The sequence below is a fragment of the Rhodanobacter sp. LX-99 genome (genome assembly GCF_018599185.1).
Taxonomy (GTDB): domain Bacteria; phylum Pseudomonadota; class Gammaproteobacteria; order Xanthomonadales; family Rhodanobacteraceae; genus Rhodanobacter.
In genome coordinates this window covers 2200137-2254964 of the sequence record NZ_JAHFVL010000001.1, presented here as the reverse complement: position 1 = coordinate 2254964, position 54828 = coordinate 2200137, and the positions used below count along the sequence as shown (strand labels likewise).

Annotated in this window: 59 protein-coding genes (2 of these 59 running past the window's edge); 38 read left to right on the top strand and 21 right to left on the bottom strand. The window is 68.6% G+C overall.

Translation table 11 applies throughout. The annotated features are described in order from the left end of the window. Window positions 1-664, bottom strand: partial view of a TlpA disulfide reductase family protein gene (locus KK131_RS10370; RefSeq protein ID WP_214556558.1) — the 5' portion only. Its footprint begins 365 nt before the window's first position; 664 of the gene's 1029 nt are visible here — the first part of the coding sequence; the start codon lies at window positions 662-664; the stop codon falls past the left edge of the window. A 273-nt stretch (window positions 665-937) separates the two neighbouring features. On the opposite strand from KK131_RS10370, the gene KK131_RS10365 reads away from it, so the two are divergent. From KK131_RS10365 to KK131_RS10320, 10 genes are all read left to right on the top strand, one after another. Continuing rightward, a complete protein-coding gene (locus KK131_RS10365) occupies window positions 938-3133 on the top strand; it encodes a protein-disulfide reductase DsbD (RefSeq protein WP_214556557.1) in 2196 nt (731 codons plus the stop codon). Continuing rightward, the gene (locus KK131_RS10360) at window positions 3133-3672 is read left to right on the top strand and encodes a TlpA disulfide reductase family protein (protein ID WP_214556556.1); all 540 of its coding nucleotides are present in this window, start codon (window positions 3133-3135) and stop codon (window positions 3670-3672) included. The genes KK131_RS10365 and KK131_RS10360 overlap by 1 nt, the downstream gene beginning before the upstream one ends. Before the next feature lie 143 nt (window positions 3673-3815). Continuing rightward, a complete protein-coding gene (gene aroQ / locus KK131_RS10355) occupies window positions 3816-4268 on the top strand; it encodes a type II 3-dehydroquinate dehydratase (RefSeq protein ID WP_108471692.1) in 453 nt (150 codons plus the stop codon). A gap of 75 nt (window positions 4269-4343) precedes the next feature. Continuing rightward, window positions 4344-4805, top strand: coding sequence for an acetyl-CoA carboxylase biotin carboxyl carrier protein (gene accB / locus KK131_RS10350; protein ID WP_214556555.1), 462 nt, complete (start codon window positions 4344-4346; stop codon window positions 4803-4805). Between the two features lie 10 nt (window positions 4806-4815). Continuing rightward, complete coding sequence (gene accC, locus KK131_RS10345; protein WP_214556554.1) at window positions 4816-6192, top strand: acetyl-CoA carboxylase biotin carboxylase subunit; 1377 nt, start codon at window positions 4816-4818, stop codon at window positions 6190-6192. 59 nt (window positions 6193-6251) lie between these two features. After that, entirely contained in the window at window positions 6252-7151 is a 900-nt protein-coding gene (gene prmA / locus KK131_RS10340) for a 50S ribosomal protein L11 methyltransferase (RefSeq protein WP_214556553.1), read from the top strand. Window positions 7152-7224: 73 nt separating this feature from the next. Then, window positions 7225-8088 carry a zinc-ribbon and DUF3426 domain-containing protein gene (locus KK131_RS10335; RefSeq protein ID WP_214556552.1) on the top strand — a complete coding sequence of 288 codons (864 nt, stop codon included), beginning with the start codon at window positions 7225-7227 and terminating at the stop codon, window positions 8086-8088. Window positions 8089-8244: 156 nt separating this feature from the next. Continuing rightward, complete coding sequence (locus tag KK131_RS10330) at window positions 8245-8568, top strand: helix-turn-helix domain-containing protein (RefSeq protein ID WP_214556551.1); 324 nt, start codon at window positions 8245-8247, stop codon at window positions 8566-8568. 81 nt (window positions 8569-8649) lie between these two features. Next, the gene (gene purH, locus KK131_RS10325) at window positions 8650-10275 is read left to right on the top strand and encodes a bifunctional phosphoribosylaminoimidazolecarboxamide formyltransferase/IMP cyclohydrolase (protein ID WP_214556550.1); all 1626 of its coding nucleotides are present in this window, start codon (window positions 8650-8652) and stop codon (window positions 10273-10275) included. Window positions 10276-10330: 55 nt separating this feature from the next. Beyond that, entirely contained in the window at window positions 10331-11041 is a 711-nt protein-coding gene (locus KK131_RS10320; RefSeq protein WP_214556549.1) for a glutathione S-transferase, read from the top strand. Window positions 11042-11048: 7 nt separating this feature from the next. Here the strand turns inward: KK131_RS10320 and KK131_RS10315 are convergent, their stop codons facing one another. Together KK131_RS10315 and KK131_RS10310 are read right to left on the bottom strand one after the other, a co-directional pair. Next, window positions 11049-11480, bottom strand: a complete 432-nt coding sequence (locus KK131_RS10315) for an EamA family transporter (protein WP_214556713.1) — start codon at window positions 11478-11480, stop codon at window positions 11049-11051. A gap of 71 nt (window positions 11481-11551) precedes the next feature. Further along, on the bottom strand, window positions 11552-12076 hold the full coding sequence (locus KK131_RS10310; protein ID WP_214556548.1) for a DUF2782 domain-containing protein: 525 nt from the start codon (window positions 12074-12076) through the stop codon (window positions 11552-11554). 92 nt (window positions 12077-12168) lie between these two features. On the opposite strand from KK131_RS10310, the gene polA reads away from it, so the two are divergent. The 3 genes from polA to KK131_RS10295 all read left to right on the top strand — a co-directional run bounded on the left by polA (window position 12169) and on the right by KK131_RS10295 (window position 17837). Further along, window positions 12169-14922, top strand: coding sequence for a DNA polymerase I (gene polA, locus KK131_RS10305; protein WP_214556547.1), 2754 nt, complete (start codon window positions 12169-12171; stop codon window positions 14920-14922). Window positions 14923-15253: 331 nt separating this feature from the next. After that, window positions 15254-15475, top strand: coding sequence for a hypothetical protein (locus KK131_RS10300; protein WP_214556546.1), 222 nt, complete (start codon window positions 15254-15256; stop codon window positions 15473-15475). A gap of 70 nt (window positions 15476-15545) precedes the next feature. Then, complete coding sequence (locus KK131_RS10295; RefSeq protein ID WP_214556545.1) at window positions 15546-17837, top strand: 3'-5' exonuclease; 2292 nt, start codon at window positions 15546-15548, stop codon at window positions 17835-17837. A 101-nt stretch (window positions 17838-17938) separates the two neighbouring features. Here KK131_RS10295 and KK131_RS10290 read toward each other — a convergent pair whose 3' ends face one another. Genes KK131_RS10290 through KK131_RS10275 form a run of 4 tightly spaced genes read right to left on the bottom strand, consistent with a single transcriptional unit; the run spans window position 17939 to window position 21667 of the window. Next, the gene (locus tag KK131_RS10290; protein ID WP_214556544.1) at window positions 17939-18394 is read right to left on the bottom strand and encodes a hypothetical protein; all 456 of its coding nucleotides are present in this window, start codon (window positions 18392-18394) and stop codon (window positions 17939-17941) included. 40 nt (window positions 18395-18434) lie between these two features. After that, entirely contained in the window at window positions 18435-19691 is a 1257-nt protein-coding gene (locus KK131_RS10285) for a heme biosynthesis HemY N-terminal domain-containing protein (RefSeq protein WP_214556543.1), read from the bottom strand. Then, a complete protein-coding gene (locus KK131_RS10280; RefSeq protein ID WP_214556542.1) occupies window positions 19688-20839 on the bottom strand; it encodes a uroporphyrinogen-III C-methyltransferase in 1152 nt (383 codons plus the stop codon). The genes KK131_RS10285 and KK131_RS10280 overlap by 4 nt, the downstream gene beginning before the upstream one ends. A gap of 57 nt (window positions 20840-20896) precedes the next feature. After that, a complete protein-coding gene (locus KK131_RS10275) occupies window positions 20897-21667 on the bottom strand; it encodes a uroporphyrinogen-III synthase (RefSeq protein WP_214556541.1) in 771 nt (256 codons plus the stop codon). 90 nt (window positions 21668-21757) lie between these two features. Here KK131_RS10275 and KK131_RS10270 point away from each other — a divergent pair, with 90 nt between their 5' ends. From KK131_RS10270 to KK131_RS10260, 3 genes are all read left to right on the top strand, one after another. Continuing rightward, on the top strand, window positions 21758-22231 hold the full coding sequence (locus KK131_RS10270) for a YiiD C-terminal domain-containing protein (protein ID WP_214556540.1): 474 nt from the start codon (window positions 21758-21760) through the stop codon (window positions 22229-22231). A 55-nt stretch (window positions 22232-22286) separates the two neighbouring features. After that, window positions 22287-22700 (top strand): hypothetical protein, encoded by a 414-nt coding sequence (locus tag KK131_RS10265; RefSeq protein WP_214556539.1) that lies wholly within the window; start codon window positions 22287-22289, stop codon window positions 22698-22700. Between the two features lie 99 nt (window positions 22701-22799). Then, window positions 22800-23246: a rhodanese-like domain-containing protein gene (locus tag KK131_RS10260; protein ID WP_214556538.1), complete on the top strand. Its 447-nt coding sequence runs from the start codon at window positions 22800-22802 to the stop codon at window positions 23244-23246. 53 nt (window positions 23247-23299) lie between these two features. On the opposite strand, the gene KK131_RS10255 is transcribed toward KK131_RS10260, so the two are convergent. After that, window positions 23300-24373: a 2Fe-2S iron-sulfur cluster-binding protein gene (locus KK131_RS10255; protein ID WP_345777275.1), complete on the bottom strand. Its 1074-nt coding sequence runs from the start codon at window positions 24371-24373 to the stop codon at window positions 23300-23302. Window positions 24374-24436: 63 nt separating this feature from the next. On the opposite strand from KK131_RS10255, the gene KK131_RS10250 reads away from it, so the two are divergent. From KK131_RS10250 to KK131_RS10225, 6 genes are all read left to right on the top strand, one after another. Further along, window positions 24437-24877 (top strand): hotdog fold thioesterase, encoded by a 441-nt coding sequence (locus tag KK131_RS10250; protein WP_214556537.1) that lies wholly within the window; start codon window positions 24437-24439, stop codon window positions 24875-24877. An 85-nt stretch (window positions 24878-24962) separates the two neighbouring features. Then, window positions 24963-25910, top strand: a complete 948-nt coding sequence (locus tag KK131_RS10245; RefSeq protein ID WP_214556536.1) for a serine/threonine protein kinase — start codon at window positions 24963-24965, stop codon at window positions 25908-25910. Between the two features lie 86 nt (window positions 25911-25996). After that, window positions 25997-26536 (top strand): DUF1190 domain-containing protein, encoded by a 540-nt coding sequence (locus tag KK131_RS10240; RefSeq protein ID WP_214556535.1) that lies wholly within the window; start codon window positions 25997-25999, stop codon window positions 26534-26536. After that, window positions 26536-27717 carry a glutathionylspermidine synthase family protein gene (locus KK131_RS10235; RefSeq protein WP_214556534.1) on the top strand — a complete coding sequence of 394 codons (1182 nt, stop codon included), beginning with the start codon at window positions 26536-26538 and terminating at the stop codon, window positions 27715-27717. The genes KK131_RS10240 and KK131_RS10235 overlap by 1 nt, the downstream gene beginning before the upstream one ends. 91 nt (window positions 27718-27808) lie before the next feature. Further along, window positions 27809-28246 (top strand): hypothetical protein, encoded by a 438-nt coding sequence (locus tag KK131_RS10230; protein WP_214556533.1) that lies wholly within the window; start codon window positions 27809-27811, stop codon window positions 28244-28246. 60 nt (window positions 28247-28306) lie between these two features. Further along, window positions 28307-29479: a class I SAM-dependent rRNA methyltransferase gene (locus tag KK131_RS10225; protein WP_214556532.1), complete on the top strand. Its 1173-nt coding sequence runs from the start codon at window positions 28307-28309 to the stop codon at window positions 29477-29479. Here the strand turns inward: KK131_RS10225 and KK131_RS10220 are convergent, their stop codons facing one another. Continuing rightward, on the bottom strand, window positions 29480-30673 hold the full coding sequence (locus tag KK131_RS10220) for an FAD-dependent oxidoreductase (RefSeq protein WP_214556531.1): 1194 nt from the start codon (window positions 30671-30673) through the stop codon (window positions 29480-29482). Between the two features lie 125 nt (window positions 30674-30798). Here KK131_RS10220 and rmuC point away from each other — a divergent pair, with 125 nt between their 5' ends. The 3 genes from rmuC (at window position 30799) to KK131_RS10205 (ending at window position 33252) form a co-directional block, all read left to right on the top strand. Beyond that, the gene (rmuC, locus tag KK131_RS10215; protein WP_214556530.1) at window positions 30799-32241 is read left to right on the top strand and encodes a DNA recombination protein RmuC; all 1443 of its coding nucleotides are present in this window, start codon (window positions 30799-30801) and stop codon (window positions 32239-32241) included. 79 nt (window positions 32242-32320) lie between these two features. After that, complete coding sequence (folE, locus tag KK131_RS10210) at window positions 32321-32923, top strand: GTP cyclohydrolase I FolE (RefSeq protein ID WP_214556529.1); 603 nt, start codon at window positions 32321-32323, stop codon at window positions 32921-32923. A 2-nt stretch (window positions 32924-32925) separates the two neighbouring features. Next, window positions 32926-33252, top strand: a complete 327-nt coding sequence (locus KK131_RS10205) for an EF-hand domain-containing protein (RefSeq protein ID WP_214556528.1) — start codon at window positions 32926-32928, stop codon at window positions 33250-33252. A 75-nt stretch (window positions 33253-33327) separates the two neighbouring features. Here the strand turns inward: KK131_RS10205 and KK131_RS10200 are convergent, their stop codons facing one another. Genes KK131_RS10200 through KK131_RS10175 form a run of 6 tightly spaced genes read right to left on the bottom strand, consistent with a single transcriptional unit; the run spans window position 33328 to window position 37808 of the window. Continuing rightward, window positions 33328-34533, bottom strand: coding sequence for an ABC transporter permease (locus tag KK131_RS10200; protein WP_214556527.1), 1206 nt, complete (start codon window positions 34531-34533; stop codon window positions 33328-33330). Next, the gene (locus KK131_RS10195) at window positions 34530-35264 is read right to left on the bottom strand and encodes an ATP-binding cassette domain-containing protein (RefSeq protein WP_214556526.1); all 735 of its coding nucleotides are present in this window, start codon (window positions 35262-35264) and stop codon (window positions 34530-34532) included. Before KK131_RS10195 ends, KK131_RS10200 begins: the two co-directional genes overlap by 4 nt. Window positions 35265-35275: 11 nt before the next feature. After that, on the bottom strand, window positions 35276-36853 hold the full coding sequence (locus KK131_RS10190; RefSeq protein ID WP_214556525.1) for an alpha/beta hydrolase: 1578 nt from the start codon (window positions 36851-36853) through the stop codon (window positions 35276-35278). Window positions 36854-36856: 3 nt separating this feature from the next. Beyond that, entirely contained in the window at window positions 36857-37054 is a 198-nt protein-coding gene (locus KK131_RS10185; protein ID WP_214556524.1) for a helix-turn-helix transcriptional regulator, read from the bottom strand. Continuing rightward, window positions 37051-37200, bottom strand: coding sequence for a hypothetical protein (locus KK131_RS10180; RefSeq protein ID WP_214556523.1), 150 nt, complete (start codon window positions 37198-37200; stop codon window positions 37051-37053). Before KK131_RS10180 ends, KK131_RS10185 begins: the two co-directional genes overlap by 4 nt. Beyond that, the gene (locus tag KK131_RS10175; protein WP_214556522.1) at window positions 37197-37808 is read right to left on the bottom strand and encodes a hypothetical protein; all 612 of its coding nucleotides are present in this window, start codon (window positions 37806-37808) and stop codon (window positions 37197-37199) included. Before KK131_RS10175 ends, KK131_RS10180 begins: the two co-directional genes overlap by 4 nt. A 573-nt stretch (window positions 37809-38381) precedes the next feature. Between KK131_RS10175 and KK131_RS10170 the strand changes: the two genes are divergently transcribed. The 4 genes from KK131_RS10170 (at window position 38382) to KK131_RS10155 (ending at window position 43480) form a co-directional block, all read left to right on the top strand. Then, on the top strand, window positions 38382-38936 hold the full coding sequence (locus KK131_RS10170; protein ID WP_214556521.1) for a fimbrial protein: 555 nt from the start codon (window positions 38382-38384) through the stop codon (window positions 38934-38936). 61 nt (window positions 38937-38997) lie between these two features. Further along, window positions 38998-39741 (top strand): molecular chaperone, encoded by a 744-nt coding sequence (locus tag KK131_RS10165; RefSeq protein ID WP_214556520.1) that lies wholly within the window; start codon window positions 38998-39000, stop codon window positions 39739-39741. Further along, entirely contained in the window at window positions 39738-42515 is a 2778-nt protein-coding gene (locus KK131_RS10160) for a fimbria/pilus outer membrane usher protein (RefSeq protein ID WP_214556519.1), read from the top strand. Before KK131_RS10165 ends, KK131_RS10160 begins: the two co-directional genes overlap by 4 nt. Continuing rightward, window positions 42512-43480, top strand: coding sequence for a fimbrial protein (locus KK131_RS10155; RefSeq protein WP_214556518.1), 969 nt, complete (start codon window positions 42512-42514; stop codon window positions 43478-43480). The genes KK131_RS10160 and KK131_RS10155 overlap by 4 nt, the downstream gene beginning before the upstream one ends. Before the next feature lie 6 nt (window positions 43481-43486). On the opposite strand, the gene KK131_RS10150 is transcribed toward KK131_RS10155, so the two are convergent. Beyond that, window positions 43487-43825 carry a hypothetical protein gene (locus KK131_RS10150; protein WP_214556517.1) on the bottom strand — a complete coding sequence of 113 codons (339 nt, stop codon included), beginning with the start codon at window positions 43823-43825 and terminating at the stop codon, window positions 43487-43489. 286 nt (window positions 43826-44111) lie between these two features. Beyond that, a complete protein-coding gene (locus KK131_RS10145) occupies window positions 44112-44858 on the bottom strand; it encodes an FAD-binding oxidoreductase (protein WP_214556516.1) in 747 nt (248 codons plus the stop codon). A gap of 93 nt (window positions 44859-44951) precedes the next feature. Between KK131_RS10145 and KK131_RS10140 the strand changes: the two genes are divergently transcribed. The 3 genes from KK131_RS10140 (at window position 44952) to KK131_RS10130 (ending at window position 47520) form a co-directional block, all read left to right on the top strand. Further along, window positions 44952-45917: an ABC transporter ATP-binding protein gene (locus KK131_RS10140; RefSeq protein WP_214556515.1), complete on the top strand. Its 966-nt coding sequence runs from the start codon at window positions 44952-44954 to the stop codon at window positions 45915-45917. Continuing rightward, a complete protein-coding gene (locus KK131_RS10135) occupies window positions 45914-46693 on the top strand; it encodes an ABC transporter permease (RefSeq protein ID WP_214556514.1) in 780 nt (259 codons plus the stop codon). Before KK131_RS10140 ends, KK131_RS10135 begins: the two co-directional genes overlap by 4 nt. 107 nt (window positions 46694-46800) lie before the next feature. Then, window positions 46801-47520, top strand: coding sequence for a pseudouridine synthase (locus tag KK131_RS10130; RefSeq protein ID WP_214556513.1), 720 nt, complete (start codon window positions 46801-46803; stop codon window positions 47518-47520). Window positions 47521-47527: 7 nt separating this feature from the next. On the opposite strand, the gene tsaD is transcribed toward KK131_RS10130, so the two are convergent. After that, on the bottom strand, window positions 47528-48589 hold the full coding sequence (gene tsaD, locus KK131_RS10125) for a tRNA (adenosine(37)-N6)-threonylcarbamoyltransferase complex transferase subunit TsaD (RefSeq protein WP_345777276.1): 1062 nt from the start codon (window positions 48587-48589) through the stop codon (window positions 47528-47530). A 68-nt stretch (window positions 48590-48657) separates the two neighbouring features. Between tsaD and rpsU the strand changes: the two genes are divergently transcribed. Together rpsU and KK131_RS10115 are read left to right on the top strand one after the other, a co-directional pair. Beyond that, a complete protein-coding gene (rpsU, locus tag KK131_RS10120) occupies window positions 48658-48873 on the top strand; it encodes a 30S ribosomal protein S21 (RefSeq protein WP_007081639.1) in 216 nt (71 codons plus the stop codon). A gap of 187 nt (window positions 48874-49060) precedes the next feature. Continuing rightward, the gene (locus KK131_RS10115; protein WP_214556512.1) at window positions 49061-49507 is read left to right on the top strand and encodes a GatB/YqeY domain-containing protein; all 447 of its coding nucleotides are present in this window, start codon (window positions 49061-49063) and stop codon (window positions 49505-49507) included. On the opposite strand, the gene KK131_RS10110 is transcribed toward KK131_RS10115, so the two are convergent. Further along, window positions 49485-49799 (bottom strand): hypothetical protein, encoded by a 315-nt coding sequence (locus tag KK131_RS10110; protein WP_214556511.1) that lies wholly within the window; start codon window positions 49797-49799, stop codon window positions 49485-49487. The two genes, KK131_RS10115 and KK131_RS10110, sit on opposite strands and share 23 nt — an antisense overlap. 154 nt (window positions 49800-49953) lie before the next feature. Between KK131_RS10110 and KK131_RS10105 the strand changes: the two genes are divergently transcribed. Next, window positions 49954-50124: a DUF1328 domain-containing protein gene (locus KK131_RS10105; RefSeq protein WP_214556510.1), complete on the top strand. Its 171-nt coding sequence runs from the start codon at window positions 49954-49956 to the stop codon at window positions 50122-50124. A gap of 7 nt (window positions 50125-50131) precedes the next feature. On the opposite strand, the gene KK131_RS10100 is transcribed toward KK131_RS10105, so the two are convergent. Continuing rightward, window positions 50132-50767 (bottom strand): N-acetyltransferase, encoded by a 636-nt coding sequence (locus KK131_RS10100; RefSeq protein WP_214556509.1) that lies wholly within the window; start codon window positions 50765-50767, stop codon window positions 50132-50134. 84 nt (window positions 50768-50851) lie between these two features. Here KK131_RS10100 and dnaG point away from each other — a divergent pair, with 84 nt between their 5' ends. The 3 genes from dnaG (at window position 50852) to KK131_RS10085 (ending at window position 54344) form a co-directional block, all read left to right on the top strand. Then, complete coding sequence (dnaG, locus tag KK131_RS10095; protein ID WP_214556508.1) at window positions 50852-52588, top strand: DNA primase; 1737 nt, start codon at window positions 50852-50854, stop codon at window positions 52586-52588. A gap of 124 nt (window positions 52589-52712) precedes the next feature. Next, window positions 52713-53333 carry a DedA family protein gene (locus KK131_RS10090; protein WP_214556507.1) on the top strand — a complete coding sequence of 207 codons (621 nt, stop codon included), beginning with the start codon at window positions 52713-52715 and terminating at the stop codon, window positions 53331-53333. Window positions 53334-53342: 9 nt separating this feature from the next. Continuing rightward, the gene (locus tag KK131_RS10085; RefSeq protein ID WP_214556506.1) at window positions 53343-54344 is read left to right on the top strand and encodes a bile acid:sodium symporter family protein; all 1002 of its coding nucleotides are present in this window, start codon (window positions 53343-53345) and stop codon (window positions 54342-54344) included. 16 nt (window positions 54345-54360) lie between these two features. Here the strand turns inward: KK131_RS10085 and mgtA are convergent, their stop codons facing one another. After that, window positions 54361-54828, bottom strand: partial view of a magnesium-translocating P-type ATPase gene (gene mgtA / locus KK131_RS10080; protein WP_214556505.1) — the 3' portion only. The gene runs 2178 nt beyond the window's last position; only the last 468 of its 2646 coding nucleotides appear in the window; the start codon falls outside the window, past its right edge — the gene reads right to left on this strand; it ends in the stop codon at window positions 54361-54363.

Below are 54828 nucleotides of genomic sequence, written 5' to 3'. Positions count from 1 at the left end.
CGGTCGGGCGCCTGTCGACGGCATCGGTCACCCGGAACGTGGCGCCGTCCAGAGTGGGCAGCTCCAGCGCCGGCAGACGGCCGCCCACGGCGACGGGTGACGGTGGCGGTGGCGCCTTCGCGCCCGCGACCACCGGCCGGACGGGCGCCTTGCGCGCCGCCGACAGGGCCGCGTCGAGTCTCGCGTCGGCCATATGTCCCACGTAGGCGATGCGCCCGTCACGGCCGATCACCACGTGCTGCGGCGTCACCCGCAGGTTGAAAGCCGCGCCCAGCGTGCCGTCCGCATCGAACACGATCGGCATCTTCAGTCCCACCTCGCGACGGTACTTGCGTACCGCGTCTACGCTGTCGTCGAAGCCGACGTCGACCGCGATCACCGCCAGATCCGGGCCGGCCCGTTCGAACACGCGCTCCAGATGCGGCATCTGTTCGCGACAAGGCACGCACCAGGTGGCCCAGAATTTCAGATAGACGGCTTTGCGGCCATACAGTCCCGCCAGGTCGATGACCTCGCCGTCGATCGTCTTCAGCACCAGCTGCGGCGCGGGCGAACCCACCAGGCCGCGACCGGCCGCTTCCGCCCGCTGCTGGCCGGTTTCGGCCCACGATGGCGCGCATACCCACGACAACAGCAACAGCAGCAATACGACGAAACGACGCATGACGTTCTCCGCAGGTGAGGATCCCGCATGCTCGCGGTTTCGCGGTCGCGCCAGAAGAACCACTTCGCGGCAAAACGGGGGAGCCACGGATCTACCGGAAAGTGGACCAACGGAACTGCCCGAATGTGGCCCTCATGGCGTGCCACGGCAACTCCTACCCTGTTTGGGGTGCCGGGCGAAGGCACAAGGCCGCAGCCGGCGAACCCGCCCTCACCCGCTGGGTCATAATGTCCACCTGCCTGTCCCCACAGGCCCCAAGTTGCTGGAGTCGTGATGCGACCGTTGTCTTTCGGCCGACTGGCCACCCGCCTGCCCGTGCTCGCCTTCCTGTTGCCGATCCTGCTGTCCGCCGCGCTGCCGGCGCCGGCACAGGACACCGCCGACCTGCTGCCGGTGACCGAGGCGTACAAGCTGAGCGCCGACACCGCCACGCCGGGCATGCTGAAGCTGCACTGGACGATCGCGCCGGACTACTACCTCTACCGCGGCCGCATGAAGTTCAAGGGCGGCGACGGCGTCACCCTGGGCGAGGCGCAGTTGCCCGACGGCGAGAAGCATCACGACGAATACCTCGGCGACGTGGAGACCTACCACCACGGCGTCGACGCCAGCATCCCGTATACCGTCGCCGCCGGCACCACGCGGCTGCAGCTGAGCGTGCAGTACCAGGGCTGCCACGAGGTCGACCCGAAGATCTGCTACCCGCCGCATACCGAGAAGCTGGACCTGCCGCTGCCGGCCAATGCCGGCGTCGCGGCGACGCCAACGGCCGGCAACGCGCTGGGCGCGGCGCTGAACCGGCTCGGCAGCAATACGGGCGCCGCCGCGACCGGCGCGCCGCTGCCGGCCGAACAGGCATTCCGCTTCGAGGCGCTGGCACAGGGTCCGCAGCAGTTGCTGCTGCGCTGGACGATGCCGAAGGGTTACTACCTGTACCGCGACCAGACCACGCTGAAGCTCAAGGATGCCGCTGGCCTCACGCTGAAACCCGCCTGGCCGGCCGGCACCGCGCACCACGACGCACACTACGGCGACGTCACCGTGTACTTCGACCAGGTCGAGCTGCCGGTGACGGTGGAAGGCGACCTGGCCGGCCGCAAGCGGCTCGCGCTGCAGGCGAGCTTCCAGGGCTGCCAGGACGGCGGCCTGTGCTATCCGCTGATGACGCGCGCGGTGGACATCGACCTGGACAGCGGCGCCGTGGCGTCCGGTGCCGTGGCACCGGAACTGCCGCCGGCCGATCTCGCCGGCGGTCCGCTGCAGGTCAGCCTGATCGCCGCGCTGCTGCTGGCGCTGGGCGGAGGCCTGGTGCTGAACCTGATGCCGTGCGTGCTGCCGGTGCTGTCGATCAAGGCGGTCAGCGTGCTGGAGAGCGGCGAGAGCCGCGCCACGGCGCGTCGGCATGCCTTGTTCTATGCCGCCGGCGTGCTGGTCAGTTTTGCTGCGCTGGGTTTGGGCATTCTTGCCTTGCGCTCGGCCGGTCACGCGTTGGGCTGGGGCACCCAATTGCAGCAGCCGCTGCTGGTCGGTGCGCTGGCCTGCGTGATGCTGGCGGTCGGCCTGTCGATGTCCGGCGTGGTGCAGTTCGGCGCCTCGCTGGGCAATACCGGCGCCGGCCTCGCCGCCCGTTCCGGTCCGGCCGGCGACTTTTTCACCGGCGTGCTGGCGGTGGTGGTGGCCAGCCCGTGCACGGCGCCGTTCATGGGCAGCGCGCTGGCGTATGCGTTCGCCGCGCCGATGCTGTCCGCGCTGCTGGTGTTCCTGGCGCTGGGCGTCGGCCTCGCGCTACCGTTTCTGCTGATCGGTTTCGTGCCGGCGCTGGCGCGCCTGCTGCCGAAGCCGGGCCGCTGGATGGAAACGCTGAAGCAGGTGCTGGCGTTCCCGATGTACCTCACCGCGGCGTGGCTGGTGTGGGTGCTGGCGAACCAGCGCGGCGCCGACGCGGTCGGCCTGGTGCTGGTGGCGATGGTGCTGCTGGCGATGACGCTGTGGTGGTTCGAGCGCAGCCGCTCGCGCGGCGCGTCCAGCAAGATCGCGGTAACGGTGCTGGCGCTCGCCACCCTGGTGCCGATGTACCTGCTCGCCCACGTGCCGCCGCCGTCGAGCACGGCCGCGGCCGAGGAGGGCGTGGTTGCCTACAGCCCGGAAAAACTCGCCGAACTGCGCGCGGCCGGCACGCCCGTTTTTGTCGACATGACCGCGGACTGGTGCGTCACCTGCAAGGCGAACGAGCATGCGGTGCTGGACACGCAGGCGTTCCGCGACCTGCTGCAGCGCACCGGCGCGGTCTACATGAAGGGCGACTGGACCGACGTCAACCCGGCCATCAGCGCGTTCCTGCAGCAATACCATTCGCCCGGCGTGCCGCTGTACGTGGTGTTCCCGAGGAACGGCGGCTCCGGCAAACAGCTGTCCACCGTACTGACCCGCTCGATCGTCGAGCAGGCGCTGACGGAAGCGGCGCGCTGATGCTGAGCCGCAGCAACTGGCTGATCCTCGGCCTGGCGGTGCTCGCTGCGGCGCTCGGCGGCTATGCGCAGCATCGCAGCCGGCCACCGGCACCTGCGGAATCGCCCTTGGTAGGCCAGCCCCTGCCGGCAATCAGCCTGCACGACCTCGACGGCAAGCCGCACCTGTTGAGCGACTACCGTGGCCGCCGGGTGCTGCTGAATTTCTGGGCCAGCTGGTGCGTACCCTGCCTGGCCGAGATGCCGGTACTGGCCTTGGCGCAGGAAAAGTTCGGCGAACATGTGCCGATCGTGGTCGGTATTGCGATGGACGAGCCCGCTCACGTTCGGGCATTTTTGGCCGCACATCCGGTGAATTACCCGATCTTGATCGGCCGGATGAGCCCGCCAAGCACCTCGTTGCAACTGGGCAATATCCATCAGGTTCTCCCCTATAGCGTGCTGATCAGTGCCGATGGGCGCATTTTGGCGACACATGCCGGTCCGCTGTCTGCGGCGCAGCTGGAACAGTGGCTGGCGCCGGGGCACGAACAGCGCTAAGCCAGCGTCGACATACGCTTACGCACGGGAACCCGGCGCTTCTCCGGCAAACATCGCCGATCTGCAGCGAACTGGACAAGATTCCCGACTGCGCGCACACTGCGCCGGGTTCCGGGGCCTCCGGACGCTGGCTGGACGGTTTCGTGGCGAAGATCCTGGTCCTGCATGGACCCAACCTCAACCTGCTGGGTGCGCGCGAGCCGCAGATCTACGGCCGCGAGACGCTGGCCGACATCAACCGGCAGCTGGCCGAGCGGGCGCAGGCGGCCGGGCACGAGCTGGTCTGGTTCCAGTCCAACGCCGAGCACGAGCTGGTCGGGCGCATCCACCAGGGCCGCGACGACCGCACCGCGATGATTTTGTGCAACGCCGGCGCGTTCACCCACACCAGCATCGCGCTGCGCGACGCGTTCGCCGCAACGGCGATCCCGTTCATCGAGGTGCACCTGTCGAACGTGTTCGCCCGCGAGTCGTTCCGCCATCACTCCTACCTGTCCGACATCGCGCTCGGCGTGATCTGCGGCTTCGGCGGCGACAGTTACCGGCTCGCGTTGGATGCGGCGCTGCAACGGTTGCAGGCAAGCGCCGCACCCTGACACGGCCGGCCGCGCGGCCACCCCATTCACCCCCGGCCACCCAAGCGGTGGCATGACTGACCAAAGGCTGATCCGATGGATTTGCGCAAAATCAAGAAGCTGATCGACTTGCTCGAGGAATCCAACCTCGCCGAACTGGAGATCAAGGAGGGCGAGGAAGTCGTCCGCCTGTCGCGCGTGCCGAAGAACGCCGCGCCGGTGGCCGCCGCACCGGCCGCACCGATCGCCGTGGCCGCCGCACCGGTCGCTGCCGCGCCTGCGGCCGCCGCCGTCGAGGCGCCTGTCGCGAATGCCCTTCCGGCAGGCCACGTGGTGAAGGCGCCGATGGTCGGCACCTTCTACGCCTCGGCCACCCCCGGCACGCCCGCCTTCGTCAAGGTCGGCCAGCAGGTCAAGGCCGGCGAGACGCTGGGCATCATCGAGGCGATGAAGATGTTCAACCAGATCGAGGCCGACGTGGCCGGCACCGTGCAGGCGATCCTGGTCGAGAACGGCCAGCCGGTGGAATTCGACGAACCCATGTTCGTGATTGCCTGAGGCCGCCCGGATGCTCGAGAAGGTCGTCATCGCCAACCGCGGCGAAATCGCGCTGCGTGTATTGCGCGCCTGCCATAGCCTTGGCATCAAGACCGTGGCGGTGCACTCCACCGTGGACCGCAACCTGAAGCACGTCGGCCTTGCCGACGAGTCGATCTGCATCGGCCCCGGGCCGTCGGTCGACAGCTATCTCAACATCCCGCGCATCATCGCGGCGGCGGAGATCACCGACGCCCAGGCGATCCACCCCGGCTACGGCTTCCTGTCCGAACGCGCCGACTTCGCCGAGCAGGTGGAGCAGTCCGGCTTCGTCTTCATCGGCCCCACCGCCGACGTGATCCGCCTGATGGGCGACAAGGTCGAGGCGATCCGCGCGATGAAGGCGGCCGGCGTGCCGTGCGTGCCCGGTTCCGGCGGCCCGCTGGGCGAGGACGTCGACACCAATATCAAGATCGCCCGAGAGATCGGCTACCCGGTGATCATCAAGGCCGCCGGCGGCGGCGGCGGCCGCGGCATGCGCGTGGTGCGCACCGAGGCGCACCTGGGCAACGCGATCACCATGACCAAGGCCGAAGCCAAGGCCGCGTTCGGCAACGAACAGGTGTACATGGAGAAGTTCCTGGAGAATCCGCGCCACGTGGAAATCCAGGTGCTCGCCGATGGCCAGGGCAACGCGATCCACCTGGGCGAACGCGACTGCTCGATGCAGCGCCGCCACCAGAAAGTGGTCGAGGAAGCGCCGGCGCCGGGCATCACGCCGGAGCAGCGCGCGGCGATCGGCAAGGTCTGCGTCGACGCCTGCCTGCGCATCAACTACCGCGGCGCCGGCACGTTCGAGTTCCTGTACGAGAACGGCCGCTTCTACTTCATCGAGATGAACACCCGCATCCAGGTCGAGCATCCGGTGACCGAGTGGATCACCGGTGTCGACCTGGTGCGCGAGCAGCTGCTGATCGCCGGCGGCGAGAAGCTCACGCTCAGGCAGGAGGACATCGTCGTGCAAGGCCACGCGATCGAGTGCCGCATCAACGCCGAGGATCCGGACACCTTCATGCCCAGCCCCGGCACGGTCAAGCGCTTCGAGGCGCCCGGCGGCCCCGGCGTGCGCGTGGACACGCACCTGTACGACGGCTACCGCATCCCGCCGAACTACGATTCGATGATCGGCAAGCTGATCGTGCACGGCCCCGACCGCGACACCGCGATCGCGCGCATGCGCCTGGCCCTGGCCGAGACGGTGATCGAGGGCGTCAAGTGCAACATCCCGCTGCAGCAGCGGATCATGGCCGATGCCGGTTTCCAGCATGGCGGCCAGAACATCCACTACCTCGAGAAGCGGATGGCCGAGCAGAAGGAAAAGAATGCGGCGACGGGCGGAGAGCAGTGAGAGGCACGTAAGCGCGCCACCACCCGCCCTTCTCACTCCTCATCATTCGTTCCTCGCCCATGCCATTCCTTGAACTCTCCCTGATCGTCCGCACCGAGCAGCAGCCTGGCGCGGAGGAAGCGCTGGACGATCTCGGCGCGCTGTCTATCACCCTGCAGGACGCCGATGCGGAGACGCCGGACGAGCAGGCGATCTTCGAGCCGGGCGTCGGCGAACTGCCGTTGTGGCCGACGATCACCCTGCATGCGCTGTTCGACGAGCACGCCGACCGGCGCGGCCTCAGCGCCGCGCTGGGCGAGCTACTGCCATGGCTGGAACCCGACCAGCTGAGCTTCGCCGAGGTCGCCGACCAGGACTGGGAGCGCGCATGGATGGACCAGTTCAAGCCGATGCCGTTCGGCCGCCGGCTGTGGATCTATCCGTGGAACATCGAGCCGCCGGCCGGCGATGAGCTCGTCGTGGTGCGCCTCGATCCCGGCCTCGCCTTCGGCAGCGGCACCCACCCGACCACCGCGCTGTGCCTGGAATGGCTGGACGGCCTCGACCTCGCCGGCAAGACCGTCACCGACTACGGCTGCGGCTCCGGCATCCTGGCGATCGCCGCGCTGAAGCTCGGCGCGGCCAGCGCCATCGGCGTCGACAACGACCCGCAGGCGCTCACCGCCTCGGCCGACAACGCCGAACGCAACGACGTGGCCGGCCGGCTTGCGCTGTTCCTGCCCGAAGACGTGGTTGCCGAAGCGGCGGACGTATTCATCGCCAACATCCTCGCCGGCCCGCTCGGCGAGCTGGCGCCCACCTTCGCCGCCGCGGCGAAACCCGGCGCGCCGTTCGCGATCTCCGGCATCCTCGCCGGCCAGCAGGATGAGCTGCTGCAGCGCTACGCCGAATGGTTCGACGAGTTGCGCGTGGACAGCCGCGAGGACTGGGTGCGCATCAGCGGCCGTCGCCGCAGCTGAGGTCACCGGATCATCGGCTTGCCCGCGCGATCACCCTGCTAAGCTTGCCGGACACCGGTTCAAAGCGGCCTGCATGTACACACAATGTCCCGAATGCCTGTCCGTGTTTTCGCTGGATGCGCAGACGCTAGCGAAAGCGCACGGCCATGTCGTGTGCGGACATTGCGGGGCCAGCTTCGACAGCCTCGCCACGCTCGCCGAGCAGTTGCCGCCGGAACCGTTCGCCGAACTGCCGGTCAACGAACCCGCGTTCGAGCCGCCACTGCTCGACCTGGTGGTCTACCGGCCGCGGCCCGATCCGCCGGCGGTGGCGGTTGCCGACGAGATGGTGACGACGGCGGCGCCCAGGCCGGCCGTCGAGGACTTCTCGCAACTGGTCTTCGCGCCGCGTTTCGCCCGCGAACCACAAACCCGTCCGCGTGAACGATCGGCCCGACGCGAACGCCGGCGGCACCTGCGCCCGTCCGGCGAACGGCGCTGGCCGTGGGTCGTGGCATGCCTACTGCTCGCGCTGCTGCTCGCCCTCCAGCTGGCCTGGGCCAAGCGCGACGACCTGATCCGCAACCCCGCCGTGGGCGGCTGGCTGCGCGGCAGCTGTGGCGTGCTCGGCTGCGAGCTGCCGCTGGTTTCTGCGCCGCAGCAGCTGCGCCTGCTGGCCAGCAACGTGCAGGCGCACCCCAGCGTCGCCGGCGCGCTGATGATCAGCGCCAGCGTGCGCAACGACGCCACGTTCACGCAGCCCTACCCGGTGCTGACGATCACCTTGTCGAACGCCCAGGGCCAGCGCATCGCGATGCGCCGGCTGCAGCCGGCCGAGTACCTGGACGACGCCACCATCCTGCGCCATGGCCTGGCGCCGGGCGGCAGCGCCGTGCTGCTGCTGGAAGTGGAAGACCCGGGCGACAAGGCGGTGGCGTTCGAGATCGGTTTCGAATAACGACGCCTGCGGTACTTAAAATTATCCGCCCGCGCGGGTAGACTCGATCCCTCGCGCTGGCATGCCGGACGGCATGCGATACACGCCGCGACCTGCAAGATCAGTCATAACCATGAGCAGCGGCCTATGCAGTCGTCGCTTCGTACGTGAGGGAAGATGCCCGTGAATGCCGTAAGACTGCCTGCCGCCGAGGCCGCAAAACAGACCTCGTCGCAAAGCGCAGGCTCGTCTGGCGCCAGCTCCCAAGGCCAAAGCGCGCTGAGCGAATGTGTCACCCGCACGGTGCGCCGCTACCTTGCCGACATCGGCGACACCGAATGTTCCGAGGGCCTGCATGCGCTGGTGCTGCGCGAGGTCGAAGTACCGCTGCTGCGCGAAGTGCTGGCCTTCCACGACGGCAACCAGAGCCGCGCCGCCAGCGCGCTGGGCATCAACCGCGCCACCTTGCGCAAGAAGCTGGCCGCGCACGGCCTGCTGTAACCCATCCCGCGGATTCGTACGAAAGCCACCCACCATCCGGGCGGCTATAATAAGCGGCTTTCCCCTCCTGGAAACCCGCTCATGTCCGCTCCCCAGCTCGTCCCGGTCCGTCGTGCCCTGCTCAGCGTCTCCGACAAGGCCGGCCTGATCGATCTGGGTCGGCGCCTCGCCGCCAAGGGCATCGAGCTGCTCTCCACCGGCGGCAGCGCAAAGGCGCTGCGCGAGGCCGGCATCGCGGTCACCGAGGTCAGCGACCTCACCGGTTTTCCCGAGATCATGGACGGCCGCGTGAAGACGCTGCACCCGAAGGTGCATGGCGGCCTGCTCGGCCGCCGCGGTACTGACGATGCCGTGATGGCCGAACTCGGCATCGCGCCGATCGACCTGCTGGTGCTGAACCTGTATCCGTTCGAAGCCACCGTGGCGAAACCCGGTTGCACGCTCGAGCAGGCGATCGAGAACATCGACATCGGCGGCCCGGCGATGCTGCGCTCGGCGGCGAAGAACTGGAGCGACGTCGGCGTACTCACCTCGCCGGACCAATACGCCGATGCGCTGGCCGAGATCGAACAGCACGGCGGCCTCACCCGCGCGACCCGCTTCAAGCTGGCCGTGGCCGCGTTCAACAACGTATCCAGCTACGACGGCGCGATCAGCGACTACCTGTCCGGACTGGAGCTCAACGATGCGCAGGACGCGATCGCCGGCCACGCCACCTTCCCGGGCCAGGTCAACGGCCGCTTCGTGAAGCTGATGGACCTGCGCTACGGCGAGAACCCGCACCAGCAGGCGGCGTTCTACCGCGACCTGTACCCGGCGCCGGGCACGCTGGCCACCTTCCGCCAGCTGCAGGGCAAGGAGCTGTCGTTCAACAACATCGCCGATGCCGACGCGGCGTGGGAGTGCGTGCGCAGCTTCAAGAAGCCGGCCTGCGTGATCGTCAAGCACGCCAACCCATGCGGCGTGGCGGTGAGCCTGGACGGCATCGGCAAGGCCTACGACCTCGCCTTCCAGACCGATCCCACCTCGGCCTTCGGCGGCATCATAGCGTTCAACCGCGAGGTCGACGGCGCCACCGCACGCGCGATCGTCGAGCGCCAGTTCGTCGAGGTGGTGCTGGCGCCGGGCTACGCGGACGACGCGCTGAAGGCGTTCACGAAGAAGGGCAACGTGCGCGTGCTGGTGATCCCGCTGCCGGCGGGCGCCGATCCAGAGCGTGGCAACCTGCTGGCCGCGCACCCCGGCAACAGTTCCAAGCGCGTCGGCTCCGGCCTGCTGATCCAGAGCGCCGACACCGGCATGATCACGGCCGAAGACCTCAAGGTGGTCACCCGCCGCGCGCCCACCGAGGCGCAGATCCACGACCTGATCTTCGCCTGGAAGGTGGCCAAGTTCGTCAAGTCCAACGCCATCGTCTACGCGCACAACCGCCAGACCATCGGCATCGGCGCCGGCCAGATGAGCCGCGTCTACAGCGCGAAGATCGCCGGCATCAAGGCGGCCGACGAGAAGCTCGAGGTGCGCGGCTCGGTGATGGCCAGCGATGCGTTCTTCCCGTTCCGCGACGGCATCGATGCGGCCGCCGAAGCGGGCATCAGCGCGGTGATCCAGCCCGGTGGCTCGATGCGCGACGCCGAAGTGATCGCCGCCGCCGACGAGCACGACATGGCGATGGTATTCACCGGGATGCGCCACTTCCGGCATTGAGTCCCGGCCTGCAGAGGCGCACGCTCGGCATCCATCCTTCGATCCGGAGGCTGCCATGCATTACGAGCTGTATTACTGGACCGGCATCCAGGGCCGCGGCGAATTCGTGCGGCTGGCGCTGGAAGATGCCGGCGCCGACTACGACGACGTGGCGCGCATACAGGGCGACGACGCCATCGTGCGTTACCTCGATGGCGTCCACGAAGGCGCGCTGCCGTTCGCGCCGCCGTTCCTCAAGGCCGGCCGGCTGCTGATCGCACAGACCGCCAATATCCTGCAGTACCTCGGCCCGCCGCTCGGCCTGGTGCCGGAGAGCGAGAGCCGGCGCTTGTACGCGCACCAGCTGCAGCTGACCATCAGCGACCTCGTCGCCGAGGTGCACGACTCGCACCACCCGATCGCCGGCAGCCTGTACTACGAGGACCAGCGCGTCGAAGCGCTGCGCCGTGCGGCCGACCTGCGCGGGACGCGGCTGCCGAAGTACCTGGACTATTTCGAGCAGGTGCTGGAACGCGGCGGCGGCCAGCATGCCGTGCACGGACATTCCTACGTCGATCTTTCGCTGTTCCAGCTGATGAGCGGGCTGGAGTACGCGTTTCCGCGCGCCATGCGGCGCCTCGGGCACGGGCTGCCGCTGCTGCATGCGCTGAAACAACGGGTGGCGCAACGGCCGCGCATCGCCGCCTACCTGGCGTCGCCGCGGCGGCTGCCGTTCAACGAGAGCGGCATCTTCCGCCACTACCCGGAACTGGACGACCCGGCCTAGAGCCTGTTCAGAACAGCGCGATCACCATCGCGCCGGCCACGATCAGCGCGCCGCCGACCAGCAGCGGCCAGCTCGGCTGTTCGCCCAGGAACAGCAGGCCCAGCAGGATCGCCAGCGCCACGCTGAGCTTGTCGATCGGCGCCACCTTGCTCACCGGCCCCAGCTGCAGCGCACGGTAGTAGCACAGCCACGACAGTCCGGTGGCGATGCCGGACAGCACCAGGAACAGCCAGCTGTGCAGCGGCAGCCCCATGGGCTTGGCCCACTCGTTGCGCAGGCTGAGGATGCCGGCGGTGACGAGCAGGATCACGATGGTGCGGATGAAGGTGGCGAGGTTGGAATTGATGCCGGCCACGCCGAGCTTGCCGAACAGCGCGGTCAGCGCCGCGAACAGCGCCGAACCCAACGCAAACAGCAGCCAGCTTTCACGCAGTTGCATCACGCCGCCCTCCGCCTGGATACGGCCCGACGTCGTCGGTACGGTGCCGACGACGCGCTTCGGCACGTGGCTCAGTGGCCGTTGCTGCTCGCCGGTGCCGTTTCGCTCGAACCCTCGGCGGGTGGCCGGCTCTTGCCCCATTCCAGCACCTTGTACATCACCGGCCCGACCGGCTTCATGCCGTGTTCGTCGACCAGCCGGCCCTGCGGATCGACCATGTAGGTCTGCGCGATGCCGCTCTTCGGGGTGATCACCACCATGTAGACGCGGCCGTTGCGGCTGTATTCCTGGATGCTGTTGTCGCCTTCCTGGCGGATCCGCACTTCCGGCGCCGGCTGGTCGCGGCTGGTCTGCACGCTGCCTTCGTCGTGCATCGCGGGCAGCGCCTGCGGCTTCAGGTTCAGCGGCTGCGCGGACGAGTGCGGCGCGGCGTGGGCAGGCCGCCTCGCCGCCGGCTTGGACGGCAGCTCCGCTGCTTTCACGCCCGGGTCGTTGATCCCGGGCGGCGGCGGTACGTTCGTCGACGGGGCGGACTGCGCCAACACACTCGATGTGAACAGGACGCTGGCGGCAACCAGCAAGGCGGCGGTTTTCATGGCGGCAACCTCGTTCGGGGAGCGCAGCATAACAGCGCCCTTGCCGGGCTTTCGTGAAGCGCGACGTTTCGCCGTGCATGCGAGAATGGGGAATGCCCAAACTCATCCTGATCGACGGCTCCTCTTACCTGTACCGCGCGTTCCACGCGCTGCCGCCTCTGAGCAACGCCCGCGGCGAGCCCACCGGCGCGCTGTTCGGCGTGGTCAACATGCTGCGCGCCACGCTGAAGGCCAAGCCGGATTACCTGGCCTTCGTCGGCGATGCGCCCGGCCCGACCTTTCGCGACACGTTGTACGCCCAGTACAAGGCGAACCGCCCGCCCATGCCGGACGATCTGCGCTCGCAGGTCGAGCCGATGCTGGCCATCGTCGGCGCACTCGGCTTTCCGATCCTGTGCGTGCCCGGCGTCGAAGCCGACGACGTGATCGGCACGCTGGCGGTGCAGGCACAGGCACTCGGCATCGATGTGCTGGTCTCCACCGGCGACAAGGACATGGCGCAGCTGGTGAGTCCGCACGTCACCCTGGTCAACACCATGAGCAACACGGTGATGGACCGCGACGGCGTGATGGAAAAGTTCGGCGTGTGGCCGGAGCAGATCATCGACTTCCTCAGCCTCACCGGCGACGCCATCGACAACATCCCGGGCGTGCCCAAGTGCGGGCCCAAGACCGCCGCCAAGTGGCTGGCCGAGTACGCCACGCTGGACGGCGTGATCGCGAACGCCGACAAGGTCGGCGGCAAAATCGGCGAAAGCCTGCGCGCCGCGCTGCCGCAACTGCCGCTGTCACGCCAGCTGGCGACGATCAAGACCGACGTGCCGCTGGAGTTCGGCCCCACCGACCTGGCCCAGCGCGTCGCCGACACCGCGCAGTTGCGCGAGCTGTATACGCGCTACGAGTTCAAGGCCGCGCTGAAGGACCTGGATGCCGCGGAGCAGGCAACGGGAATCGTGGAACCGCAGCCGGGAGAAACCCTCCCCGCCGAGCCGGCCGTTCCGGCAGGGCCCGTCGCGGTCATTGACGCCGCCCTGTCCGCTGCCGGCGAATACGAGCTGGTCACCACGCAGGCGCAGCTCGACGCCTGGCTGGGAAAACTGCGCCGCGCCGAGCTGATCGCGTTCGACACCGAAACCACCAGCATCGACGCGATGCGCGCGGACATCGTCGGCATCAGCTTCGCGGTGGAGCCGGACAAGGCCTGCTACATCCCGCTCGGCCACGATTATCCCGGCGCACCGAAGCAGCTCGACCGTGACGCCGTGCTCGCCGCGCTGAAGCCCGTGTTCGAGGATCCATCCCGGCCCAAGCTCGGCCAGCACGCGAAATACGACATCAACATCCTGTCCAACTACGGCATCGTGGTGCAGGGCCTGAAGCACGATTCGATGCTGGAATCCTACGTGTGGAACGCCACCGCCACGCGCCACGACATGGATTCGCTGGCGAAGAAGTACCTCGGCTACGACACGGTGAAGTACGAGCAGGTCGCCGGCAAGGGCGCGAAGCAGATCTCGTTTTCGCAGGTGGACCTGGACACCGCCTGCCGCTACGCCGCCGAGGATTCGGACATCACCCTGCGCCTGCACCTGGCGCTGTGGCCCAAGCTCGAGAGCGTGCCGGCCCTGCGCAGGGTCTACGAGGACATCGAGATTCCGCTGATGCCGGTGCTGGCCGCGATGGAGCAGCGCGGGGTGCTGATCGACGGCGACGAGCTGCGCCGGCAGAGCCAGCAACTGGGCAAGCGCATGCTGGAACTGCAGCAGCAGTCGTATGCGCTGGCCGGGCGCGAGTTCAACCTCGACTCGCCGAAGCAGCTGCAGGCGGTGCTGTTCGACGAACTCGGCCTGCAGGCGAAGTTGAAGACGCCGACCGGCCAGCCGTCGACCAACGAGGAAGCGCTGGAAGCGATCGCCGACAGCCACGAACTGCCGCGGCTGATCCTCGACTACCGCGGCCTGGCCAAGCTGCGCTCCACCTACACCGACAAACTCTCCGGCATCGTCAACCCGCGCACCGGGCGCGTGCACACCAGCTACCACCAGGGCTCGGTGGCGACCGGGCGAATCTCTTCGTCCGATCCGAACCTGCAGAACATCCCGGTACGCACCGAGGAAGGCCGGCGCATCCGCCAGGCCTTCATCGCGCCACCGGGTTGGCAGGTGCTGGCGGCGGACTATTCGCAGATCGAACTGCGCATCATGGCCCACCTGTCCGGTGACGAAGGCCTGCTCAGGGCGTTCCACGAAGGCGGCGACATCCACCGTGCCACCGCCGCCGAAGTGTTCGGCCTGAAACCCGAGGAAGTCAGCGCCAACCAGCGCCGCGCCGCCAAGGCGATCAACTTCGGCCTGATGTACGGCATGAGCGCGTTCGGCCTGGCGCGCCAGCTCGGCGTCGACCGCGGCGAAGCCGGCGACTACATGGCGCGCTACTTCGCCCGCTATCCGGGCGTGCACGCGTTCATGGAAGCCACCCGCGAACAGGCCCATCGCGACGGTTACGTGGAAACCATCTTCGGCCGCCGGCTGTACCTGGAAAACCTCACCTCGCGCAACCAGGGCCTGCGCCAGGGCGCCGAGCGCGCCGCGGTGAACGCGCCGATGCAGGGCAGCGCCGCCGACATCATCAAGCGCGCGATGATCGCCGTGGCGGCGTGGCTGAAAGACCGCGACGACGCCCACATGCTGATGCAGGTGCACGACGAACTGGTGTTCGAGGTGCGCGCCGACGCGGTCGATGTGGTGCGCGCCGCCGTCGTCGAACGGATGTCCGGCGCGGCGGAACTGGCGGTGCCGCTGCTGGTCGATGTGGGCGTGGGCGCGAACTGGGACGAGGCGCATTGAACGCGAGCCGGGCAATACCCTCTGCGCAACAACGACTTGGTGGTTAACTTTCCATGAGAATGAATCGTCTGTAAATTTCTTTGGAAATCGTGCAACTTTCTCCGCAAATCACGCACTAACACTACGGATGCACGCAACGGCATCCGCGGCGAGCTCACCTCCCTGAGCCGCCACAGGCGCGAACCTCTCCCCTGGGTCTTCGCGTCTGCCCCCGCCCCGGAGGCTCCCCCTAGCCTCCGGGGCTTTTTTTGCCCGCGACCCGCGCGGCCTGTACATTCCATGCACGACGGCACCCGGCATACTCGATCCACATCCACCGAGGGGAACATCCATGCGCGCAGGACTTTTCATCGCCGGCATCATCCTGCTGGTCGCCGGCATCTGGGTCGTCGCAGGCAACGGCAGCTACAAGCAGACCGAGACCCTGGCCCAGCTGGGTTCCGCCAAGATCGAAGCCACCCACACCAAGTCCGTGCCCCCGTGGATCGGCATCGCCGGCATCGTGGTCGGCGGCCTGCTGATCGTCGGCGGCATCGCCAGCAAGAAGCGCTGAGCCGCACCCGCCGCTCCGAAAACCGCCGCTCCCGCGGCGGTTTTCGTCTGCGCCCACTACAATGGGCGCGATGGATGTCTCGTACCTGATCGACCCGCTCAACGAAGCCCAGCGCGAAGCCGTCTGCGCCCCACCCGGCCACTACCTGGTGCTTGCCGGCGCCGGCTCCGGCAAGACCCGCGTGCTGACCCACCGCATCGGCTGGCTGACCCAGGCCGAGCGCGTGCCGCCGTGGGCGATCCTCGCCGTCACCTTCACCAACAAGGCCGCCGGCGAGATGCGCGCGCGGCTGGAAGCGCTGATCCCCGGCGGCACCCAGGGCCTCACCGTGGGCACCTTCCACGGCATCGCCCATCGCCTGCTGCGCCGGCACTGGCGCGAGGCGGGGCTGCCGGAAACGTTCCAGATCCTCGATTCGGACGACCAGCTGCGGCTGGTCAAGCGCGTGGTAGCCGGGCTGGGCCTGGACGACGCGAAATATCCGCCGCGCCAGGCCTGCTGGCAGATCAATAACTGGAAGGACGAGGGCAAGCGGCCGGACGGCATCGAGCATCGCGACCATCCGGTCACGCACACCTTCGTGAACATCTACAAGGCCTACGAGGACGCCTGCCGCCGCGCCGGCCTGGTCGACTTCGGCGAACTGCTGTTGCGCGCGCACGAGCTGTGGCTGAAGAACCCGGCCGTGCTGGAGCACTACCAGCAGCGCTGGCGGCACCTGCTGATCGACGAATTCCAGGACACCAACACGCTGCAGTACGCGTGGATCCGCGTGCTCGCCGGCGCTACCGGGAAGGTCTTCGCGGTCGGCGACGACGACCAGTCGATCTACGGCTGGCGCGGCGCCAAGGTCGAGAACATGGCGCAGTTCCTGCGCGACTTCCCCGGCGCGCGCACGATCAAGCTGGAACAGAACTACCGCTCCACCTCGACCATCCTGAAGGCCGCCAACAGCGTGATCCAGCGCAACGGCAGCCGCCTCGGCAAGGAGCTGTGGACGGCCGGCGAGGACGGCGAACGCATCGCGCTGTACGCCGCCTACAACGAGCAGGACGAGGCGCGCTTCGTGATCGAGCGCATCCGCGAATACATCGACGAGCACGGCCAGGCGAAGGATTGCGCGATCCTGTACCGCTCGAACGCGCAGTCGCGCAACTTCGAGGAGCAGCTGGTCCAGCGCAACATCAAGTACCGCGTCTACGGCGGCCAGCGTTTCTTCGAACGGGCCGAAGTCAAGGACGCGCTGGCCTACCTGCGGCTCACCGCGAACCGGCACGACGACGCCGCGTTCGAGCGCGCGGTGAACACGCCGCCGCGCGGCATCGGCGAGCGCACGCTGGACGCGCTGCGCCGCCGTGCCCGCGGCGAGAACACTTCGATGTGGGAAGCCGCGCTCTCCGAATTGAGCAGCGGCAGCGAGCTGGCCGGGCGGGCGAAGAACGCGGTGAAGGCGTTCCTCGCGCTGATCGACGAAATGGCGCGCGCCTTCAAGCCCCTCTCCCCCCGGGAGAGGGTTGGGGGCGAGGGTACGGATGTGCCGACCACTCTCGCTCCGCCCGAACCCTCACCCCCAACCCCTCTCCCGGCGGGAGAGGGGAGCAGCTGCGAACTGACCCTCGCCGAACAGATCGACCACGCGATCACCCACACCGGCCTGCGCGACTTCTACGAGAAGGACAGTCGCGGCAACGCCGAATCGCGGGTGGAGAACCTGGACGAGCTGGTCAACGTGGCCAGCCGCTTCGAGCGCACCGCCGAGGACATCGACGCCGGCCTCGGCGAACTCTCCGCGTTCCTGTCGCACGCCGCGCTGGAAGCGGGCGAGAACCAGGGCGAGGCCTGGGACGACTGCGTGCAACTGATGACGCTGCACTCGGCCAAGGGACTGGAGTTCCCGGTGGTGTTCCTGGTCGGCATGGAGGAAGGCCTGTTCCCCAGCCAGCGCTCGGTCGACGACGAAGGACGGCTGGAGGAGGAGCGCCGGCTCGCCTACGTCGGCATCACCCGCGCCCGCGAGAAACTCGTCGTCACGCATGCCGAATCGCGCCGCATGCACGGCGCCGAGATGCTGGCGCGGCCGTCGCGCTTCCTCGGCGAGATGCCGGCCGAACTGATCGACGAGGTACGCCCGCGCGTGCACGTCACCCGTCCGCTGTACGCCGGCCGGCCGCACGAGGTCTCGCCGTCGCTGGAGGAATCGCTGCCGGTGAAACTCGGCCAACGTGTCAGCCATCCCAGCTTCGGCGAAGGCGTGGTGATCAGCGCCGAAGGCAGCGGCGCGCATACCCGCCTGCAGGTGAACTTCGAAGCCGCCGGCAGCAAGTGGCTGGTGGCGGCGTACGCCAACCTGACCCCGTTGTAGGACTGTATCCTCCGGCTGATCGCCAATCGAACCATGCCTGCACGCGGTGAAATCAAGACCCGCCCCGACGGGTCATGAAACCGAGACAATGACTTCAGGTGCTAACCGCCGCTGCAGACCAGGGCTTTCGCGGGATAGGCTCTGACGCACCACGCCTGCCAGCGCGCCCTATCCATTTCCCGCGTTTCCGAAGTGGCTCCGTTGTAGACAAACTCGAAGCTCATCCCGGTGACCTGATTCAAGATTGCGGACAGGGCGTCGTGGACAACCTCCGGCGCGTAGTGACGAATTCCTTCGAAGGCACCGGAAGATCCGTTCGCGAGTTCAATTTGCTTGATCGGCAAAGGCCGCATATCGCCAAGATGATGAACGATGTATGGAGCCGCATCCGACCCCAGGGACTCCAATTGTTCGAACGCTTCCATCTCCATGCGCGGGCTTGTGGCTCGGTCCACCAACGCTGCAACCTTTCGCGCCATCGGATCAGGCGAAGGAGACGAAGTTGCGCAACCTGAGATCGGCAAAGTAAGCAGGATGACCTTGATCATCTTGTGCATCGAATCTTCCCCTGAAAATCGCTGATGCCTGGGGCCGCACTCACCCCGGCAACCGCGGCACGCCGTGCACGTCGCGCTCCTCGATCGCGATCGGCTGCGTGTCGGGTTGCAGGGGGTTGGCCGTCTGCGCCAGTGGCGTGACTGCGTCGCCGCGAGCGGATGCCAGTGCATTGCGATAGCAGCGCTGCGCCTGTTCCGCATCGCCCTGGCCGGCGAACGTGTCGCCCAGGGCTTCCCATGCGGCCGTGCCTGGGGCCAGCGCCAGCGAGCGTTGCAGGTACTGCCGCGCCTTGCCCCACAGTTTCAGCCGCACGCACATGCGGCCGAGCGTGAGCAGCAGGTTCGCGTCGTTCGGATGCGCGTCGAGCCAGCCTTCGGCGCGGCGCAGGCGCGCCTCGACGTCGCCGCCGGCCAGGGTGCCGTAGGTTTCGATCAAGAGCGGCGACCACTCGCGGCGCAGCGCGGATTCCACTTCGTCCATCGCCGGCAGGGTCAACCCGAACGCGGCTGCGCGGCGCGCGTAGGCGTCGATCACCGCGGGCACGCGGCGCTGCGTCTTCGGCAGCTGCGACCACAGTGCGTTGAGGCTGGCGCCGTCCGCGACGGCCTGGATGGCGGCGGCCAGCACCTGCGCTTCCAGCGCGGCATAGGCGCGGTTGCCCAGCGCGCCGCTCTTCTGCAGCGGCGCCAGCGCTTCGCGGGCGCGCCGGATGTCGCCGTTGGCCATGGCCGCTTGCACCAGCTCGCGCCAGCCGCCCGGGGTCAGCGTGCCCTTGTCGGCTTCGGGCACCAGCAGCGCCAGCGCTTCGGCCGACTTGCCCTCGCGGCGCAGCACGCGGGCGCGCAGCACGCGGGCCGCTTGCGGCGCGGATTGCGCGGCCTGGTCCAGCGCCTCCAGCGCGCGACCGTGTTCGCCGCGGCGCGAAGCCGCCTCGGCCGAGGCCAGCAAGGCCGGGCCGCGCAGGCTGTCCAGTCGCGAGGCGCGGTTGAGGTCGCGCTCGGCGTCGCCGTGGCGGCCTTCCATCAGGGCGATCAGGCCGGCGCCAAGACGCTGCCGGCTGAGCCGCCGGTGCCGCCGCGAGAACGCGCCGAACGGCCAGCGCGCCAGCCGCCACAACACGGTGAGCAGCGCCCATGCCAAGAGCAGGATGACCAGCGCCGCGACCACCGTGGTCTCCACCCGCCAGCCGCGCAGGCGCAGCAGCACATAGCCGGGATCCTCAGCCACCCAGTGCCAACCGAACGCGGCCAGCGCGGCGGCGACCACCAGCAACCCGATCCCGTACCAGAGCCTCATGGCCGGGCCCCGCCCGGCGCCGCGGAACTGGCCGGGGCAGGACTGAGCGCATGCACCGCGCGCAGGCTGCGCAGTTCGGTCAACGCGGCGCCCAGCTGCACCGGCGCGTTCGCCGGCAACTGGCTGGCGAGCTGCTTCAAGGTCTCGCGCGCCTGCTGCACCGCCGACGCATGGCCATCGAACTGGCTGGCCAGCGCGGCATCCACCCGTTGCAGCGCGGCCGCATAGCCCTTGCTGTCATAGGCCAGCAATGCAGCCTGCGCCTGGGCCAGGTCGAGTGCGGCCAGCTCGCGCGCGAAACGTGCGTCGGCGACCGCCAGCGGCGCACCGTCGTCGCGCTGCACGCTGACCACGCCGGCCAGCGCGCGGCGGATGCGCGACCACGCATCGGTGGCCTCCGCGGCATGGCTGTCGAGCGGCTTCAGCGGCAGGCCGGCCAGATCGCCGCGCAGCGCCACCAGTTGCTGCAACGCGCCGGCCTGGCTGGCCGGCTGGCTCTTGGCCAGCGCCTCGCGCTCGGCATTGACGCTCTGGCGCAGGCCGGTGAATGCGCCGTCGTTGACCGCCGCCAGAGCCTGGTCGGCCAGCGCATACGCGGCGGCCGCGCCCTGCGCGTCATGGAACAGCGTGTAGCGTTCGCCGGCCATGCGCAGCAGCGATTCGGCCTCGTCCAGCAGCATGCCGTCGCGGCCGCTCAGCGTCTTCTCGGCGAGCTTGGCCACCGCGTCCTCGAGGTGGCGCGTGCGCTCGGCCTGGCCGAGCAGTTCCTCGCGCAGCGAACGGTTGACCTGGGCCGCATCGTCCAGCCGCTGGTTCAGGCTGCCGCGCTGGTCGCTCAGGGCAGTCAGCGTGGTTTCCAGCGTGGCCACGCGCTGCTGCAGGCTGGCGACACTCTGGTTGTCGGCGGCGCTGCCCTGTTCCTGCTGCCACTGGCGCCAGCCGATATAACCGGAAGCGCCCAGCGCGATCAGCGCCAGCAGCACCGCCAGCGCCAGGCTGCCGCCGCCGCGCGGACGCGGCGCTGGCCGCGTGGGCGCGGTGCGGGTCGCGCGCACGGACGGTTCGATCAGCACCGCATCGGGCGCAGCGGAATCGGGACGGGCGCCCTCGGGCGCGGTGGACGCGTTCGGCTTGTCTACGTTGCTCATGCGCGCATGCTAGCAGCCCGTACGGCCGCGTTCGTAGCAGGCGGACGTGAAGAGCGCTCAGTGCGCCGGTGTGGCCGCGGCCAGCAGGTCCGCCGACAACGCCGAGGCGGCCGTAACGATGCGCCTGAAGCCCGCTGCACGCGCCGCCGCCGCCAGCCGTTCGCTGCTGACCACCGCGGTCGCCGCGCACAGTCGCGTCCACGCCGCTGGCGGCAGCAACTGCTGCAGGTTGTGCAGCGCCTCGGCGCTGGACAGCAGCACCTGCGCCGAGGCCGGCAACTGCAGCAGCGCATCGACATGGCGCCGGTCCAGCCGCGGCGGCACCCGCCGGTAGACGTGCAACTCGTGCAGTTGCGCGCCACGCGCGGCGAGCTGTTCGCGCAGCACGCCGCGGCCGCCGGGCGCCCCGATCAGCGCCGCCCGGCGACCACGCAGCGCGTGCAGCGCGGGATGTTCGAGCAGGCCCTCGCTGTCCTGCCGCCGCGGCGCCAGCGGCGCGGCGATGCCATGCCGGCGCAACGCCCGCGCCGTGCCCTGGCCCACCGCCAGCACGGTCGCCGCCGTCTGCAGCGGCAACAGGGCCGCGGCGTAACGCACCGCGGCGGGGCTGGTGAAGACGATCAGCTCAGCCGTCAGCGCCGCACGCAAGCCCGCACGCACGGCGGCGGCATCCGCCACGCCGCGCAAGGCCAGGCCCGGCAGCAACAGCGGCACGCCGCCGAGCGCGCGCACCCGGCGCGCCAACGCCGACGCGGTACCGGCCGGGCGGGTGATCACCACGGTCCGGCCGTGCAAGCCCTGCTTGTCCCGAGGGGATTGTCGCTGCATCCGCGCACCGCGTCCGGCCACTGTCATGGCCCCAGTGTAACGGTGGCCCTACACTGGGAGGTCTTCCCTTCCCCGCGGACCCCCAACCACGTGAGCACGACCGACGACGCAACACCGCACGCGCAGCAACTGATCCAGTTCATCCGCGACGAAATCCCGCTGGCCCACGCGATGGACCTGCAGTTGGCCGGCTGCGATGGCGACAGCCTGAGCCTGCGCGCGCCGCTGGCGCCGAACGTCAACGACAAGGGCTGCGCGTTCGGCGGCAGCCTGGTCAGCCTGATGACCCTGAGCGGCTGGGCGCTGGTGGAACTGGCGCTGCGCCGGCGCGGCCACGACTGCGACGTGTTCGTGGCCGAATCCCGCGTGCGCTACCTGGCGCCGCTGTGGCAGGACTTCTGCAGTGAGGCGCGGCTGGCCATGGACGCGGGCTGGGACACGTTCTTCAACACGTTGGGCGCACGCGGCAAGGCGCGCATCAGTGTCGACTGCGTGGTGCCCGGCGAGCACGGCAAGCCCGCCTGCACCCTGAGCGCACGCTTCGTCGCCAAACGCCGCGGCTGAGTCGCCCGCTTCCGCTTGAGGCAGAATGAGCGGCATCCATCGGGGAGGAACCACCATGCGCCGCATCCTGAGCATCCTTGTCATGCTGTCCGTGCTGTTGCTGGCCGGCTGCGCCACCAAGACCCGCAGCGACGCGCTGACCACCACGCTCAAGGCTTACGGCAGCGCACTGCGCTGGGGCGATTTCCAGAGCGCTGCGCAGTTCATCGACCCCGCGGTGCGCGCCGCGCATCCGCTGAGTTCGCTGGAACTGGCGCGCTACCGGCAGGTCCGGGTGAGCGAATACGACGACGGCGCCGGCCCGGTGCCGAGCGGCGACTTCGACGTGCAGCAGACCGCGATGATCAGCCTGGTCAACATCCACACCCAGTCCGAGCGCAGCATCGTCGACCACCAGACCTGGCACTACGACGAGAAGACCAAGCACTGGTGGCTGACCAGCGGCCTACCGGACATCACCCAGGACTGAGCGCCAGCCCGATCGGCGGGTGCCCCGCGCCGATCGCGGCATACCCGTATAATCGCCGGTTCACCCGAGCGGATGCCATCAGGGCACAGTGGATTGACGATGAACGATTTCCTGCACAAGCTGCCCGAATTTATCGGCAACCATGTGGCCTTGTCGGCCCTGTTCGCGGTCCTGCTGGTGGCGTTGATCGTCATGCAGCTCAGCACCCTGTTCAGCAAGATCAAGGAATTGAGTCCGACCGGCCTGACCCAGCTGATCAACCGCGAAAGCCCGCTGCTGATCGACCTGTCGGCCATCGCCGAGTTCGAGAAGATGCACGTGCCCGGCGCGAAGCACGTGGCGATGAGCCAGTTCGACCCGGAACACAAGGACCTGGCCAAGGCGAAGGAGCTGCCGGTGGTGGTGATGGACAAGGACGGCCGCGGCAATTCGCTGAAGGCCGCGCAGCGGCTGGTCAAGGCCGGCTTCGTCAAGGTCTATACGCTGGGCGGCGGCGTGCTGGCATGGCACGCGGCGCAGCTGCCGGTCGCCAAGGGCTCCAAATAGCATGAAGTAAGTGGAGAGGAGTGAGAGAAAGCGTGCACGGCGCCGGCTTTCTCTCACTCCTCTTCACTCACTTCTCTGCGGTCGTGGATGCCGGCGCGCCCGGCGATGATCGCCGCCAGCACGTCCGGCGCGTATTCGAACGAGTCGTAGTACAGCCGCTCTTCCGGCAACCCGGCGTCGAGGAACAACTGATGCCCGGCGTCGATCATCGCCGGCGGGCCGCTCATGTACAGGTCGTGGCCGGACAGGTCGGGTTGGTCCGCCAGCACCGCTTCGTGCACCAGCCCCGTGCGCAGGCCGTCGGCGCGCTCCGGGTCGGACACCACCGCATGGAATGCGAGGTTCGGCACTTCACGCGCCCAGTGTTCGGCCAGCGCGCGCAGGTACAGGTCCGCCGCGCTGCGTGCGCCCCAGTACAACTGCATCCGCCGGCGCGTGCCCAGCGCGATGAAGTGCTCGACGATCGCCTTGACCGGGGCGAAGCCGGTGCCGCCGGCCATGAAGATCATCGGCCGCTCGGAATCCTCGCGCGGCACGAAGGTGCCCAGCGGCCCCTCGACGCGCAGGCGGTCGCCGACCTCGAGCCCATCGTCGACCCATGAGGTGAAGCCGCCACCGGCAACATGGCGCACGTGCAGTTCGACCGTGCCGTCCGGCTGCGGGCGATTGGCAATCGAGAACGGCCGGCGTTTGCCATTCTCCAGCAACACGTCCAGGTACTGGCCCGGCAGCCGCCGCAGCCGGCGCTCGCTGCGATCGGGCTGCAGGCGCAGGCCGGTCACGTCCGCCGCCAGCCGCCACTTGTCGGCCACCACCACGCCGAGCTGGCGCCGAGCGATGTCCTCCACCGAGGCGACCTCGCGCGCCTCCAGCAGCAGGTCGCTGGCCGGCACGGCCTGGCACAGCAGCACCGCGTGCTGGGCCAGCGCGCTGGCGTTCAGTGCCAGTGGCGGGTTGCGCGGGTACTCGCAGCGCCCTTCCAGCAGGGTCGCCTTGCAGCTGCCGCAGACACCGGCGCGACAGGAATACGGCAACGCCACGCCCGCGCGTTGCGCCGCTTCCAGCACGGTTTCGCCGGGGGCCACCGGAAACTGGCGGCCAGTAGATTTGAGGGTAACGGTGAACACCAGGCACATTGTCGTTGCGATCGCGGCAATCGACAATGCAGGCTCGATACGCAGGAATCAACGATGAGCCTCTGGAAGCAACCCGCCGACCCCGCCCGCCTCAACGGCTGGAGCGCCAACACCATGATGGAGACGCTGGGCATCCGCATCACCGCGGTCGGCGACGACTGGCTGCAGGGCACCATGCCGGTCGACCGGCGCACCCACCAGCCGTACGGCCTGCTGCACGGCGGCGCCTCGGTGGCGCTGGCCGAGACCCTGGGCAGCACCGCGGCGATGCTCACGCTGGACCCCGAGAAGGAACTGGCGGTGGGCCTGGACATCAACGCGAACCACATCCGCGGCGTGCGCAGCGGCACGGTGACCGGCACTGCGAAAGCGCTGCACATCGGCCGCACCACCCAGGTGTGGGAGATCCGCATCGAGAACGAAGAGGGCGCGCTGGTGTGCATCTCGCGCATCACCATGGCGGTGATCCCGGCGCGCGGCATGGGCGTGCGTTGAACACGGTTTTTCTGCAAAAAACCGCGCCCTCACCCCAATCCTCTCCCGGAGGGAGAGGAGGCAAACGCAAAAGGCACGGCACTTTATGACAGCCGACACGCCGTACGCCAGCCTCACCCCCGACCTGGTGCTCGACGCGGTGAGCGCCTGCGGCCTGTGGCCGGACGGCCGCCTGCTGGCGCTGAACAGCTACGAGAACCGCGTGTGGCAGATCGGGCTGGAAGGCTCTGCGCCGGTAATCGCGAAGTTCTACCGGCCCGGCCGCTGGAGCGACGCGGCAATCATCGAGGAACACAGTTTCGCGCAGGAGCTGGCCGACGCCGAGCTGCCGGTGGTGGCGCCGCTCGTCTTTGGCGGCCGCACCCTGTTGCACCACGCCGGCTTTCGTTATGCCTTGACGCCGCGCCGCGGCGGTCGCGCGCCGGAGCTGGAAGCGATCGACCAACTGCAGTGGCTGGGCCGGCTGATCGCACGCATGCACCTGATCGGTGCGCGGGCGCCGTTTGCCCATCGCGGCCAGCTCGATCGCGAGACGATGGTGCGGCAGCCGATGCAGGCGGTACTCGGCTCGTCGCTGCTGCCGGCCTCGCTGCAGACGAACTACCGCGCCGCGGCGGCGCGGCTGGATGCGGCGATCGCCGCACGCCTGGAGGCCATCGGCCCGGTCCGGCAATTGCGCCTGCACGGCGACTGCCACCCGGGCAACGTGCTGTGGACCGACGCCGGCCCGCACTTCGTCGACTTCGACGACGCGCGCACCGGCCCGGCGGTGCAGGACCTGTGGATGCTGGCGAACGATGCGCGCGCGATGGAAGCCGTGCTCGAGGGCTACCAGCAGTTCCGCGATTTCGACCACGCCGAGCTGGCGCTGATTCCCGCATTGCGCGCGATGCGCCAGCTGCACTACGCCGGCTGGATCGCCGCGCGCTGGCACGACCCGGCGTTCCCCGCCGCCTTCCCGTTCGCCGCCGAATCGCGCTGGTGGGAACAGCATGTCGCCGACCTGCACGAACTGGCCGACGAGCTGGAATGAGGGGTCGCTGCGGCATTCGACCGCAAGAACTTTCATCCGCGCGCGCAAGCAGGCATGCTTGGCCGGATACCTTGCCGAGTGTGTCCATGAAACGATCCCGCACCGCCGCCCTGCTGCTGATGAGCACGGCCCCGTTGTTGCTGACCGCCTGCGACCGCAGCGAAAGCGCGTCGCGCGAAGGCCTGTACACCTCGGTCGAGGCCTGCGTGGCGCAGACCAACGACAGCAGCACCTGCCAGCAGGCGTTCGCCAAGGCGCAGCAGGACGCGGTGGCCACCGCGCCGCGCTTCGCCAACCGCGAGGCATGCGAAGCCAGCTACGGCAAGGAGAAGTGCGCCGAGCGCAACGACGGCGCCAGCCATTCGTTCTTCGGCCCGCTGATGACCGGCTTCTTCCTGTCGCAGATGATGTCGCGCAACGGCGTGGCCGCGAACGGCTTCAACAGCGCGCCGGCGTTCCGCGACAGCAATGGCGGCTGGCAGCGCCCGGCCACCGGCGCCGGCGGCGTCTACCGTGGCGGCGCCGGTACCGCGATGGTGCCGGTCAACGCCACGCCGAACCGCGCGATCACGGTCAGCCGTTCCGGTTTCGGCACGTCCGGCAGCAGCCGCGGCATCGGCGGCTGATGCGCCGGGTCGCCACGGCCGAGCGCCCCGACTGGCGCGCCAAGGCCGCCGCGTGCGGCTTCGGTTTCCACACCATCGACGATGCGCCGTACTGGGACGAGTCGGCGTACTACGCGTTCAGCCTGCGCGAGATCGAGGTCGACATCGAGGCGCCCAGCGAGGAACTGCACGCGATGGCGCTGGACATGGTCGAGCGCATCGTCGGCAGCGAGCAGCACATGCAGCAGCTGGCGATTCCGGAACCGTACCGGGACTGGATCGCGCAGAGCTGGCGCGAGCGCCAGCCGCACCTGTACGGCCGCATGGACTTCGCCTACGACGGCACCGGTCCGGCCAAGCTGTACGAGCTGAACTACGACACCCCGACCTCGCTGTTCGAAGCCGCGTTCTTCCAGTGGCAATGGCTGGAAGACCAGCTCGCGCGCGGCCAGCTGCCGGCCGGCAGCGACCAGTTCAATTCGATCTACGAATCCCTGGTGGAAGCGTTCGGCACGATCGCGCGCGGCATCGCGCGGCCGTTTCATTTTGCCGCGGTGCGCGACTCGATGGAGGACCAGGGTACGGTGGCCTACCTGCGCGATTGCGCGCTGCAGGCCGGCGTCGACTGCGGCGCGCTGGCGATCGAGGACATCGGCGTCTCCGCCGACGGCCGCTTTACCGACCTCGACGACCAGGTGATCGGCTGCCTGTTCAAGCTGTACCCGCTGGAGGACATGTTCCGCGAGTCGTTCGGCCAGCATTTGCCGCGTGCCGGCCTGCAGTTGATCGAGCCGCCGTGGAAGGCGCTGCTGAGCAACAAGGGCATCCTGCCGCTGCTGTGGGACGCCCACCGCGGCCACCCGAACCTGCTGCCGGCCGAGTTCGACGCCGGTGGCGCGCCGCCGCGGGGCTGGGTGCGCAAGCCGCTGCATTCGCGCGAAGGCGCCAACGTCGCGATGCACCTGGACGACGGCCGCGAGCTGCGCACCGACGGCCCGTACCGCGATGGCCCGTGCATCCGCCAGGCCTGCCACCCGCTGACCGCTTTCGACGGCCACTACCCGCTGATCGGCAGCTGGGTGGTCGGCGACCGCGCCTGCGGCATCGGCATCCGAGAGGACAGCTCGCTGGTCACCCAGGACAGCGCCCGCTTCGTGCCGCATGCGATCGTCGAGGAAGCGCGCGGCGTGCTGATCGCCTGAGCCGCGTCGCCATCTGCGGAAAATCGAGACGCCCGCGCAAATCCCGCCGGCCCTGCTCGGCTAAGCTTGCGTCTTTTGAACGGGGCCACGCGTGCGCAATTTTCTCTTTCGCCTGATCGGCATTCTCGAAGTCGCCGGCGGCCTGTACGGCGCGGCAGTGATGCTGCGCCGCCTGCTGCCGCTGGGCTCGACCCACGACAGCATCCTCGCGCTGATCGGCCTGCTCCTGTTCGGCTTCGTGCTGGTCGCCGGCGTGCTGCTGCTGGAAGGCAGCGAGAGCGGCGTGCGGCTGTCGCGCTGGGCGCAGCTGCTGCAGCTGCCGCTGATCGCCACGCCGATCTTCAGCTACGCGCTGCACAGCGGCGCCTTCGTCAACGTGTTCGCCACCTTGCAGGCCGCGCCGCGGCTGGGCATCGACTGGCACTTCGGCACGCAGGGTTTCGTGCTCGCCGTCGCCGGCCCGGCCGTGTCGCGGCTGGGCATCAACCTGCTGGCGCTGCTGTCGTGGCTGGTGCTGCGCCTGCGCTGAAAACGCTTCGCCCCTGCACTGCCCGCCGGGGATAAGCGAAGCACCAGCTATCATGCGCGGATGAATACTCCCGCTGCGTTACCCGTCATCCGCCTGAAGTCCGATCGCAACCCCGGCCACCCGTGGGTGTGGTCGGCGCAGATCTACAAGCCGGAGTCGAAGTTGCCGCCGGGCAGCCTGGTCGAGGTGCACGACGCGAGGGGCCGCTTCGTCGGCCGCGCGTTCTGGAACGGCCACGCGCGCATCGCGCTGCGCCTGCTCGACACGCATCCGGACGCCAGCATCGACGCCGACTGGATCGCTTCACGCATAGCCCGCGCCGTGCAGCTGCGCCGCGACTGGCTGCAGCTCGATGCCGTCAGCGACGCCTGGCGCGTGGTGCACAGCGAGGGCGATGGGCTGTCCGGCCTGATCGTCGACCGCTACGCCGACATCCTGGTGATCGAATACTTCGCCGCCGGCATGTGGCGTTTCCGCGAGGCGATCCACGCCGCCCTGCTGACGCACTTCCCCGGCGCGCAGCTGTACTGGTTCGCCGAGTCGCACGTGCAGAAGCAGGAATCGTTCGACTGCCGCAGCCCCGATGTGCCCGCCGCGTTCGAGGTGCACGAGCACGGCCTGCGCTTCCACGCCGCGCCGGGCTCCGGCCACAAGACCGGCTTCTTCGCCGACCAGCGCGACAACCGCAAGCGCTTCGCCGAACTGGCGAAGGGTCGCCGCGTGCTCGACCTGTGCTGCAACGCCGGCGGCTTCGCCGTGCACGCGATGGCCGCCGGCGCGCGCGAGGCGGTCGGCGTGGATCTGGATGCGGGCATCCTCGAAGTCGCCCGCGCCAATGCCGCCGCCAACAACGTCGCCGTCACGTTCGAGCAGTCCGACATCTTCGACTGGGTGCGTGCCGCGGTGGCGCGCGGCGAGCGCTACGACGCGGTGATCCTCGACCCGGCCAAGCTCACCCGCGACCGCAGCAAGGTGATGGACGCGCTGAAGAAGTACTTCGCGATGAACCGCATGGCGCTGGACATCATCCCGCCCGGCGGCCTGCTGCTGACCTGCTCGTGCACCGGCCTGGTCGGCGAAGGCGAGTTCCTGGAAATGCTGCGCCGTGTGGCGCTCAACGCCGGCCGCGAAATCCAGGTGCTGGAAGTGCGCGGCGCCGGCGCCGACCACCCGTTCCGCACCGACGTGCCGGAAGGGCGCTACCTGAAGGCGGTGTTCTGCCGGGTGGATTGATCAGCCACCACGCGGCAGCCGCCCGCGCAGCGAGGCGGCGTCGAACGGGCCGGGTTGCGCGATCAGCTCGCGCGCGGCATCCACCTGATCCCACGTGTTCCACAACAGCACGCCGCGCACGCGCCCGGCCTCGAGGTAATACACCACGCCCTCGCGGTTCGGCTCGCGCCAGTCCTCGACCACGTCCAGTCGCGTATCCAGCAGGCCGACCGCTTCGTAGCCGAGATCGAACAGGTCGGAATAGAAGAACGGCAGCGCGGTGTATTCCCCGGCGACCCCGGCCATCGCGCGGCCGGCGTGGCGGCCCATGCTGACTGCTGCGTCCTCGTGCTCCACCCGCAGCCGCCGGCCCAGCGCCGGGTTGTAGAAGTTGGCCACGTCGCCGGCAGCCCAGATGTCCGCATCGCTGCTGCGCAGATGGGCGTCGGCCACGATGCCGTCGTCGACGGCAAGGCCGGCCTGTTCGGCCAGCGCGGTGTTCGGCGTCACGCCGAGGCCGGCCACCGCCGCTTCCACGCGCAGCAGGCTGCCATCGGACAGCACCAGCTCCACGCCGCCGTCGGTGGGGTTGCTGCCCTGCACGCGCACGCCGCTGCGCACGTCCACGCCGCGGCTGCGGTAGTAGTCGTCGAGATAGTGCGCCAGGCCATCGGGGTAGCGCCCCGCGCCGATCGTCTCGCCGGGAAACAGCAGGGTCACCTTGCAGCCGAGGCTGCACAGCGACGCCGCCAGTTCGCAGCCGATGAAACCGCCGCCGATCACCGCGATGAAGGCGCCGGGCTGGGCGTAGCGCCGCAAGGCCTGGTAATCGTCCAGCGTGCGGAAATGGATAATCCGCTCGCCGCCCTCGAACGGCAGCCGCCGCGGGGTGGCGCCGGTGGCCAGCAGCAGGCGGCGGTAGCGGTAGCTGTCGCCGCGGTCGTCGCGCGCGGTGCGCGCCACCCGGTCCAACGATTCGACGCGGCGGCCCAGGTGCAAGGTCGCGCCGCCTTGCGCGGTGGCCAGGTCGATGTCGGCCACCGACTTGTCGCCCTTCCACAGCGCCTTGGACAGCGGCGGCCGCTGATAGGGCGGCGGCGTCTCGGCGCCGACGATGCCGACGTTCGCCGCGGCATCGACCTCGCGGATCGCCTTGGCCGCCGCATCGGCGGCCATGCCGGCGCCGATGATCAGGTAATCGTGAACATGTTCCATGACGCTCTCCCAGGCCGACGTATCGGCCCATGATGCACCGCCCTGGCAGCGGCAACGTGAAATCCAGGCGCAGCCGATGAGACCGCTCGACGTACACTGGATGCATCGACCCGGGAAAACGTTCCATGCCGCTCAATGAAACCCTGCTGATCGCCCTCGTCATCCTTGCCGCGCTGGTGCTGCTGTTGCAGGTCGCGGTGCTGCTGCGCGGGCGCGGCGACCCCGGCCTGGGCGCGAAGCTGGACGCCCTGAAAGACGACAGCGCCCGCGTCGAACGCACCCTGCGCGAGGAGCAGCGCGCCGGCCGCGAGGAACTGCAGCAGGGCTTCGACCGCTTCCGCGGCCATCTTGGCGAACAGCTCAACGGCATGTCGCAACAGCAGGCCGAGCGCATCGACGGCTTCGGCCAGCGCCTTGCCGCGCTCACCGACGGCACCAGCCAGGGCCTGCAGACGCTGGCCCAGCAACTCACCGAGGACGCGCGCAAGAGCCGTGCGGAAACCACGCTCGCGCTCAACCATTTCGGCGAGCAGCAGCAACAGCGCTTCGCCGCGCTCAGCACCGAGCACGAAAAGCGCATGGGCGAAGTGCGCGCCACGCTGGAAGCCAAGCTCGGCGCGATCCAGCAGGACAACGCGGCCAAGCTCGAGCAGATGCGCGCCACTGTCGACGAGAAGCTGCACGCCACCCTCGAAACCCGCCTGGGCGAGTCTTTCAAGCTGGTTTCCGAACGGCTCGAAGCGGTGCAACGCGGCCTTGGCGAAATGCAGAGCCTGGCCACCGGCGTGGGTGACCTGAAGCGCGTGCTCGGTAACGTGAAGACGCGCGGTGTACTGGGTGAAACCCAGCTCGGAGCGCTGCTCGAACAGCTCCTGACGCCCGACCAGTACGCAGTCAACGTGGCCGTGGTGCCCAACTCCGACGCACGGGTCGAATACGCCATCCACATGCCCAACGGCGTCGATGGTGCCGCGCTGTGGCTGCCGATCGACGCCAAATTTCCGCTCGAGGACTACCAGCGCCTGCAGGAGGCCCAGGAAAACGCCAACACCGCAGCCGCCACGGACGCCGCCAACGCACTGGAGCGGCGCGTGCGCGACGAGGCCAAGCGCATACGCAGCAAGTACGTGGCACCGCCGCACACGGTGGACTTCGCCATCCTGTTCCTGCCCACCGAGGGTTTGTTCGCCGAGGTGCTGCGGCGGCCGGGCCTGTTCGAGTCGCTGCAGCGCGACCATCACATCACGGTCGCCGGACCGACCACGCTGGCAGCGATCCTGACCAGCCTCAAGGCCGGCTTCCGCACGTTGGCGATCGAGAAACGCAGCAGCGAGGTATGGCAACTGCTCGGCGCGGTCAAGACCGAGTTCGGCAAGTTCGGCGCAGTACTGGACAAGGTCAAGAAGAATCTCGACCAGGCCAGCAACCAGATCGACGCGACCGGCCAGCGCACCCGTGCGATCGAACGCAAACTGCGCGGCGTGGAAACTGCGCCCGGCGAAGTCACCCGGCAGTTGCTGGGCGACGACGTGCCCACGCCGGACGAGAACGACGACCCGGAAGTCTGAGCGTCCCACCACGCCCGCGCCTGCGCGGGCTTGACGCTGCCGCTAAACTGATCCGACCCGCAACCCCAAAGGTATCCGCATGAGCGACCAGCCCCATCCGAACGACGTCAGTCGCGAACAGGCCGAGGAAGCCGTGCGCACCTTGCTGCGCTGGGCCGGCGAAGACCCTTCGCGCGAAGGCCTGCTGGACACGCCCAAGCGGGTGGTGAAGGCATATCGCGACTGGTTTTCCGGCTACGAATCCGATCCGGGCGAATACCTGCGCCGCACCTTCAAGGAGGTGAACGGCTACGACGAGATGGTGGTGCTGCGCGACATCGAGTTCGAGAGCCACTGCGAGCACCACATGGCGCCGATCATCGGCCGCGCCCACGTCGGCTACCTGCCGACCAACCGGGTGGTCGGCATCAGCAAGCTGGCCCGTGTGGTGGAAGGCTTCGCGCGCCGCTTCCAGGTGCAGGAGAAGCTCACCGCGCAGATCGCCCAGTGCATCCAGGAAACCCTGCAGCCGGCCGGCGTGGCGGTGGTGGTCGACGCCAGCCACGAATGCATGACCACCCGCGGCGTGCACAAGCGCGGCGTGTCGATGGTGACCAGCCAGATGCTCGGCACCTTCCGTGACGACGCGCGCACCCGCGCGGAGTTCCTGCAGTTCATCGGCATCCACGGCGGCAGCCGCTGAACGTGCGGCTTGTCGCCGCGCTGGCGCTGTTGCTGGCGGCAGCGGCCGCGCTGGCGCAGGAAACGCGTTCGGAGTACCTGCAGATGTTCGACGGCGATGGCGACGGCCGGGTCAGCGAGACCGAATACCTGGCGTACATGGATCGGAGCTTCCGCAGCATGGACAGCAACGGCGACGGCATCCTCGAAACCGCGGAGCTGCCCGGCCATCGCGGCCGGCCGATCTCGCTGACCGGCTTCCAGGACAACCTGCGCAGCCAGTTCCACAAGCTCGACCGCAATCGCGACGGCTATCTCGACGCCCGCGAATTGACCGCGCCGCCGCGCTGAGCGCCGTGCCGTTCTGTGCTCCCTCCCCTGCAGGGGAGGGTTGGGGGTTGGGGTGGGGTCGCCTTTCGCCACGCCTCAGACGGAAATCGCCAGCTTCTCCGAGCGATACAGCTGGATCGTCGCCAGCACCGCGAGCAGCGCCGCCGCGAGGCTGCCGGCCAGGCACAAGCCGAGCTGCTCGCCGGTGACGCCGTCGCCGCGAAGCAGCTGCATGATGCCGAGGTTCTGGCCCAGCAGCGGCACTGCATACATCCACGCCTGCGCCTTGATCGGCACGAACGACAGTACCGCGCTGGGGATGATCGGCACCAGCATCAGCAGCGAGATGTAGGTCTGCGCCTCGCGGTAGCTCTTCGCGAACGCGGCCACCATCGACTGCAGCGCCGCCAGCAGCAGCACCAGCGGCAGCATCAGCAGCGACACGTAAGTGGCGAAATGCAGGCCCAGGTCCAGCTCCATGCCGATCTTCTCGGTGGGAATGAACTGCCCCACCACGGCGAACGCCAGCAGGGTGATCAGCAGGCTGGCGGCGGAGAACGCGCAGATCGCCGCCAGCTTGCCGCACAGGATCTTCCAGCGCGCCACCGGGTTGGCGAACAGCGGTTCCAGCGACTGCCGCTCGCGCTCGCCGGCGGTGAGGTCGATCGCCAGGTACATGCCGCCCATGAAGATGGTGATCACGAAGAAGTACGGCAGCATCGCGAACATCAGCACCGCGCGCGACTGCGGCGTGGCCTGGTCGCGCCGGGCCACCTGCAGCGGCCACGCCGTGCCTGGCGACATGCCGCGCGCGACCAGTCGCATCGCGCCCTGCTGCCGCGCATAGCCTTCGACCAGCTTGGTCACCCGCTCCACCGAGGTATTGGCGTCGCGTTGCGAGGAGTCGTAGAACAATTCGACCTGCACCGGCTCGCCCTTGCGCCAGGCCTTGCCGTAGTCGGCGGCGATGCGCAGCACCACGTCGGCGTCCTGCTTGCGCACGGCCTGTTCGGGATCGGCCACCGCCGCACCCGGCACCACGCCGCCGGCCTTCAGCGCGTCGAGCAGGTTCGGTGCGAACTCGGCGCCGATCACCGGCACCGGCAGCGGCTTTTCGGCCTTCTCCAGTTCGCGGTTGAGGGTGACGTTGATCAGCATCACGAACAGCAGCGGCCCCAGCAACGGGCCGGTCAGGAACGCACTCATCAGGGTACGGCGGTCGCGCAGGTTCTCCTTCACCTCTTTCAGGAACACGGTGAGGAAGGCGCGGCCACGCGGGGTTTCCGAGGCTGCCTTGTTCATGCCGCCAGTCCCTCGTCGGTGCCGATGATCTTCACGAATGCATCCTCCAGGTTGGCCGCGCCGGTCTGCGCGCGCAGCGTGTCCGGCGATTCGTCGGCCACCACGCGGCCGTGCGCGATCACCACGATGCGGTCGCACAGCGCGGCGACCTCCTGCATGATGTGGCTGGAAAACAGCACGCAGCGGCCTTCGCCCTTCAGCCGCAGCATGAACTGGCGCAAGGCGCGCGTGGCCATCACGTCGAGGCCGTTGGTCGGCTCGTCGAGGATCACGTTGCGCGGGTCGTGCACCAGCGCGCGGGCAATCGCGGTCTTCACGCGCTGGCCCTGCGAGAAGCCCTCGGTGCGCCGGTCGGCGATGTCGTCCATCTCCAGTGCCTTGACCAGCGCCTCGCGCCGGCTCGCCAGCAGGTCCTCCGGCAAGCCGTGCAGGCGCCCGAAGTAGTCGATGTTCTCGCGCGCAGTAAGCCGCTTGTACAGGCCGCGCGCATCCGGCAGCACGCCGAGCTGGCGGCGCACGCCGAGCGGATCGACCGCCGCGTCGATGCCGTCCACCAGCACCTGGCCGCGATCGGGCGTCATCAGCGTGTAGAGCATGCGCAAGGTGGTCGTCTTGCCCGCGCCGTTGGGGCCGAGCAGACCGGTGATCTCGCCGTCGCGGGCGGTGAAGCCGACGCCGTCGACGGCTTTCACCGTGCCGAACGCCTTGTGCAAATCCCTTACCTCGATCATGACGCCGCTCCTTAAGGGGTCGAACCGTTGAAGTCGATGAAGATCGGCGTGGGTTGCAGGCGGTCCAGGCAACTCGCGTCCAGCGTCTTCGGGTCGAGCTTCTCGACGAAGTGCTGGATCAGTTGCGGCGCGCAGCCGGCTGCCATCACGCCGTGCGCCTGGCCCTTGAATACCAGCACGCGCGCGTTCGGCAGGCCTTTCGCCACCTCGTCGGCGTAGCGCGGCGGGGTCACCGGGTCGTACTGGCCGGCCAGCAGCAGCATCGGCTTGCCTGTCTTCAGCGGCTGGTGGAAATCGGCCGGACGCGTGCCCTTCGGCCATACCGTGCAGACCGCTTTCAAAGCGTCGACCATGCGCGTACCCAGGATGGTCTGCGCGTCCTGCGGCCGCGCCGCAAGCAGGTCGGCATCCTCGCTGCAGATCACCGAGTACTGCATGCCGCTGCCCATCAGCTCGGACAATTCGCCGGACAGCAATTTGGCCTGGCCCAGCAGCGGGCCGACGTCGCCATGCGCGGCAGCGTCGATCGACAGCGGCAGCAGCGCGGCGGTGGCCGGCGTGTAGGCGAACATGCGCACCACGCTGGCCAGCGAATCCTCGTCCAGCATCCGCTTCACCGTCTGGTAGCTCTGCGGGTCGCGGAAGCTGACCTGGTGCGGATTCGCGCGCAGCGCATCGCGCAGCTGGTACAGGGTCTGGTCCGGGTCGCCGAACTGCTTCTTGCAGGCCGGTTCGGCGGTGCAGCGGGCGAACTGCGCCTTCAGCGCGTCGTCCAGGTTGCGCGCGAAATCCTCGCCCAGCGCCAGCGAATTCGGCACCGCGCTGTCCAGCACCACGCTGCGCACGGCATCCGGGAAACGCCTCAGGTACTGCTGCGCCATCCGCGTGCCGTACGACACGCCGACCAGGTCGAGCGGCGGTGAGCCAAGCGCCTTGCGCACATCCTCCAGGTCCTGCGTGGCGATCGTGGTGGTGTAGTAGCGCGGGTCGGCACGGCCGGCCAGCTGCCGCAGGCAGTCGGCGGCGGCGGCACGCAACTTGTCGGCGTCGAACGTGCTGTCGTCGGCAGGCGTCACCGTCTCGGCGGACTCCTTGCAATCGAGCGCATTCGAACCGCCGGTGCCGCGCTGGTCCAGTAGCACGACGTGGCGGTGCGCCAGCAGCGGCTTCAGCACGGACGCCACCAGGCCCGCCGAGTCGGTCGCTGCCTGGCCGGGGCCGCCGGCAAGGAACACCAGCATGTCCGGGCTGGCCACCTGCGCACGCGAGCGCAGCACCGCCAGTTTCAGCTTGATCGTGCGGCTGTGCGGATCGGCGCGGTTTTCCGGCACCGGGAACTCGGCGCACCACGCCGCCGTGCTCAGCCCGCTGTTCGGCTGCGCCAGTTCGCACGCGGTCAGCGTCAGCGAACCCAGCCGCCAGGTCGGCGCCTTCGCGGGCGGCTGCGGCTTGGCCGCGACCACCGAAGCGACCGCCGGTGCGGCAGGTGCCGTGGCCGGTTCCCTGCTGCGCATCTGGTTCCACGCCAGGAAACCCAGGCCCACGACCACCGCACCGATGCGGATCGCGGTACGTCCATTCAATGCCATGCCCTACTCCTCACCCGGTACGAAAATCGATTCAATCGGACGGCCAAACAATTTCGCGATCCTGAACGCCAGCGGCAGGCTGGGATCGTACTTGCCGGTCTCGATCGCGTTGACGGTCTGCCGCGACACGTCCAGCCGCTCGGCCAGATCGGCCTGCGACCAGCTCTGTTCGCCGCGCAGTTCGCGTACGTGGTTGTTCATCGATGGCGCCGCGTGACCGCCGCCCGCGCCGCGCCAGCTGCCCAGGCGGCATATCCGGCTACATGATCGAGATCGGCGATCGTGCAGCCGGGCGTGGCGGGAACGAACTCGTGCAGATGGCGCCTGGCCAGCGGGTTCATCTTCACGGCAGCTCCTCGACATGAGGATGACGCCGGCGCCAGCGCGCGATGCCGAATACCAGGCCAAGCACGGCGAACCCCACGGCGATGCCGCACAGCGTGCCCAGGCTGCTGTCGTCCAGCGATCGCCGGAACCACCACGCGGACACGCCCAACATGGCCGCCATCAGCAGGAAGCGCCGGTACAGCGGCATGCGGCTTTCATCATCGCAGGACAGACTCACGCCATAGCGGCGCGCCACCCACCAGCGCGTGATGCCGTAGCAGAACATCAGCGCCGGAAAGACCCAGATCAGGATCGTGCCATCCACAGGCCAGACCCGGGCCGACGCGAGAAATCCGCCGATCATGCTGAGCGCACCCACCAGGCCCGTGGCCGCGCCCAGCGCGATCAGGTGCGTACGCTGCTCCAGCTCGTCGCTGTCGCGGATGCGCCGCGCCATCAGCCCGATCATGTAGAGCATCGGCAACACCGGCGCCAGCGCCAGCAGCATCTTCAGCGGCAGCCCGGTCACCGTGCGCACCAACGGCCAGACCCCCAGCATGACGGCGACGTATGCCGCCATCGCCAGCATCGACTGCCGCTGGTACTGCTTGTCGGAAAGGCGAGGCATCGCGTACTCCTTGCAGAGCGATTTCGGAAAGTCGTCCGGCGTCGGCTGGAATTTCGCCCGCTGTTCGCTACGGCCGTCGCATGGGCCAGCACGACAGCACCGCTGTCCAGCGCCGGGCCCGATGCCGGCAAAGGGAAAATCAGATGCGACCCATGTTCATGGCGATTCTCCTTGCCGGTAAATGTCAAGCAAACTTGACAAACGCAAAGTACGGGAAGGCACCGCCTCATGTCAAGCAGACTTGACTAAATTCGTAAAAACCGCGTGATATGCTTGTCAAGATAAGTGACGCAGTTCGCATTTTCCGGTGCCGAAATTTGTCAGGGATTGCCTACACGTCGCGTGTAATCGTTGTCCTGTCTCAATTTCTACATCGCAGTGATCGGCCTAGTGTCTGAAGTAATCGTTTACGCGCATTATTTGGCATGGGTATTGCTTCAGGTCGATCGTCCGGGGGGACTTTCCCATGGCGCGACGCGCGCCGGGCCGCGGCCCGTCGACCCAGGCGACCGCCTGCCTCCGCCAGCAGCACAAGCCATCACCAACCAACACTCATCAAGGACACCGCAAGCAATGAACAAGACCCTGCTTTCCACTGCGCTGGTCGCCGTCATGGCCGCCGCCGGCTTCGCCCCGACCGCCCAGGCCGTCGACGGCACCATCAACATCACCGGCCAGGTGGTGGGCCAGACCTGCAAGGTCGAGAACACGGCCTACGGCACGCAGGCCACCAAGAACGTGACCCTGCCGCTGGTGCTGGCGCCGGTGCTTGGCACGGCGGGCAACACTGCCAACAAGACCCCGTTCACCCTGAACATCACCGGCTGCGACTCGGCCCTGAGCACGGTGCAGACCCAGTTCTCCGGCGCCAACATCGACGCCACCACCGGCAACCTGAAGCTCACCGGCGTCGGCGCGGCCACCAACGTGGAGATCCAGCTGCTGAACGGCAGCGACCAGGTGATGCCGCTGAACAACGGCACGGCGACAGCGCAGAACTCGCAGGTCGTCGCACTCTCGGGCGGCGCCGCCACCATGAACTACTCGGCGCAGTACGTCGCCGTCGGCGGCGCGGCAGGCGCGGGCTCGGCGAACACCAGCGTCGAATTCACGATGAACTACCTGTAAGCCGCTTGCAGCCGCGGCCGGCAGTGCCGGCTGCGGCCTCACTCTCCGGATCCGTCACCCCATGAACAAACTCGTCTGCGCTCTCGGCGCGGGGCTGCTGACGCTTTGCCTGGCCCTGACCAACGCCCACGCCAGTGTCGTGATCGCCGGTACCCGTGTGGTGTTCCCGGCCGCGAACGGCGAGGTCACCGTGCGCCTGAGCAACGATGGCGGCCAGCCGGCGCTGGTCGAAGCGTGGATCGACGACGGCAACCCGGCGTCGACGCCCGATACGGCGAACGTGCCGTTCCTCATCACGCCGCCGCTGTTCCGCATGAATGCGGGCAAGGGCCAGAGCCTGCGCATCGTCTACACCAACCAGCCGTTGCCGAAGGATCGCGAATCGCTGTTCTGGCTGAACGTGCTGGAGATCCCGCCCAAGCCCGCGACGAAACCGGGCGAGGCGCAGAACACGCTGCAGTTCGCCGTGCGCTCGCGGCTGAAGCTGTTCTTCCGCCCGGCCGGACTGACTGGCGATTCGCTCGACGCCGCCAAGCAGGTCACCTGGACCGTGGCCGCCGATGGCGCGGGCTACGCGCTGGTGGCGCGCAACCCCACGCCGTACCACATCACCTTCAGCCAGCTGTCGCTGAACGTCGACAACGTGGCGTACGCGCCCGGCAACGGCATGGTCGCGCCGCTGTCGACGCTGCGCCTGCCGATCAAGAACCTGCACCGCGCGCCGGCGGCCGGCACCGTGGTCGCCTACACGGTCCTCAACGATTTCGGCGCCGCGACCTCCTACCAGGGCACGATTGCGCCGTGAAGCCAGGGCGCGCCAGCGCCGCGCTTGCGGGCGGACACCAACCCGTCGCCCGCCGCCGGCTGCTGTCCGCGCTGGTCGGCCTGGCGCTGTGCGGCTGGGGCGGCCATGTCGCCGCCGCGGCGACGACGGGTGCGGATGCCGGCGCGCACGCCGTCGACGCCATGGACGCCAGCTTCGACCGCAGCCTGCTCTCCGGCGCGGGCCAGAACACCACCGACCTGTCCCGCTTCGAACGCGGCGATTTCATCCCCGCCGGCAGCTACAGCGTCGACCTCTTCCTCAACGGCGGCGCCGCCGGCCGCACCGACGTGCGCTTCGCCGCGGCATCGGCCGACGCCAGCGCCACGCCCTGCGTGACCCCGGCGCTGCTCGATCGGCTGGGGCTGCACCCGGACAAGTTGTCGGCACGCGTCACCGCCGACCTGGCCGACGACCGCGTCTGCGTCGACATCGCCAGCGTGATTCCCGGCGCCAGCATGAGCTTCGCGATGTCCGACCTGCGCCTGGACACCAGCGTGCCGCAGGCCTACCTGGGACAGCAGGCGCGCGGCTACGTCGACCCGAAGTACTGGGATGCCGGGGTGAACGCCGGCCTGCTCAACTACAACTTCAACAGCTACCGCACCCGCAGCGGGGGCCTGACGCAGACTTCGTCGTACCTCGGCCTTAACGCCGGACTGAACCTGGGCCGTTGGCACCTGCGCCACAACTCCTCGCTGAACTGGCAAACCGGTGCCGGCGGCATGCGTTCCGGCCGCCACTGGCAGAACATCGCCACCTACGCGCAACGCGACCTGCCGCAGCTGCGCGCGCAGCTGACCCTGGGCGACGCGTGGACCAGCGGCGAAATCTTCGACAGCTTCGGCCTGCGCGGCGTGCAGCTGGCCACCGACGACCGCATGCTGCCGCAGTCGCTGCGCGGCTACGCGCCCACCGTGCGCGGCGTCGCCGACAGCAACGCCAAGGTGACCGTGCGCCAGAACGGCATGGTGATCTACCAGACCACCGTGGCGCCCGGCCCGTTCGTCATCGACGACCTGTACGCCACCGGCTACGGCGGCGATCTCGAGGTCAGCGTGGCCGAGGCGAACGGCCGCGTGCATACCTTCTCGGTGCCGTACGCCTCGGTGCCGCAGCTGCTGCGCCCGGGCGTGACGCGCTTCGGCGTGGCCGCCGGCCAGCTGCGCGACGAGACGATCGAAAACAAGCCGAACGTGGTACAGGTCACCGTGCAGCGCGGCCTCTCCAATCTGCTGACCGGCTACGCCGGCGCGGTAGGCTCGCCCGGCTACGGTGCCCTGCTGCTGGGCAGCGCGCTGAACACGCGCTATGGCGCGTTCGCCATGGACGTCACCACCGCGCGCACGCGCATCCCCGGCCTGGACACGCTGTCCGGCCAGAGCGTGCGCCTGAGCTACAGCAAGACGCTGGCGCAGACCGGCACCTCGCTGAGCGTGGCCGCCTACCGCTACTCGACCAGCGGCTACCTCGCCCTGGGCGACGCCGCGCGGGCGCGCGACTACGCGCGCCGCGGCCTGCCGGTGTTCGCGGCCGGCCCGGCCCGGCCGCTGACGATCAACGGCGTGCCGGTGTCGGACCTGCTGACCCCGGCGCAGCAGGCCGCGCTGGCCGGCGGCGACTACCGCGACTACCTGGTGCCGGCTGGCGTGGACCGCCAGCGCAACAGCTTCAGCCTCACCCTCAGCCAGCAGTTGGGCAGCCGCGGCGGCTCGCTCTACCTCAACGGCTCGGCCCGCGACTACTGGAACCGCAGCGGCACCGACACCCAGTTCCAGGTCGGCTACAACAACTCGATCGGCCGGATGAACTACAGCCTCTCGGCCAGCCGCGAGCGCGACCTGTTCGGACGCAGCGACAACCGCTACATGCTCAACCTCACGATTCCGCTGGGCAGCAGCCGGCACGCCCCGAACCTCACCGGCACGCTCACCCGCGACGGCAACGGCGGCATGCAGGAACAAGCCACGCTGGGCGGCACCGCCGGCGTCGACGACCGCTTCAACTACGGCGTCACCGCCACGCACGACAGCAGGCAGGCGGGCGGCGCGGGCAGCACCGGCAGCGTCAACGCCGGCTACCGCGGCAGCTACGCGCAACTCAACGCCGGCTTCGGCGCGGGCAGCGGTTACTCGCAGGCTTCGCTGGGCGCGACCGGCGGCATCGTCGCGCACCCGGGCGGCGTCACCTTCGGCCAGCCGCTGGGCGACACCGTGGCGATCGTGCAGGCGCCGGACGCCGCGGGCGCGCGCGTCGGCAACGCGGCCGGCGTGCGCATCGACCATGCCGGCTACGCGCTGGTGCCGTACGTCACGCCCTACATCCTCAACACGATCAGCATCGATCCCACCGGCCTGCCGCTGGACGTGCAGTTGGACAGCACCAGCACCGAGGTGGCGCCGCGCGCCGGCGCCGTGGTGATGGTGAAGTTCAAGAGCGAGAGCGGGCATTTCGTGCTGATCCAGGCGCACCTGCCGAACGGCGCGACGCTGCCGTTCGGGGCGGAAGTCACCGACGAGCAAGGCCAGCCGATCGGCGTGGTCGGCCAGGCCGGCCGCATCATGGTGCGTACCGCCCATGAAACCGGCCGCCTCAACGTGCAGTGGCAGGATCAGGATCTCGCCCGGGTCTGTTCGTTCTCCTACCGGCTGCAGCCTCGCGCCGAGAACCGGCGCGGCATCGGCGCCATCGAACAGATCGACGCGACCTGCGGACAACCCCACGACGCGGCGCAGGTCGCCGGGAGCGGAACATGATGCGCACGGCAAGCCTGCTGTTGACGCTGCTCTTGCTGGTGCTGGCGCCGCTGGGCGCCCGCGCCGAATGTCGCTACGACACCGGCAGCAGCACCTCGGTCACCTTCGTACTGCCCGCGACCATCTCGATCGCGGCGAACACGCCTGATGGCACGGTACTCGCCGCCTCGGCGCAGGCGGGCCCCGCCAATCCCCCCACCATCACGTGCGGCTCTTACCGCCGGAATGGCAAATGGCAGGAATCGGCCGAGACGATGACCTACGGCGTGGTCAATACCCGCGGCGGCTACCTGGCGGACAACCTCACCTACGCCACCGGCATACCTGGCATCAGCTACCGCATCACGCACCCGAGCGCCTACCTGACGGTGTATCCGCTCAACAGCACGTCCGTCTCATCCACGACGTTCAGCGTGACCTCCGGCCTGGAGCTGATCAAGACCGGCTCGGTCGCCTCCGGCAACGTGCTGGCGGCGGGCAAGCTCGGGGACTGGCGATGGGACGACTCATCGGGGAACACGCTGATCCCCGAAACGTTCTGGCTCGGCAACTCCGTCACCTTCACCACGCCGAGCTGCACGGTCGTCGCCAACCCGATCGACGTGACGCTGCCCAAGGTGCTCAACACCGCCTTCAGCGGGGTCGGCGCCACCGCCGGCAAGACACCGTTCCAGATCCGGCTGTCGTGCCCGCCCGGTACGGCGGTAACGAAGATCACCATGCACACGGCGTCTCCCGACAGCCACACCGGCGTGGTGGCACCGGCCGGTGCCGGGTATGCCTCCGGCGTCGGCGTGCAGATCCTCGACGGCAATTCGAATGCGGTGACGTTCGAGACCCAGGCCGTGGTCACTCCGGCGGCCACCGCGTCGATTCCCTACTACGCGCGGTATTTCCAGACCGCACCGGCAGTCACCAGCGGCCCGGTCAAGGCCACCGTGACCTTCGACGTCTTCTACCAATAAGCGCGCCTATTCATAGGTCCGAACGACAAGCCGGGCGTCGGCGGCGTTCGCGTAACTGACGAAGTAATCGAGCAGCCGGTTGTTCGCAACGCCCGCCGCGTCGAGGCGGATCACGGTGCGCGAATAGGAACGGCCAGGCTCGGTCGGCGTCCGGCCACAGGTCAACCGGCGCGGTGCAAGTCCAGCGGCCGGCGGCGACGCCATGTCGCCATCGGCATCTTCGGTGAGACAGGTCGGCTCGACCACCGCGCCCGAGAACACGACGCGACCGCTCGCCGCGTATGCGCTCGAGACGCCCACGAGCATGGCCAGACCTGCCAATGCAATGCCAAGCGGACCGCTCATACCGCTCACCTCCTTGAGATACCGCCCCCGCGGATGCGGAGCCTCTCAGCGGGTCATCGGCCTGGTCCATTCGACCTTGATCGACTCGGGCGAACCTGTCGCCGGAAATGTGATGGGCATCACATTGCCGGGGGAGGATCGGACCCGGAGCACGACCGCCCGTTCACCCACTCCGGCCATTTAGCCTTCGGGAAGTGAATCGGTCGTGACATATCGGTGAACGGCAACCCCGCCATGCGTCACGATGGCGGCCTGCATCACGCCGGCCATGACACACGGGCCGCGTTCAGCGCGACGAGATGTACTTCTCGCGGCGGATCTGCGGCACCGGCAGGCCGAACTCCTTCAGTGCGGTGAAGGCCGCATCGACCATGTTCGGGTTGCCGCACAGGTAGGCGATGTCGCGCTCGGCGCGCGGACCGAGTTCGGCCAGCACGTTCTGCACGTGGCCGCTGCGGTCGGTGGGGCGCGGGGTGGCGCGGGCTTCGCGGCTGAGGCAGCCGTGGAAGATGAAGCCGGGATGGGTTTGCGCGAACGCCTCGAACTCCTCGCCGTAGAGCAGCTCGGCTTCGGTGCGCGCGCCGTACAGCAGCACCACTTCGCGATCGCCCTTGGCAAGCAGTTTTTCGATCTGCGGCAGCATCGCGCGGTAGGGAGTGACGCCGGTGCCGGTGGCCAGCAGCAGGTAGCGCGGGTGGCTGTCGGTTTCCTGCAGGCAGAAGCGGCCGTAGGGACCGCTGGCGTCGATCACGCCGCTCAGCGGCAGTTCGCCGAGCAGCTTGGTGGCGGCGCCGCCTTCGACGTAGCTCACCGCGATCTCGATGCGTTGCACCGGCGAGTGGCCGTCGCCGACGGTGGCCACCGAGTAGCTGCGCTTGGTCGCCGTGCCGTCGTCGTAATGGAAGTGCACCTGCAGGAACTGGCCGGGCTGGAACGCCAGCGGCTGGCCGTCGGCGCGCTCGAACACCAGGTGGCGCACCGCGGGCGCGAGCATGCGGCTGTCGACGAGACGGAGCTGGAAGTGGTCGGCCATGAAAGATTTCCGGAAACAGTGTGTGCCGTCGGGCAGGGCCGAGCGGCTGGGCGTAGCCCGCTATAATAAGGGCTAACCCCCTCGGTGCAGCCCATGTCCCCGCAGTATCCAGATACAGCCCCCGCGCTTGTCGTCGACAATCTGCGCAAAACCTACGGCAACGGCGTCGAAGCGCTGAAAGGCATCAGCCTCACCGTGCAGCCCGGCGACTTCTTCGCCCTGCTCGGCCCGAACGGCGCCGGCAAGTCCACCCTGATCGGCATCCTGTCCTCGCTGGTGAACTCCACGTCCGGCGACGCGCAGGTGTTCGGCGTGTCGGTCAACAAGGACCGCAGCGCCGCGATGCGGCTGATCGGCCTGGTGCCGCAGGAAATCAATTTCAACCAGTTCGAGAAGCCGTTCGACATCTGCGTCAACGAGGCCGGTTTCTACGGAATCCCCCGCAGGATCGCCGCCGAACGCGCGGAGAAATACCTGAAGGAACTGCGCCTGTGGGACAAGGCGCAGATGCAGGCGCGCACGCTGTCCGGCGGCATGAAGCGGCGGCTGATGATCGCCCGCGCGATGATGAACGAGCCGAAGCTGCTGATCCTGGACGAGCCCACCGCCGGCGTCGACATCGAGATCCGCCGCTCGATGTGGCACTTCGTCAGCGGCATCAACGCGGCCGGCACCACGGTGATCCTGACCACGCATTACCTGGAGGAGGCCGAGTCGCTGTGCCGCAACATCGCGATCATCGACCACGGCACGATCATCGAGAACACCAGCATGAAGCGCCTGCTGGCGACGCTGGACGTGGAGACTTTCGTGCTGGACGTGACCACCATCCCGGCCGAACTGCCGAACCTGCCCAACGTCACCCTGCGCCGCCGCGACGAGCACACGCTGGAAGCCGAGATGGCCCGCTCGCACGACCTCAACTCGCTGTTCGCGACGCTTTCCACGCACGGCATCATGGTGACCTCGATGCGCAACAAGACCAACCGGCTGGAGGAGCTGTTCGTGCGGCTGGTGGAGCATGGCCGCAGCGAACTGGCCGCTGGAGTCGTCGCATGAGCCACGCCGCCGCCAACCTCGTCGCACTGAATACCCTCATCCGCCGCGAGATCGTGCGCATCATGCGCATCTGGACGCAGACGCTGATTCCGCCGGCGATCACCATGACGCTGTACTTCGTGATCTTCGGCAAGCTGATCGGCAGCCGCATCGGCAGCATCGAAGGCGGTTTCAGCTACATGCAATACATCGTGCCGGGGCTGGTGATGATGAGCATCATCACCAACAGCTACGGCAACATCTCCAGTTCGTTCTTCGGCGCCAAGTTCAGCCGCGCGGTGGAGGAAATGCTGGTGTCGCCGATGCCGAACTGGGTGATCCTGCTCGGCTACGTGGCGGGTGCCGTGGTGCGCGGCCTGGTGGTCGGCATCCTGGTGCTGCTGATCGCGCTGTTCTTCACCGACCTGCACGTGCTGCACCCGCTGATCACGTTCGCCTCGGTGCTGCTGGGCGCCACGATCTTCTCGCTGGCCGGCTTCGTCAACGCGGTGTACGCGAAGAAATTCGACGACATCGCGCTGGTGCCGACCTTCATCCTGACCCCGCTGACCTACCTGGGCGGCGTGTTCTATTCGGTGAACATGCTGGGCGAACCGTGGCAGGCGATCTCGCGCGCCAACCCGATCCTGTACATGGTCAATGCGTTCCGCTACGGCGTGCTCGGCATCAGCGACGTGCACGTGGGCATGGCCTTCGTGGTGATGATCGGCTTCGTGATCGCGCTGTCGATCGTGGCGCTGCAGCTGCTCAAGCGCGGCGTCGGCTTGCGCTCGTGAAAGCCGGGAATCGGGAATCGGGATACGGGATTCGGCAAGGCGCGTTCTCGCGAGCTTGTGGCTTTTGCGAATCCCGAATCCCCAATCCCCAATCCCGGCCCTGATCCATGCGCGTCAACAAATACATCAGCGAAGCCGGCCTGTGCTCGCGCCGCGAAGCGGACGAGCTGCTGGTCGCCGGGCGCGTCAGCATCAACGGCGAAGTCGTCACCACCGGTGCCAAGGCGCTGGAAGGCGACGAGGTGCGCGTCGACGGCGAGATCGTGTGCGCGCGCATCCTGGCCGCCACGCCGGCAGCGAAGAAGGCGATCTACATCGCGTTGAACAAGCCGGTCGGCATCACCTGCACCACCGACCACAGCGTGGACGGCAACATCGTGGACTTCATCGACCACCCGCAGCGGATCTTCCCGATCGGCCGGCTGGACAAGGATTCCGAAGGGCTGATCCTGCTGACCAGCAACGGCGACATCGTCAACGAGATCCTGCGCGCGGAAAACCACCACGAGAAGGAATACCTGGTCGGCGTGAACAAGGCGGTCACCGACGAGTTCCTGGCCGGCATGGCCAAGGGCGTGCGCATCCGCGGCCAGATGACCCGGCCCTGCCGCACCCGCCGCATCGCGAAATTCGGCTTTTCGATCGTGCTGACCCAGGGCCTGAACCGGCAGATCCGCCTGATGGCCGCCGCGTTCGGCTACCGCGTGACCCAGCTGCGCCGCGTGCGCATCGACAACGTGAAGCTGGCTCATCTGAAACCCGGCCAGTGGCGCAACCTCACCGAAGCGGAATTGAAGGGCTTGCTGCCCGGGCGCACGCAGTGGTGAACGCGCGCTAGGCGGCGGGCAGGCTCTGCAGGTCCCAGCGCGGACGTACCTGCACGGTCTCGTCCTGACACTGGCCGCCGGCCAGGCGGATCGCACCGGCCAATGCGATCATCGCGCCGTTGTCGGTGCAGAAGTCCAGCCGCGGGAAATACACCTGGAAACCGTCTTTCTCGCCGGACCTGGCCAGCTCGCTGCGCAATCTTCGGTTCGCACCCACGCCGCCGGCGATCACCAGCCGCTGTGCGCCGCTGGCCTCGAGCGCGCGCCGGCACTTGATGATCAGCGTGTCGACGATCGCCTCCTCGAACGCGCGGGCGATGTCGGCGCGGGTCTGCTCGCTCTGGTCGGACTGCTGCCAGGCCAGCAGCACCTGGGTCTTCAAGCCGGAGAAGCTGAAATCCAGCCCCGGCCGGTCGGTCATCGGGCGGGAGAAGCGGAAGGCGCCGGCGCGACCCTGTTCGGCCAGTTTCGCCAGCGCCGGGCCGCCGGGATACGGCAGGCCCATCATCTTGGCGGTCTTGTCGAACGCCTCGCCGGCGGCGTCGTCCAGGGTGTCGCCCAGGATCGTGTACTGGCCGATCGCCTTCACCTCGACCAGCATGGAGTGTCCGCCGGACACCAGCAGCGCAACGAACGGCGGTTCGGGCGGGTTGTCCTCCAGCAGCGGGGCGAGCAGGTGGCCTTCCATGTGGTGCACCGCGATCGCCGGCACGCCCAGCGCCCAGGCCAGCGCGCGCCCGGCGGAGGCCCCGACCAGCAAGGCGCCGACCAGGCCCGGACCGGCGGTATAGGCCACCCCGCCCAGGTCGCGCACGCTCAGCCCGGCCTGGGCCAGCGCCTCGCGGATCAGCGGCAGCAGCTTGCGCACATGGTCGCGGCTGGCCAGTTCCGGCACCACGCCGCCGTAATCGGCGTGCAGCTTGATCTGGCTGTACAGGGTATGCGCCAGCAGGCCACGGCCCGGCGCGTCCGGTTCCCAGCGCAGCAGCGCCACCCCGGTCTCGTCGCAGGAGGTTTCGATGCCCAGCACGGGCTTGTTCGCCGGCTTTGAAAATTCTGTGGTATCCACGGTATAATTCGCGGCTCGCCCTATTTGACAGTCCCGTACCAGCGGGCAGATTACCACTCGGAGTTTCCATGCCCAACGTAAAAGTTCGCGAGAACGAGCCGTTCGAGATCGCACTGCGTCGTTTCAAGCGTACCTGCGAAAAGGCCGGCGTCCTCGCCGAAACGCGCAAGCGTGAGTTCTACGAAAAGCCGACCCAGGAGCGCAAGCGCAAGCGCGCCGCCGCGGTGAAGCGTCATCTGCGCCGCCTGTCGCGCGACGTCTCGCGCAAGGTCCGCCTGTACTGAGTTTCCGCCCGCCGTTCGTCGGCAGGCCCGCCAGCGTCTTCACGCTGCGCATGCAGGAAACACGGTCGGCGCGGGTTCTCGCAGCCACCGCAAGCACTCGGATTCGACATTGGCCGGTGTTGTCCCAAGGACAACGCCGGCTTTGTCGTTTCCGTAGAATCGACATCCCACCCCAGAGGCCCCGCCCATGACCCTCAAGCAGCAGCTCACCGAAGACATGAAGACCGCCATGCGCGGCGGCGACAAGCACCGGCTGGGCGTGATCCGGCTGATGCTGGCGGCGATCAAGCAGCGCGAGGTGGATGAGCGGATCGAGCTGGACGACGTGCAGGTGCTCAGCGTGCTGGAGAAGATGCTGAAGCAGCGCAAGGATTCGGTGAGCCAGTACGCCGCCGCCAACCGCGAGGATCTGGCCGACGTCGAGCGCGCCGAAATGGTGGTGATCGAGACCTACCTGCCGGCCAAGCTCGGCGACGACGAGATCGACGCCCTGATCACCGCCGCGATCGCCGAAACCGGCGCCACGTCGCCGCGCGACATGGGCAAGGTGGTGGCCGCGGTGAAGGAAAAGGCCGCCGGCCGCGCCGACATGGGCGTGGTCTCGGGCCGGATCAAGGCGCGCCTGGCCGGCTGAGCGTCCCGGCCACGAACAGCAAGCCCAGCAGCACCAGCACGCCGGCGACCGCCGCCAGCGCCATGCGATGGCGGCGCCTGCGCAGCCGCTGCCAGTTCGCCACGTCGAGGAAATAGCGCCCCTCGCCCGGACAGCGCAGCACCGCGTGACTCACCAGCCGATACCAGGCCATGCCCGGTTTCAGCCCCAGTTGCTCCGCCGTGCAGGCAGTCGCCGCCGTGGTCGCGGCAGCCCGCTCGAACGCGCGCACGATCGCACGCTGTTTGATCATCACCACCGCGCTGATCACCATGGCTCGTCACTCCCGGGGCCGGCCGGGAAGCTTGCCGCTCCGCTCCGCCACAGGCAAGCGACACGATGCATCGCGTTCACGCCCGCTCCGCTACAACCGCCGTGACCCGCCCGGGATTCCGCCGTGCGGGCGCACATTGCTGCAGGAGAAGTACATGCTGAAGTGGGCCATCATCTTCGCCATCATTTCGCTGGTCACCGGCTGGCTCGGCTTCGGCGGGGTTGCCGGAGTCACCGCCACCATCGCCAAGGTGCTGTTCGTGTGCTTCGTGATCCTGTTCCTGCTGGCCGTGCTGGCGGTGATCGGCGTGATCAGCCTGTTCTAGCGACGACTCAGGCCGGCGCCTGCCATTGCATGCGCCGGTGGTCGGGCACTTGCCCGCGCGCATTGGCCAGCGTCGAGCGACGCTCGCCGGTCACCGCGAAACCCAGCCGCTGGTACAGCCGCTGCGCATCCGGATTGGTCGCCGCCACATCGAGGACCACCGGCCCGCCTGAACCGGTGGGCCGGGCGGCCAGCAGATGATCGACCAGGGCCGAGCCGACACCCTGGCCACGCAGCGACGGCGCCACCCCCAGGTGCCCCAGGTAGTACATCGCGCCGGCCGGCGGCGGAATCACCGACTCCACCTTCAGCCCGCGCGCGATCACCCCGGCCGCATGACGCCAGCCGTAGTGACCGAGGATCTGCCGTGCCGCGGCCAGCGTGAAGCTCCACTTCGTGGCGCCACCGTAACCCGCCCCGACCGCCACCACCGCGCCGTCCAGCTCGCCCACCACGTGGTTGCGCCAGCCGAACTCGCCGGCTCCATCGACGAACGCCCGCCGCAGGAACGCCTGCGCGTCGCCCAGCCCCGGTACCGCGAACACATACTCGAACGCGGCCGGGCCGGAGCTGTGGATCAGCGGCACGGCGGCCGCCACGTCCGCCGCCGCCGCGGCGCGAAAGCTCACTCCAGCGCGGTTCATCGCCCCTCCCCTGTGACATTTCGCCTCAGATTAGCGCAATCCGTCCGAGCCTCCCCGGCGGCGACCGACTAGACTAGGCGGTCTATGCGCGGCCTGATTCCCGACAGCTTCATCGATGAACTGCTTGCCCGCGTCGACATCGTCGACGTGATCGAGCGGCGCGTGCCGCTGAAGAAGGCCGGGCGCGAATGGACCGCGTGCTGCCCGTTCCACAACGAGCGCACGCCGTCGTTCTACGTCAGCCCGGCCAAGCAGTTCTTCCACTGCTTCGGCTGCGGCGCGCACGGCAGCGCGGTGAAGTTCCTGATGGACTACGAGCGGCTGGAGTTTCCGGACGCGGTGGAGGAACTGGCGCAGACGGTGGGCCTCACCGTGCCGCGCGAAGGCGGCCGCGACGAACGCCCGCGCGAGGACAAGACCGACCTGTACGCGCTGCTCGACGCGGCCGCCGGCTGGTATGAAGGCGAGCTGCCGCGCAACACCGACGCCCAGGCCTATTGCAGGAAGCGCGGCCTGGACGCGGAGACCATCAAGCGCTTCCGCCTCGGCTGGGCGCCGGCCGGCTACGACGGCGTGATCAAGGCGCTGGGCAACACGCCGCGGCGGATGGAACTGCTGAACGAGGCCGGCATGGTCGCGTCGAGCGAACGCGGCAGCAAGTACGACCGCTTCCGCGAACGGCTGATGTTTCCGATCCTCGACCGCCGCGGCCGCGTGATCGCGTTCGGCGGAAGAGTGTTGAGCTCGGAGCAGTCGCCGAAATACCTGAACTCGCCGGAGACGCCGCTGTTCCACAAGGGCCGCGAGCTGTTCGCGCTGTGGCAGGTGAAGCAGGCCAACGCGAACCTGGCGCGGATCGTGGTGGTCGAGGGCTACATGGACGTGATCGCGCTGCACCAGGCCGGGCTGCCGATCGCGGTGGCCACGCTGGGCACGGCGACCACGCCGGAGCACACCGAGGTCCTGTTCCGCGCCGCGCCGGACGTGGTGTTCTGCTTCGACGGCGACCGCGCCGGCCGCGCCGCGGCGTGGAAGGCGCTGGAATCGGCGCTGCCGCGCCTGCGCGACGGCCGCCAGGCGTACTTCCTGTTCCTGCCCGACGGCGAGGACCCGGATTCGCTGGTGCGCAAGGAAGGCCGCGAGGGCTTCGAGAAGCGCATCAAGGAAGCGATGCCGCTGTCCGACTACTTCTTCAACGAACTGTCGCACGACGTCGACATGGCCAGCCTCGACGGCCGCGCCCGGCTGGCCGAGCGCGCACGCCCGCTGATCGCGAAACTGCCCGACGGCGCGTTCCGCGACCTGATGGCGCAGGAACTGGAGAAGCGCAGCGGCGCGCGCGCGATGCTGCAGGCCGACCCGGCCACGCACCGCGCCGTGCAGCGCCCCACCGCCGTGCAGCGCAGCCTGGTGCGCAGTGCGATCTCGCTGCTGCTGGGGCAGCCGGGCCTGGCCGACCAGGTCGAGAAACCCTATCGCTTCCTGCGCCTGGACAAACCCGGCGTGGACCTGCTTGCCGAACTGCTCGACCTCGCGCGCGCGCGTCCCGGCATCAATTCCGCCACGCTGGTGGAGCACTTTGCCGAGCGCCCGGAATATCCGTCGCTGCAGAAACTGATGGCGGCGATGTCGGTGGGCGAACCGGAAAGCCAGCGCACCGAGTTCTTCGATGCCCTGGCGCGGATGGAGGACCAGGCCATCACCCAGCGCCGCGATGCTCTGACCGCGAAGAGCCGCGAAGGCGCGCTGGACAGCGCCGAGAAAACGGAGCTGCGCGAGCTGCTGGCCGCCCGCGCGCGGCCGCCGGCGGCCTCGGCCTGACCGCGATGACGTGCCGCCTGCCCATGGACGCCCCGCGTCATCCTGCCTGGCTCGACCGCCATCCGACTGTGGGATCATGCCCGGCTGCGGCCGGGCGGGTTTCGCGTGACGCGCAAGGACACTGATGGATCTGCTGCAGCAACTGATCACGATCTTCGCCGAGAACGGCTATGTCGCCGTGTTCATCGCGCTGATGATCTGCGGCGCCGGCCTGCCCTTGCCGGAAGACATCACCCTGGTCGCCGGCGGCGTGATCGCGGGGCTCGGCTACGCCAACGTGCATGCGATGGTCGCGCTGGCGATGTTCGGCGTGCTGCTGGGCGACTCGGCCATCTTCCTGCTCGGCCACCACTACGGCGCGCGCATCCTGCAGTGGCGTTTCGTGGCACGCGTGCTGACCCCGGAACGCTACGTCAAGGTGCAGGAAAAATTCGACCAGTACGGCAACCGCATGCTGTTCTTCGCGCGCTTCCTGCCCGGCATGCGCACCACCGTCTACCTCACCGCCGGCACCACCCATCGGGTGTCGTTCCTGCGTTTCCTGCTGATCGACACGCTGGCGGCGCTGATCAGCGTGCCGTTCTGGGTCTACCTGGGCTTCTTCGGCGCCGACAACCACGAATGGCTGATGAAATGGCTGCATCGCGGCCAGAGCAGCCTGTGGGTGCTGGTGGGTGTCCTGCTGCTGACCGTGCTGGTGCTGTGGTGGAAGCACCGGCGCCGCACGCGCTGCGGGCTGGATTGAGCCGGCCGCATGTCGCTGCGTCGCGTTCGTCCGGACAACTTCACCCTTGCCCTGCTCGCCACCGTGCTGCTGGCCTCGCTGCTGCCATGCCGCGGCGGGACCGCGCGGGTGTTCGACGGGATCACCGACGCGGCGATCGCGCTGCTGTTCTTCCTGCACGGCGCCAAGCTGCCGCGCACGGCGATCGTGCAGGGCCTGACCCACTGGCGGCTGCACCTGACCGTGTTCGCCGGCACCTTCGTGCTGTTCCCGCTGCTCGGGCTGGCGCTGCAGCCGGTCGGCCATGCGTTGCTGACGCCCGAGCTTTACCTCGGCGTGCTGTTCGTGTGCACGCTGCCGTCCACGGTGCAGTCGTCGATCGCGTTCACCTCGATCGCCGGCGGCAACGTCTCCGCCGCGGTGGTCAGCGCCTCGATGTCGAACCTCATCGGCATCGTGCTGACCCCGCTGCTGGTCGGCCTGCTGCTGGCCAGCCACGGCGGCGGCGCCTCCTGGCAGGGCGTGCGTGACATCATGCTGCAGCTGCTGCTGCCGTTTGCGCTGGGCCACGTCGCGCGGCGCTGGATCGGCGGCTGGGTCGACCGCCACAAGCCGCTGCTCGGCTACACCGACCAGGGCACGATCCTGCTGGTGGTGTACACCGCGTTCAGCGCCGCGGTGGTCGACGGCCTGTGGCGCGACACGCCGATCCCCGCCCTGCTGTCCACCCTGGCGATGTGCGCGCTGCTGCTTGCGCTGGTGATGCCCACGCTGACCTGGGCCGCACGCCGGCTCGGCTTTTCGCGCGAGGACGAGATCACGATTGTCTTCTGCGGTTCCAAGAAGAGCATGGCCAGCGGCATCCCGATGGCGAAGATCCTGTTCGCCGGCCAACTCGGCGGCCTCGGCGCGCTGGTGCTGCCGCTGATGATCTTCCACCAGCTGCAGCTGATGGTATGCGCGGTGGTGGCGCGCCGGTACGCGACGCGCGGCGTCCACGCCGCCGCCGAGGACGACCGCGAGGCGGACTGATACAGCTGCCGGCTTCCTACAGCCAACGGCCGTAGCGGCGGATGTAGATGATCTTCATCAGCTGGGTCAGCACGCAGTAGCTCGCCAGGGTCAGCCCCAGCCAGGCGAAATACAGCGGCGGCAGCGGCACCATGCCGATCTTCGCGCCCAGCGCACTGAACGGGATCAGCATGCCGACCACGATGATCGCCAGGGTCAGTCCCAGCACCGGCGCGGACGCCACGCTCTGCAGGAACGGGATGCGCCGGGTGCGGATCATGTGCACGATCAGGGTCTGCGACAGCAGGCCCTCGATGAACCAGCCGGAGTGGAACAGCGACTGCCGCGCCGGCGTGTTCGCGCCGAACACGTGCCACATCAGCCAGAACGTGGTGATGTCGAAGATCGAGCTGACCGGCCCCACCCAGACCATGAAGCGGCCGATGTCGCCGGCGTCCCATTTGCGCGGGCGGCTCAGGTATTCCTCGTCCATGCGGTCGAACGG

Bases quoted from the DNA above. Each gene is read 5' to 3' on its own strand.
- KK131_RS10365 (WP_214556557.1), top strand. From the start codon at position 938: ATGCGACCGTTGTCTTTCGGCCGACTGGCCACCCGCCTGCCCGTGCTC.
- KK131_RS10360 (WP_214556556.1), top strand. From the start codon at position 3,133: ATGCTGAGCCGCAGCAACTGGCTGATCCTCGGCCTGGCGGTGCTCGCT.
- accB (WP_214556555.1), top strand. From the start codon at position 4,344: ATGGATTTGCGCAAAATCAAGAAGCTGATCGACTTGCTCGAGGAATCC.
- accC (WP_214556554.1), top strand. From the start codon at position 4,816: ATGCTCGAGAAGGTCGTCATCGCCAACCGCGGCGAAATCGCGCTGCGT.
- prmA (WP_214556553.1), top strand. From the start codon at position 6,252: ATGCCATTCCTTGAACTCTCCCTGATCGTCCGCACCGAGCAGCAGCCT.
- KK131_RS10335 (WP_214556552.1), top strand. From the start codon at position 7,225: ATGTACACACAATGTCCCGAATGCCTGTCCGTGTTTTCGCTGGATGCG.
- KK131_RS10330 (WP_214556551.1), top strand. From the start codon at position 8,245: ATGCCCGTGAATGCCGTAAGACTGCCTGCCGCCGAGGCCGCAAAACAG.
- purH (WP_214556550.1), top strand. From the start codon at position 8,650: ATGTCCGCTCCCCAGCTCGTCCCGGTCCGTCGTGCCCTGCTCAGCGTC.
- KK131_RS10320 (WP_214556549.1), top strand. From the start codon at position 10,331: ATGCATTACGAGCTGTATTACTGGACCGGCATCCAGGGCCGCGGCGAA.
- KK131_RS10315 (WP_214556713.1), bottom strand. From the start codon at position 11,480: ATGCAACTGCGTGAAAGCTGGCTGCTGTTTGCGTTGGGTTCGGCGCTG.
- KK131_RS10310 (WP_214556548.1), bottom strand. From the start codon at position 12,076: ATGAAAACCGCCGCCTTGCTGGTTGCCGCCAGCGTCCTGTTCACATCG.
- polA (WP_214556547.1), top strand. From the start codon at position 12,169: ATGCCCAAACTCATCCTGATCGACGGCTCCTCTTACCTGTACCGCGCG.
- KK131_RS10300 (WP_214556546.1), top strand. From the start codon at position 15,254: ATGCGCGCAGGACTTTTCATCGCCGGCATCATCCTGCTGGTCGCCGGC.
- KK131_RS10295 (WP_214556545.1), top strand. From the start codon at position 15,546: ATGGATGTCTCGTACCTGATCGACCCGCTCAACGAAGCCCAGCGCGAA.
- KK131_RS10290 (WP_214556544.1), bottom strand. From the start codon at position 18,394: ATGCACAAGATGATCAAGGTCATCCTGCTTACTTTGCCGATCTCAGGT.
- KK131_RS10285 (WP_214556543.1), bottom strand. From the start codon at position 19,691: ATGAGGCTCTGGTACGGGATCGGGTTGCTGGTGGTCGCCGCCGCGCTG.
- KK131_RS10280 (WP_214556542.1), bottom strand. From the start codon at position 20,839: ATGAGCAACGTAGACAAGCCGAACGCGTCCACCGCGCCCGAGGGCGCC.
- KK131_RS10275 (WP_214556541.1), bottom strand. From the start codon at position 21,667: ATGCAGCGACAATCCCCTCGGGACAAGCAGGGCTTGCACGGCCGGACC.
- KK131_RS10265 (WP_214556539.1), top strand. From the start codon at position 22,287: ATGCGCCGCATCCTGAGCATCCTTGTCATGCTGTCCGTGCTGTTGCTG.
- KK131_RS10260 (WP_214556538.1), top strand. From the start codon at position 22,800: ATGAACGATTTCCTGCACAAGCTGCCCGAATTTATCGGCAACCATGTG.
- KK131_RS10250 (WP_214556537.1), top strand. From the start codon at position 24,437: ATGAGCCTCTGGAAGCAACCCGCCGACCCCGCCCGCCTCAACGGCTGG.
- KK131_RS10245 (WP_214556536.1), top strand. From the start codon at position 24,963: ATGACAGCCGACACGCCGTACGCCAGCCTCACCCCCGACCTGGTGCTC.
- KK131_RS10240 (WP_214556535.1), top strand. From the start codon at position 25,997: ATGAAACGATCCCGCACCGCCGCCCTGCTGCTGATGAGCACGGCCCCG.
- KK131_RS10235 (WP_214556534.1), top strand. From the start codon at position 26,536: ATGCGCCGGGTCGCCACGGCCGAGCGCCCCGACTGGCGCGCCAAGGCC.
- KK131_RS10225 (WP_214556532.1), top strand. From the start codon at position 28,307: ATGAATACTCCCGCTGCGTTACCCGTCATCCGCCTGAAGTCCGATCGC.
- KK131_RS10220 (WP_214556531.1), bottom strand. From the start codon at position 30,673: ATGGAACATGTTCACGATTACCTGATCATCGGCGCCGGCATGGCCGCC.
- rmuC (WP_214556530.1), top strand. From the start codon at position 30,799: ATGCCGCTCAATGAAACCCTGCTGATCGCCCTCGTCATCCTTGCCGCG.
- folE (WP_214556529.1), top strand. From the start codon at position 32,321: ATGAGCGACCAGCCCCATCCGAACGACGTCAGTCGCGAACAGGCCGAG.
- KK131_RS10200 (WP_214556527.1), bottom strand. From the start codon at position 34,533: ATGAACAAGGCAGCCTCGGAAACCCCGCGTGGCCGCGCCTTCCTCACC.
- KK131_RS10195 (WP_214556526.1), bottom strand. From the start codon at position 35,264: ATGATCGAGGTAAGGGATTTGCACAAGGCGTTCGGCACGGTGAAAGCC.
- KK131_RS10190 (WP_214556525.1), bottom strand. From the start codon at position 36,853: ATGGCATTGAATGGACGTACCGCGATCCGCATCGGTGCGGTGGTCGTG.
- KK131_RS10185 (WP_214556524.1), bottom strand. From the start codon at position 37,054: ATGAACAACCACGTACGCGAACTGCGCGGCGAACAGAGCTGGTCGCAG.
- KK131_RS10175 (WP_214556522.1), bottom strand. From the start codon at position 37,808: ATGCCTCGCCTTTCCGACAAGCAGTACCAGCGGCAGTCGATGCTGGCG.
- KK131_RS10170 (WP_214556521.1), top strand. From the start codon at position 38,382: ATGAACAAGACCCTGCTTTCCACTGCGCTGGTCGCCGTCATGGCCGCC.
- KK131_RS10165 (WP_214556520.1), top strand. From the start codon at position 38,998: ATGAACAAACTCGTCTGCGCTCTCGGCGCGGGGCTGCTGACGCTTTGC.
- KK131_RS10155 (WP_214556518.1), top strand. From the start codon at position 42,512: ATGATGCGCACGGCAAGCCTGCTGTTGACGCTGCTCTTGCTGGTGCTG.
- KK131_RS10150 (WP_214556517.1), bottom strand. From the start codon at position 43,825: ATGAGCGGTCCGCTTGGCATTGCATTGGCAGGTCTGGCCATGCTCGTG.
- KK131_RS10145 (WP_214556516.1), bottom strand. From the start codon at position 44,858: ATGGCCGACCACTTCCAGCTCCGTCTCGTCGACAGCCGCATGCTCGCG.
- KK131_RS10140 (WP_214556515.1), top strand. From the start codon at position 44,952: ATGTCCCCGCAGTATCCAGATACAGCCCCCGCGCTTGTCGTCGACAAT.
- KK131_RS10135 (WP_214556514.1), top strand. From the start codon at position 45,914: ATGAGCCACGCCGCCGCCAACCTCGTCGCACTGAATACCCTCATCCGC.
- KK131_RS10130 (WP_214556513.1), top strand. From the start codon at position 46,801: ATGCGCGTCAACAAATACATCAGCGAAGCCGGCCTGTGCTCGCGCCGC.
- rpsU (WP_007081639.1), top strand. From the start codon at position 48,658: ATGCCCAACGTAAAAGTTCGCGAGAACGAGCCGTTCGAGATCGCACTG.
- KK131_RS10115 (WP_214556512.1), top strand. From the start codon at position 49,061: ATGACCCTCAAGCAGCAGCTCACCGAAGACATGAAGACCGCCATGCGC.
- KK131_RS10110 (WP_214556511.1), bottom strand. From the start codon at position 49,799: ATGGTGATCAGCGCGGTGGTGATGATCAAACAGCGTGCGATCGTGCGC.
- KK131_RS10105 (WP_214556510.1), top strand. From the start codon at position 49,954: ATGCTGAAGTGGGCCATCATCTTCGCCATCATTTCGCTGGTCACCGGC.
- KK131_RS10100 (WP_214556509.1), bottom strand. From the start codon at position 50,767: ATGAACCGCGCTGGAGTGAGCTTTCGCGCCGCGGCGGCGGCGGACGTG.
- dnaG (WP_214556508.1), top strand. From the start codon at position 50,852: ATGCGCGGCCTGATTCCCGACAGCTTCATCGATGAACTGCTTGCCCGC.
- KK131_RS10090 (WP_214556507.1), top strand. From the start codon at position 52,713: ATGGATCTGCTGCAGCAACTGATCACGATCTTCGCCGAGAACGGCTAT.
- KK131_RS10085 (WP_214556506.1), top strand. From the start codon at position 53,343: ATGTCGCTGCGTCGCGTTCGTCCGGACAACTTCACCCTTGCCCTGCTC.